59 protein-coding genes (2 of these 59 only partly in view) are annotated in these 55,276 nt (G+C 55.1%); 24 read left to right on the top strand and 35 right to left on the bottom strand.

All coding sequences use genetic code 11. The features are described from left to right. Together mfd and ACOTX4_RS10795 are read right to left on the bottom strand one after the other, a co-directional pair. Positions 1–648: the start of a transcription-repair coupling factor gene (gene mfd, locus ACOTX4_RS10800; RefSeq protein WP_063937822.1), read on the bottom strand. Its footprint begins 2,799 nt before the window's first position; only the first 648 of its 3,447 coding nucleotides appear in the window; it begins with the start codon at positions 646–648; the stop codon falls past the left edge of the window. A gap of 145 nt (positions 649–793) precedes the next feature. Continuing rightward, complete coding sequence (locus tag ACOTX4_RS10795) at positions 794–1,867, bottom strand: acyltransferase family protein (RefSeq protein WP_063937820.1); 1,074 nt, start codon at positions 1,865–1,867, stop codon at positions 794–796. Between the two features lie 256 nt (positions 1,868–2,123). Between ACOTX4_RS10795 and lolC the strand changes: the two genes are divergently transcribed. From lolC to cobB, 5 genes are read left to right on the top strand one after another with little or no spacing between them, the layout of a single operon-like run. Further along, entirely contained in the window at positions 2,124–3,323 is a 1,200-nt protein-coding gene (gene lolC, locus ACOTX4_RS10790; protein WP_017384712.1) for a lipoprotein-releasing ABC transporter permease subunit LolC, read from the top strand. After that, positions 3,316–4,017, top strand: coding sequence for a lipoprotein-releasing ABC transporter ATP-binding protein LolD (gene lolD / locus ACOTX4_RS10785; RefSeq protein ID WP_015570809.1), 702 nt, complete (start codon positions 3,316–3,318; stop codon positions 4,015–4,017). Before lolC ends, lolD begins: the two co-directional genes overlap by 8 nt. Then, complete coding sequence (gene lolE / locus ACOTX4_RS10780) at positions 4,017–5,261, top strand: lipoprotein-releasing ABC transporter permease subunit LolE (protein WP_058659631.1); 1,245 nt, start codon at positions 4,017–4,019, stop codon at positions 5,259–5,261. Before lolD ends, lolE begins: the two co-directional genes overlap by 1 nt. Positions 5,262–5,315: 54 nt before the next feature. Next, complete coding sequence (nagK, locus tag ACOTX4_RS10775; protein WP_063937818.1) at positions 5,316–6,227, top strand: N-acetylglucosamine kinase; 912 nt, start codon at positions 5,316–5,318, stop codon at positions 6,225–6,227. Positions 6,228–6,241: 14 nt separating this feature from the next. Next, positions 6,242–7,063, top strand: a complete 822-nt coding sequence (gene cobB / locus ACOTX4_RS10770) for a Sir2 family NAD+-dependent deacetylase (RefSeq protein WP_063937816.1) — start codon at positions 6,242–6,244, stop codon at positions 7,061–7,063. A 34-nt stretch (positions 7,064–7,097) separates the two neighbouring features. Here the strand turns inward: cobB and potD are convergent, their stop codons facing one another. The 4 genes from potD to potA are packed head-to-tail and all read right to left on the bottom strand — an operon-like array spanning position 7,098 to position 10,906. Further along, complete coding sequence (potD, locus tag ACOTX4_RS10765; protein ID WP_063937814.1) at positions 7,098–8,132, bottom strand: spermidine/putrescine ABC transporter substrate-binding protein PotD; 1,035 nt, start codon at positions 8,130–8,132, stop codon at positions 7,098–7,100. Beyond that, on the bottom strand, positions 8,129–8,920 hold the full coding sequence (gene potC, locus ACOTX4_RS10760) for a spermidine/putrescine ABC transporter permease PotC (RefSeq protein ID WP_015570805.1): 792 nt from the start codon (positions 8,918–8,920) through the stop codon (positions 8,129–8,131). The genes potD and potC overlap by 4 nt, the downstream gene beginning before the upstream one ends. Beyond that, complete coding sequence (gene potB, locus ACOTX4_RS10755) at positions 8,917–9,774, bottom strand: spermidine/putrescine ABC transporter permease PotB (protein ID WP_017693625.1); 858 nt, start codon at positions 9,772–9,774, stop codon at positions 8,917–8,919. Before potB ends, potC begins: the two co-directional genes overlap by 4 nt. After that, a complete protein-coding gene (gene potA / locus ACOTX4_RS10750) occupies positions 9,758–10,906 on the bottom strand; it encodes a spermidine/putrescine ABC transporter ATP-binding protein PotA (RefSeq protein WP_166726884.1) in 1,149 nt (382 codons plus the stop codon). The genes potB and potA overlap by 17 nt, the downstream gene beginning before the upstream one ends. Before the next feature lie 237 nt (positions 10,907–11,143). Between potA and pepT the strand changes: the two genes are divergently transcribed. Then, positions 11,144–12,367, top strand: a complete 1,224-nt coding sequence (gene pepT, locus ACOTX4_RS10745; protein WP_421635374.1) for a peptidase T — start codon at positions 11,144–11,146, stop codon at positions 12,365–12,367. A 92-nt stretch (positions 12,368–12,459) separates the two neighbouring features. Here the strand turns inward: pepT and ACOTX4_RS10740 are convergent, their stop codons facing one another. From ACOTX4_RS10740 to phoP, 3 genes are all read right to left on the bottom strand, one after another. Beyond that, on the bottom strand, positions 12,460–13,581 hold the full coding sequence (locus ACOTX4_RS10740; RefSeq protein ID WP_003857909.1) for a cupin domain-containing protein: 1,122 nt from the start codon (positions 13,579–13,581) through the stop codon (positions 12,460–12,462). A 91-nt stretch (positions 13,582–13,672) separates the two neighbouring features. Further along, the gene (gene phoQ / locus ACOTX4_RS10735; RefSeq protein WP_015570801.1) at positions 13,673–15,136 is read right to left on the bottom strand and encodes a two-component system sensor histidine kinase PhoQ; all 1,464 of its coding nucleotides are present in this window, start codon (positions 15,134–15,136) and stop codon (positions 13,673–13,675) included. Further along, entirely contained in the window at positions 15,137–15,808 is a 672-nt protein-coding gene (gene phoP, locus ACOTX4_RS10730; RefSeq protein WP_026094318.1) for a two-component system response regulator PhoP, read from the bottom strand. Between the two features lie 394 nt (positions 15,809–16,202). On the opposite strand from phoP, the gene ACOTX4_RS10725 reads away from it, so the two are divergent. Continuing rightward, positions 16,203–16,595, top strand: a complete 393-nt coding sequence (locus ACOTX4_RS10725) for a hypothetical protein (protein WP_022650801.1) — start codon at positions 16,203–16,205, stop codon at positions 16,593–16,595. Positions 16,596–16,682: 87 nt separating this feature from the next. Here ACOTX4_RS10725 and purB read toward each other — a convergent pair whose 3' ends face one another. From purB to rluE, 5 genes are read right to left on the bottom strand one after another with little or no spacing between them, the layout of a single operon-like run. Beyond that, on the bottom strand, positions 16,683–18,053 hold the full coding sequence (purB, locus tag ACOTX4_RS10720) for an adenylosuccinate lyase (protein ID WP_022650802.1): 1,371 nt from the start codon (positions 18,051–18,053) through the stop codon (positions 16,683–16,685). Positions 18,054–18,072: 19 nt separating this feature from the next. Continuing rightward, positions 18,073–18,702: a high frequency lysogenization protein HflD gene (gene hflD, locus ACOTX4_RS10715; RefSeq protein WP_006809213.1), complete on the bottom strand. Its 630-nt coding sequence runs from the start codon at positions 18,700–18,702 to the stop codon at positions 18,073–18,075. Positions 18,703–18,729: 27 nt separating this feature from the next. Further along, complete coding sequence (gene mnmA, locus ACOTX4_RS10710) at positions 18,730–19,842, bottom strand: tRNA 2-thiouridine(34) synthase MnmA (RefSeq protein ID WP_032103856.1); 1,113 nt, start codon at positions 19,840–19,842, stop codon at positions 18,730–18,732. A gap of 40 nt (positions 19,843–19,882) precedes the next feature. Beyond that, entirely contained in the window at positions 19,883–20,356 is a 474-nt protein-coding gene (locus ACOTX4_RS10705; protein ID WP_022650804.1) for an NUDIX hydrolase, read from the bottom strand. After that, complete coding sequence (gene rluE, locus ACOTX4_RS10700) at positions 20,356–21,018, bottom strand: 23S rRNA pseudouridine(2457) synthase RluE (RefSeq protein WP_022650805.1); 663 nt, start codon at positions 21,016–21,018, stop codon at positions 20,356–20,358. Before rluE ends, ACOTX4_RS10705 begins: the two co-directional genes overlap by 1 nt. 117 nt (positions 21,019–21,135) lie before the next feature. On the opposite strand from rluE, the gene icd reads away from it, so the two are divergent. Next, complete coding sequence (gene icd, locus ACOTX4_RS10695) at positions 21,136–22,386, top strand: NADP-dependent isocitrate dehydrogenase (protein WP_003857898.1); 1,251 nt, start codon at positions 21,136–21,138, stop codon at positions 22,384–22,386. Between the two features lie 75 nt (positions 22,387–22,461). Further along, the gene (locus tag ACOTX4_RS10690; RefSeq protein WP_023315853.1) at positions 22,462–22,707 is read left to right on the top strand and encodes a YmjA family protein; all 246 of its coding nucleotides are present in this window, start codon (positions 22,462–22,464) and stop codon (positions 22,705–22,707) included. A gap of 4 nt (positions 22,708–22,711) precedes the next feature. On the opposite strand, the gene ACOTX4_RS10685 is transcribed toward ACOTX4_RS10690, so the two are convergent. Beyond that, complete coding sequence (locus ACOTX4_RS10685; RefSeq protein ID WP_063937810.1) at positions 22,712–24,211, bottom strand: EAL domain-containing protein; 1,500 nt, start codon at positions 24,209–24,211, stop codon at positions 22,712–22,714. A gap of 124 nt (positions 24,212–24,335) precedes the next feature. Further along, positions 24,336–24,428, bottom strand: coding sequence for a stress response membrane protein YncL (gene yncL / locus ACOTX4_RS10680; protein WP_071524166.1), 93 nt, complete (start codon positions 24,426–24,428; stop codon positions 24,336–24,338). A 370-nt stretch (positions 24,429–24,798) separates the two neighbouring features. On the opposite strand from yncL, the gene ACOTX4_RS10675 reads away from it, so the two are divergent. Further along, a complete protein-coding gene (locus ACOTX4_RS10675; protein ID WP_003857896.1) occupies positions 24,799–25,047 on the top strand; it encodes a GlsB/YeaQ/YmgE family stress response membrane protein in 249 nt (82 codons plus the stop codon). A 53-nt stretch (positions 25,048–25,100) separates the two neighbouring features. On the opposite strand, the gene yoaJ is transcribed toward ACOTX4_RS10675, so the two are convergent. From yoaJ to ACOTX4_RS10660, 3 genes are read right to left on the bottom strand one after another with little or no spacing between them, the layout of a single operon-like run. Continuing rightward, positions 25,101–25,175, bottom strand: coding sequence for a protein YoaJ (yoaJ, locus tag ACOTX4_RS10670; RefSeq protein ID WP_015570794.1), 75 nt, complete (start codon positions 25,173–25,175; stop codon positions 25,101–25,103). Continuing rightward, positions 25,176–25,274 carry a YoaK family small membrane protein gene (locus ACOTX4_RS10665; protein ID WP_015570793.1) on the bottom strand — a complete coding sequence of 33 codons (99 nt, stop codon included), beginning with the start codon at positions 25,272–25,274 and terminating at the stop codon, positions 25,176–25,178. Positions 25,275–25,319: 45 nt separating this feature from the next. Continuing rightward, positions 25,320–26,348, bottom strand: a complete 1,029-nt coding sequence (locus ACOTX4_RS10660) for a sensor domain-containing diguanylate cyclase (protein ID WP_022650808.1) — start codon at positions 26,346–26,348, stop codon at positions 25,320–25,322. A gap of 311 nt (positions 26,349–26,659) precedes the next feature. Between ACOTX4_RS10660 and ACOTX4_RS10655 the strand changes: the two genes are divergently transcribed. Both ACOTX4_RS10655 and ACOTX4_RS10650 read left to right on the top strand, forming a co-directional pair. After that, positions 26,660–26,914 (top strand): DUF333 domain-containing protein, encoded by a 255-nt coding sequence (locus ACOTX4_RS10655; protein ID WP_022650809.1) that lies wholly within the window; start codon positions 26,660–26,662, stop codon positions 26,912–26,914. An 80-nt stretch (positions 26,915–26,994) separates the two neighbouring features. Beyond that, positions 26,995–27,300 carry a hypothetical protein gene (locus ACOTX4_RS10650; RefSeq protein WP_022650810.1) on the top strand — a complete coding sequence of 102 codons (306 nt, stop codon included), beginning with the start codon at positions 26,995–26,997 and terminating at the stop codon, positions 27,298–27,300. On the opposite strand, the gene ACOTX4_RS10645 is transcribed toward ACOTX4_RS10650, so the two are convergent. Further along, positions 27,301–27,645, bottom strand: coding sequence for a DUF488 domain-containing protein (locus tag ACOTX4_RS10645; protein WP_003857886.1), 345 nt, complete (start codon positions 27,643–27,645; stop codon positions 27,301–27,303). A gap of 150 nt (positions 27,646–27,795) precedes the next feature. On the opposite strand from ACOTX4_RS10645, the gene ACOTX4_RS10640 reads away from it, so the two are divergent. After that, a complete protein-coding gene (locus tag ACOTX4_RS10640) occupies positions 27,796–28,503 on the top strand; it encodes a CTP synthase C-terminal region-related (seleno)protein (RefSeq protein WP_022650811.1) in 708 nt (235 codons plus the stop codon). Between the two features lie 31 nt (positions 28,504–28,534). Here ACOTX4_RS10640 and ACOTX4_RS10635 read toward each other — a convergent pair whose 3' ends face one another. Continuing rightward, positions 28,535–29,722 (bottom strand): CynX/NimT family MFS transporter, encoded by a 1,188-nt coding sequence (locus ACOTX4_RS10635; protein WP_023324471.1) that lies wholly within the window; start codon positions 29,720–29,722, stop codon positions 28,535–28,537. A 99-nt stretch (positions 29,723–29,821) separates the two neighbouring features. Between ACOTX4_RS10635 and ACOTX4_RS10630 the strand changes: the two genes are divergently transcribed. Beyond that, a complete protein-coding gene (locus ACOTX4_RS10630) occupies positions 29,822–30,613 on the top strand; it encodes an AraC family transcriptional regulator (protein WP_022650813.1) in 792 nt (263 codons plus the stop codon). On the opposite strand, the gene ACOTX4_RS10625 is transcribed toward ACOTX4_RS10630, so the two are convergent. The 3 genes from ACOTX4_RS10625 to ACOTX4_RS10615 form a co-directional block, all read right to left on the bottom strand. Next, a complete protein-coding gene (locus ACOTX4_RS10625; RefSeq protein WP_003857881.1) occupies positions 30,597–31,043 on the bottom strand; it encodes a DUF441 domain-containing protein in 447 nt (148 codons plus the stop codon). The two genes, ACOTX4_RS10630 and ACOTX4_RS10625, sit on opposite strands and share 17 nt — an antisense overlap. 106 nt (positions 31,044–31,149) lie before the next feature. Then, complete coding sequence (locus ACOTX4_RS10620; RefSeq protein ID WP_045330562.1) at positions 31,150–33,186, bottom strand: TIM-barrel domain-containing protein; 2,037 nt, start codon at positions 33,184–33,186, stop codon at positions 31,150–31,152. A 15-nt stretch (positions 33,187–33,201) separates the two neighbouring features. Then, complete coding sequence (locus ACOTX4_RS10615; RefSeq protein WP_044596273.1) at positions 33,202–34,533, bottom strand: glycoside-pentoside-hexuronide (GPH):cation symporter; 1,332 nt, start codon at positions 34,531–34,533, stop codon at positions 33,202–33,204. A gap of 287 nt (positions 34,534–34,820) precedes the next feature. Between ACOTX4_RS10615 and yoaI the strand changes: the two genes are divergently transcribed. Then, on the top strand, positions 34,821–34,922 hold the full coding sequence (yoaI, locus tag ACOTX4_RS10610) for a small membrane protein YoaI (RefSeq protein ID WP_017384693.1): 102 nt from the start codon (positions 34,821–34,823) through the stop codon (positions 34,920–34,922). A 20-nt stretch (positions 34,923–34,942) separates the two neighbouring features. On the opposite strand, the gene ACOTX4_RS10605 is transcribed toward yoaI, so the two are convergent. From ACOTX4_RS10605 to yeaG, 3 genes are all read right to left on the bottom strand, one after another. Beyond that, the gene (locus ACOTX4_RS10605) at positions 34,943–35,443 is read right to left on the bottom strand and encodes a YbaK/prolyl-tRNA synthetase associated domain-containing protein (protein WP_022650816.1); all 501 of its coding nucleotides are present in this window, start codon (positions 35,441–35,443) and stop codon (positions 34,943–34,945) included. Between the two features lie 99 nt (positions 35,444–35,542). Then, positions 35,543–36,826 (bottom strand): YeaH/YhbH family protein, encoded by a 1,284-nt coding sequence (locus ACOTX4_RS10600; protein WP_017384692.1) that lies wholly within the window; start codon positions 36,824–36,826, stop codon positions 35,543–35,545. Positions 36,827–36,915: 89 nt separating this feature from the next. Then, positions 36,916–38,850: a protein kinase YeaG gene (yeaG, locus tag ACOTX4_RS10595; protein ID WP_045330564.1), complete on the bottom strand. Its 1,935-nt coding sequence runs from the start codon at positions 38,848–38,850 to the stop codon at positions 36,916–36,918. 432 nt (positions 38,851–39,282) lie between these two features. On the opposite strand from yeaG, the gene ACOTX4_RS10590 reads away from it, so the two are divergent. After that, positions 39,283–40,029: a MipA/OmpV family protein gene (locus ACOTX4_RS10590; protein ID WP_022650867.1), complete on the top strand. Its 747-nt coding sequence runs from the start codon at positions 39,283–39,285 to the stop codon at positions 40,027–40,029. A 67-nt stretch (positions 40,030–40,096) separates the two neighbouring features. Here the strand turns inward: ACOTX4_RS10590 and ACOTX4_RS10585 are convergent, their stop codons facing one another. Further along, complete coding sequence (locus tag ACOTX4_RS10585; RefSeq protein WP_045330565.1) at positions 40,097–40,981, bottom strand: D-hexose-6-phosphate mutarotase; 885 nt, start codon at positions 40,979–40,981, stop codon at positions 40,097–40,099. Between the two features lie 74 nt (positions 40,982–41,055). Continuing rightward, positions 41,056–42,051 (bottom strand): glyceraldehyde-3-phosphate dehydrogenase, encoded by a 996-nt coding sequence (gapA, locus tag ACOTX4_RS10580; RefSeq protein WP_006809136.1) that lies wholly within the window; start codon positions 42,049–42,051, stop codon positions 41,056–41,058. Between the two features lie 341 nt (positions 42,052–42,392). On the opposite strand from gapA, the gene msrB reads away from it, so the two are divergent. Both msrB and ACOTX4_RS10570 read left to right on the top strand, forming a co-directional pair. Then, positions 42,393–42,806 (top strand): peptide-methionine (R)-S-oxide reductase MsrB, encoded by a 414-nt coding sequence (msrB, locus tag ACOTX4_RS10575; RefSeq protein WP_003857865.1) that lies wholly within the window; start codon positions 42,393–42,395, stop codon positions 42,804–42,806. Positions 42,807–42,847: 41 nt separating this feature from the next. After that, positions 42,848–43,126, top strand: coding sequence for a YeaC family protein (locus ACOTX4_RS10570; RefSeq protein ID WP_003857863.1), 279 nt, complete (start codon positions 42,848–42,850; stop codon positions 43,124–43,126). A gap of 60 nt (positions 43,127–43,186) precedes the next feature. On the opposite strand, the gene ACOTX4_RS10565 is transcribed toward ACOTX4_RS10570, so the two are convergent. From ACOTX4_RS10565 to sppA, 4 genes are all read right to left on the bottom strand, one after another. Beyond that, positions 43,187–44,443: a glycoside hydrolase family 18 protein gene (locus tag ACOTX4_RS10565; RefSeq protein WP_045330566.1), complete on the bottom strand. Its 1,257-nt coding sequence runs from the start codon at positions 44,441–44,443 to the stop codon at positions 43,187–43,189. A 219-nt stretch (positions 44,444–44,662) separates the two neighbouring features. After that, positions 44,663–45,304 carry a bifunctional nicotinamidase/pyrazinamidase gene (gene pncA / locus ACOTX4_RS10560; protein ID WP_045330567.1) on the bottom strand — a complete coding sequence of 214 codons (642 nt, stop codon included), beginning with the start codon at positions 45,302–45,304 and terminating at the stop codon, positions 44,663–44,665. Positions 45,305–45,313: 9 nt separating this feature from the next. After that, the gene (gene ansA, locus ACOTX4_RS10555; protein WP_023303507.1) at positions 45,314–46,330 is read right to left on the bottom strand and encodes an asparaginase; all 1,017 of its coding nucleotides are present in this window, start codon (positions 46,328–46,330) and stop codon (positions 45,314–45,316) included. Positions 46,331–46,392: 62 nt separating this feature from the next. Next, positions 46,393–48,249, bottom strand: coding sequence for a signal peptide peptidase SppA (gene sppA, locus ACOTX4_RS10550; RefSeq protein ID WP_045330568.1), 1,857 nt, complete (start codon positions 48,247–48,249; stop codon positions 46,393–46,395). 167 nt (positions 48,250–48,416) lie between these two features. Here sppA and ACOTX4_RS10545 point away from each other — a divergent pair, with 167 nt between their 5' ends. From ACOTX4_RS10545 to ACOTX4_RS10535, 3 genes are all read left to right on the top strand, one after another. Next, positions 48,417–48,968, top strand: a complete 552-nt coding sequence (locus ACOTX4_RS10545) for an NAD(P)H nitroreductase (RefSeq protein ID WP_023324479.1) — start codon at positions 48,417–48,419, stop codon at positions 48,966–48,968. A 116-nt stretch (positions 48,969–49,084) separates the two neighbouring features. Then, positions 49,085–50,128 (top strand): selenide, water dikinase SelD, encoded by a 1,044-nt coding sequence (gene selD / locus ACOTX4_RS10540; RefSeq protein WP_045330569.1) that lies wholly within the window; start codon positions 49,085–49,087, stop codon positions 50,126–50,128. A gap of 4 nt (positions 50,129–50,132) precedes the next feature. Further along, positions 50,133–52,040: a DNA topoisomerase III gene (locus ACOTX4_RS10535; protein ID WP_023324481.1), complete on the top strand. Its 1,908-nt coding sequence runs from the start codon at positions 50,133–50,135 to the stop codon at positions 52,038–52,040. Between the two features lie 71 nt (positions 52,041–52,111). On the opposite strand, the gene gdhA is transcribed toward ACOTX4_RS10535, so the two are convergent. Continuing rightward, positions 52,112–53,455, bottom strand: coding sequence for an NADP-specific glutamate dehydrogenase (gene gdhA, locus ACOTX4_RS10530; protein ID WP_032609021.1), 1,344 nt, complete (start codon positions 53,453–53,455; stop codon positions 52,112–52,114). Between the two features lie 225 nt (positions 53,456–53,680). Between gdhA and ACOTX4_RS10525 the strand changes: the two genes are divergently transcribed. Further along, positions 53,681–53,953: a YnjH family protein gene (locus ACOTX4_RS10525; RefSeq protein WP_003857857.1), complete on the top strand. Its 273-nt coding sequence runs from the start codon at positions 53,681–53,683 to the stop codon at positions 53,951–53,953. On the opposite strand, the gene ACOTX4_RS10520 is transcribed toward ACOTX4_RS10525, so the two are convergent. Continuing rightward, the gene (locus tag ACOTX4_RS10520) at positions 53,913–54,329 is read right to left on the bottom strand and encodes a pyrimidine (deoxy)nucleoside triphosphate diphosphatase (protein ID WP_023315911.1); all 417 of its coding nucleotides are present in this window, start codon (positions 54,327–54,329) and stop codon (positions 53,913–53,915) included. The two genes, ACOTX4_RS10525 and ACOTX4_RS10520, sit on opposite strands and share 41 nt — an antisense overlap. 75 nt (positions 54,330–54,404) lie before the next feature. Between ACOTX4_RS10520 and ACOTX4_RS10515 the strand changes: the two genes are divergently transcribed. Next, complete coding sequence (locus ACOTX4_RS10515) at positions 54,405–54,977, top strand: carboxymuconolactone decarboxylase family protein (RefSeq protein ID WP_421635373.1); 573 nt, start codon at positions 54,405–54,407, stop codon at positions 54,975–54,977. Next, positions 54,967–55,276, top strand: partial view of a CDP-alcohol phosphatidyltransferase family protein gene (locus ACOTX4_RS10510; protein WP_045330570.1) — the 5' portion only. The gene runs 308 nt beyond the window's last position; 310 of the gene's 618 nt are visible here — the first part of the coding sequence; it begins with the start codon at positions 54,967–54,969; the stop codon falls past the right edge of the window. The genes ACOTX4_RS10515 and ACOTX4_RS10510 overlap by 11 nt, the downstream gene beginning before the upstream one ends.

Here is a 55,276-nt window from a genome sequence, read left to right as displayed (position 1 = left end):
CTCATGGGCGGGCAGCAGATTAATAGAGTCCACTTCCTCCAGCGTGCGCTGGGTGTCGGCGTCGAACACGCGCAGGCTGTCGATCTCATCATCGAAGAAATCCAGACGGTACGGCTGATTGCTGCCCATCGGATAGAGATCAAGCAGCGCACCGCGCGTCGCGTATTCGCCGTGCTCCATCACCTGATCGACATGTCGATAGCCGGCTCCATCCAGCTGCACGCGCAGGGCATCGCGCGACAGGCGCTGGCCTTTTTTCATCACCAGCGCATGGCCGTGCAAATAGCTGTGCGGGCAGACGCGCTGCATCAGGGTATTCACCGGCACAATCAGCACGCCGCGCTGCATGGTGGGGAGCTGATACAGCGTCGACAGGCGCGAGGAGATGATCTCCTGGTGCGGAGAGAAACTGTCGTAGGGAAGCGTTTCCCAGTCGGCCAGGCTGAATACCAGACTGTCGGTGAACTGACGAATTTCGTCGTGCAGGCGCAGGGCGTTTTGCATGTCCGGGGCAACCAGCACCACCGGCCCTGGATGCCGCTCGGCAATTTCCGCCACCAGCGTGGCGCAGGCCGCGCCTGTCAGTTCGCCCAGCTGGCGTTGGTCACCTGCTTTTACAGGCAAGGAAAAACGATAGTGTTCAGGCATGGCTATGTCAGAGTCTCTTGGGGATATACCAACAGTATTGGGGCATATCACTGATACGCAATGTCTTTATTATCCTCGATCGTTATGCATAAGCAAATCGTAACCGCACAAGAGGGAAAGTGCCCCCGGATGGGGGCCGAGGAGATTAACGGGTAGCAGTCTGTGGAGAAAACCGCGCGGGAGGGGAGAAGAAAAGGTCGCCAAAGAGGGCGGTTGAGAGCTTACGTGCCCCCAGCCCAACCAGCGTGCAGACGAGCAGGCTGATAAACGGATAGACCAGAATCAGCGTTAACTCCGCCCAGATCGGCCAGTACGCCGCATTCATTTCGCGAATCAGGAGCAGGCTAAACGCCTCAATTAAAATGCGGTGGGTGGTATAAATCGCGATGGTGTTTGAACCGATGACGTTCAGCAGATTATTGGGATGAACGGCATAACGCTGCTCGAAGCTGTAAAAGAGCTTCATGATGACCACGATCGACAGCAGTGAGAGCGGCAGAGGAACATTAGCGAACCACAGCACTACCGACACCGCGCCAGAGGCGAGAAGTACCAGCCAGCTGCGGCGCAAATTCATCCCTTTCATCCACGCCATCAACTGCGCGCCGTACCATGCGCCGAGGCTGTAGTAGATCATGTTGCGCACCACGCTGTTCATTCCCCACCACGGTAACGGCAGGAAGTTGATGGCGATGCTTGCCAGCGCCAGAATCCCCAGCATCGGCAGTTTCCAGCGGCTCAGCAGCTTACAGAGCGTAAAGTAGACCACTAACGCGTACAAATACCACAGGCTGGTGCTGGCCGTGAGCATTCCCAGTACAAACCCTGAAACGGAATCGGCGTAGGCCGCATTGGATGCTGTCGCCAGTTCTCGCTCGGGGGCGAGCCAGGCATTCAGATGGGTCAGCGCCTGCCATTGCAGGACGCCCCACAGGGCCAAAACCCAGACGATGCTCCAGATCCGCTTGTCGAGACTAGTGCGCCAGTTCACCTCGTCGATATAACGACGGATCAAATAGCCGGAGATAAAGAAAAACACCGGCATACGGAACGGGGCAAGGTAAAGATTAAAGTAGACCCAGCATTTGGCCAGCAGGCCCGATAACGGATGCTGTAGCCCGTCAAGGTGAGGATAAAAGGTGATCACCGAGTGGTAAATTACCACCAGGCAGATGCACAGGCCTTTTATCTGGTTAATCCATAATGCTTTTTGTTTCATGGTGCGTGACGACCTTGTTGCCATAAACGAAACGCCGATTGTTGTAAAATGAAGCCCTGATGTAATGGGTAACAGTCTGTATCAGGACGATTTTCGGAAAAGGTGGAGGCTGTCTGGCGGAAGTTCAGTCAGTAGCATGATGATTTATCTGAATTTTTCGGAAAAATGATTACCGAATCTTACGGTTTCAGTCATTTACGCTTAACGGATTCGCTTATATACTCGTGGGTCTGCTATCAGCAAACAGACGGATTTCATGTATCAACCTGTCGCACTCTTTATAGGCTTACGTTACATGCGTGGGCGCGCCGCGGACCGCTTCGGTCGCTTTGTCTCCTGGCTTTCGACTATTGGCATTACGCTTGGCGTGATGGCACTGGTGACGGTGCTTTCCGTCATGAACGGCTTCGAGCGCGAGCTGCAAAACAATATCCTGGGGCTGATGCCGCAGGCCGTTCTCTCTTCCACTCAGGGTTCCGTTAATCCGCAACAGCTGCCGGAAAGCGCGGTGAAGTTACAGGGTGTCACGCGCGTTGCGCCGCTCACGACGGGCGATGTGGTGCTGCAAAGCGCCCGTAGCGTGGCGGTCGGGGTGATGCTGGGTATCGATCCCGCGCAAAAAGATCCGCTGACGCCGTTCCTGGTCAATGTGAAACAAACCGACCTGGAAGCGGGTAAATACAACGTCATCCTCGGCGAGCAGCTTGCCGGGCAGCTCGGGGTCAACCGTGGCGATCAGCTGCGCGTGATGGTGCCGTCAGCCAGTCAGTTTACGCCGATGGGGCGTCTGCCAAGCCAGCGCCTGTTCAACGTGATTGGCACGTTTGCGGCGAACAGCGAAGTTGATGGTTACCAGATGCTGGTGAACATTCAGGACGCCTCGCGTCTGATGCGCTACCCCGCGGGAAATATTACCGGCTGGCGTCTGTGGCTTGATGCGCCGCTGAAGGTGGATACCCTCAGCCAGCAGACGCTACCGGAAGGGACGAAATGGCAGGACTGGCGCGACCGGAAAGGCGAACTGTTCCAGGCCGTGCGCATGGAGAAAAACATGATGGGGCTGCTGCTGAGCCTGATCGTGGCCGTTGCCGCGTTTAATATCATCACCTCGCTCGGGCTGATGGTGATGGAGAAGCAAGGCGAAGTCGCCATTCTGCAAACCCAGGGGCTGACTCCGCGCCAGATCATGGCGGTATTTATGGTCCAGGGCGCCAGCGCCGGCATCATCGGCGCGCTGCTCGGCGCGGCGCTGGGGGCGCTGCTCGCCAGCCAGCTCAACAATCTCATGCCGATTATCGGCGCGCTGCTTGATGGCGCGGCGCTGCCGGTGGCTATCGAGCCGCTCCAGGTGGTCGGTATTGCGCTGGCCGCGATGGCCATTGCGCTGCTTTCTACGCTTTATCCTTCCTGGCGGGCTGCCGCCACTCAACCCGCTGAGGCTTTACGTTATGAATAAGATCCTGTTGCAGTGCGACAACCTGTCCAAACGCTATCAGGAAGGCACTGTGCAGACCGACGTTTTGCACAATGTGAGTTTTAGCGTGGGCGAAGGCGAGATGATGGCGATTGTCGGCAGCTCCGGCTCCGGTAAAAGTACGCTGTTGCACCTGCTTGGCGGGCTGGACACGCCAACCGAAGGCGATGTGATCTTCTCCGGGCAGCCGCTGAGTAAAATGTCGTCTACGGCGAAAGCCGAGCTGCGTAACCGTGAGCTGGGTTTTATCTACCAGTTCCACCATCTGCTGCCGGACTTTACGGCGCTGGAAAACGTCGCAATGCCGCTGCTGATTGGTAAAAAGAAACCCGCGGAAATTAATGCCCGCGCCAGCGACATGCTAAAAGCGGTAGGGCTGGGTCATCGCGGGAATCACCGTCCGTCTGAGCTTTCCGGCGGTGAGCGTCAGCGTGTGGCCATCGCCCGTGCGCTGGTCAACAACCCGCGCCTGGTGCTGGCGGATGAACCGACAGGTAACCTCGATGCGCGTAACGCAGACAGCATTTTCCAGCTTCTCGGCGAACTGAACGCCGCGCAGGGAACCGCGTTTCTGGTGGTCACCCACGATTTACAACTGGCTAAGCGGATGGGGCGTCAGCTGGAAATGCGCGACGGTCGTCTGAATGCTGAACTGACGCTGATGGGAGCGGAGTAATGGCTTCACCGTTATCGTTACTCATCGGGTTACGCTTTAGCCGTGGTCGTCGCCGGAGCGGGATGGTTTCCCTTATCTCCGTGATCTCCACCATCGGTATCGCCCTGGGCGTGGCGGTGCTGATTGTGGGCTTAAGCGCCATGAATGGCTTTGAGCGTGAACTGAATAACCGCATTCTGGCCGTTGTCCCTCACGGTGAAATCGAGCCGGTTAACCAGCCGTGGTCCAACTGGCAGGATTCCCTGAACAAAGTGGAAAAGGTGCCCGGTATTGCGGCGGCTGCACCTTACATTAACTTTACCGGGCTGGTAGAGAGCGGGGTAAACCTGCGCGCCATTCAGGTGAAAGGGGTAAATCCTCGTCAGGAAGAGCGTCTGAGCGCGCTGCCGCGCTATGTGCAAAATGGCGCATGGGCAAACTTTAAGGCCGGCGAGCAGCAGATTATCATGGGCAAAGGCGTTGCCGATGCGCTGAAGGTGAAGCAGGGCGACTGGGTCTCGATCATGATCCCGAACGCCAGCGCTGATCACAAATTGCAGCAGCCTAAGCGCGTACGTCTGCACGTCACCGGTATTTTGCAGCTGAGCGGCCAGCTCGATCACAGCTTCGCGATGGTGCCGCTGGAAGATGCACGCCAGTATCTGGATATGAGCGACAGCGTGACGGGCATTGCCATTAAGGTTAACGACGTCTTCAACGCCAATAAACTGGTGCGTGACGCTGGCAGCGTGACCAATAACTATGTCTACATCAAAAGCTGGATCGGCACTTACGGGTATATGTACCGTGATATCCAGATGATCCGCGCGATTATGTATCTGGCGATGGTGCTGGTTATTGGGGTGGCGTGTTTTAATATCGTCTCGACGCTGGTGATGGCCGTTAAGGATAAGAGCGGCGACATCGCCGTGCTGCGTACCTTAGGGGCGAAAGACGGTCTTATTCGCGCCATCTTCGTCTGGTACGGTTTACTGGCGGGGCTGTTTGGCAGCCTCTGCGGCGTGGCGATCGGCGTGGTGGTTTCCCTTCAGCTGACGCCGATTATCAACGGGATTGAAGCGCTTATTGGCCATCAGTTCCTGTCAGGCGATATCTATTTTATTGACTTCCTGCCGTCTGAACTGCACTGGCTGGACGTTATTTATGTGCTGGTTACAGCACTTTTACTGAGTCTGCTGGCAAGCTGGTATCCGGCGCGTCGCGCTAGCCGAATTGATCCGGCGAGGGTATTAAGTGGCCAGTAATTTCGTCATGGTTTAGCGGTCTTTTGGCCGCTGAATCAAACAGAGGAATGCATCATGTATTACGGATTTGATATTGGCGGCACCAAGATTGCGCTCGGCGTGTTCGATAAAGATCTTAAGCTACAATGGGAAACCCGCGTCCCCACGCCGCGCGAAAGCTACGATGAATTTTTAACCGCCATTGCCGCACTGGTGGCGCAAGCGGATGAACGCTTTGGCGTCAAAGGCAGCGTTGGCATTGGTATTCCGGGTATGCCCGAAACCGACGACGGCACGCTGTACGCGGCCAACGTGCCTGCCGCCAGCGGCAAACTCCTTCGCGCCGATCTCTCCGCGCTCCTAGAACGCGACGTGCGCTTAGATAACGATGCCAACTGTTTTGCTCTCTCAGAAGCATGGGACGACGAGTTTCGTCGCTATCCGCTGGTGATGGGGCTGATCCTCGGAACGGGCGTCGGTGGCGGGATTGTCATCAACGGTAAGCCCATCACCGGCCGCAGCTACATCACCGGCGAATTTGGCCATATCCGCCTGCCGGTGGATGCTCTGGAGGTCGTCGGACGTGATTTCCCGCTGACCCGCTGCGGCTGTGGGCAGCACGGCTGTATTGAGAACTACCTATCAGGCCGCGGGTTTGCATGGCTTTACGAACACTTCTATCATCAGAAACTTGAGGCCCCTCAAATCATTACCCTGTGGGAGCAGGGGGATGCGCAGGCGCGTGAGCACGTCGAGCGCTATCTGGATCTGCTGGCGGTGTGTCTGGGGAATATCCTGACTATCGTCGATCCGGATCTGCTGGTGATCGGGGGAGGGCTGTCAAATTTCACTGCGATTACGGAACAGTTGTCCGGGCGTCTGACCCGACATTTATTGCCGGTCGCCCGCGTGCCGCGCATTGAGCGTGCGCGACACGGGGACGCAGGAGGCATGCGCGGAGCCGCATTCCTTCATCTCACCGATTAGTTTACGAGGTTATTATGCTGTCGCGTCGCCAGGGTCGACTCAGCCGTTTTCGCAAAAATAAACGCCGCTTACGTGAACGCCTGCGTCAGCGGATCTTTTTCAGAGACAGGATGATGCCAGAAGCGATGGATAAACCCAGAGTGGTGGTGTTGACCGGGGCGGGGATCTCCGCCGAATCCGGTATTCAGACTTTCCGCGCAGCGGATGGACTGTGGGAAGAACACCGAGTTGAAGATGTGGCGACGCCAGAAGGTTTCGCCCGCGACCCGGCGCTGGTGCAGGCGTTCTATAACGCCCGCCGTCGCCAGCTTCAGCAGCCGGAGATTGCGCCGAATGCGGCGCACCTGGCGCTGGCAAAGCTGGAGGAAGCGCTGGGGGATCGTTTTCTGCTGGTCACGCAGAACATCGACAATCTTCACGAAAGGGCCGGAAACCACAACATCATTCACATGCACGGCGAACTGCTCAAGGTGCGGTGCGCATGGAGTGGTCAGGTGCTGGAGTGGAAAGAGGACGTGCTGGACGAAGACCGCTGCCACTGCTGTCAGTTCCCTTCGCGTCTGCGTCCGCATGTGGTCTGGTTTGGCGAAATGCCGCTGGGAATGGATGAGATCTACAGCGCCCTGGCCATGGCGGACGTCTTTATCGCCATTGGTACTTCGGGACATGTCTATCCGGCGGCGGGATTTGTTCACGAAGCGCGACTTCAAGGTGCCCATACGGTGGAGCTTAATCTGGAGCCAAGCCAGGTCGGGAGTGAGTTTGAAGAGAAACATTACGGTCTGGCGAGCGAGGTGGTGCCAACCTTTGTGGATAAACTCCTGAAGGGGCTATAAGAGTAACGGGCGACATTGCGTCGCCCGTTATGCATTAACGGCCTGCTTTTAGCTTCTGATAATATTCTTCATACAGGCGGCTCGCGTCACCGACGTCGTTCTGCCATTCCCCTTTGCTGATGGTTTCAGCGTCCGGATAAAGCGATTTATCATTTGCCACTTCAGGGCTTAAAAGCTTCCGCGCGGCCAGGTTTGGCGTCGGGTAGCCGATAGTTTCCGCCACCTCTTTTGCCACATCCGGGCGCAGCAGGAAGTTGATCAGCTTCAGGGCACCCTCGACGTTTTTCGCATTCGCCGGGATCGCGAGGCTGTCCATCCAGAAGATGCCGCCCTCTTTCGGCCAGACCACCTCAAGCGGCGTCCCGGCCTGACGCGCCACAAACGCAGAGCCGTTCCAGACCATCCCCAGATTCACTTCACCTTCCATATACGGGTTAGCCGGGTTATCCGAGTTGAACGCCGCCACGTTTGGCATCAGCTTTTTCAGTTCGTTATACGCTGCTTCGATCTCTTTCGGATCGGTGGTGTTGCCGGAATAGCCGAGTTTACGCAGCGCCACCTGGAACACTTCGCGCGCATCGTCGGTTAACAGCAGGCTGCTTTTGTATTCCGGCTTCCACAGGTCAGCCCAGGATGAAACCGTTTTGGGATCAATGGCATCGCTGTTGATGCCAATTGCCGTCGCGCCACAGATGTACGGAATGGAGTAGTCGTTGTTCGGGTCGAACGGCTTGTTTAGCATCTCAGGATCGAGGTTAGAAAAATTGGTTAGCTTCGTTTTGTCGATCTTCTGGATCATGCCTTCTTTGCGCATCTTGTCGACGAAATAGGTCGACGGCACCACCAGGTCATACGCGCCATCTTTATAGGTTTTGAGCTTGGCGTACATGGTTTCATTCGACTCGTAGGTCGAATAGATCACCTTGATGCCTGTCTCTTTGGTGAACTGCTCCAGCAGGCCCGGCGGCACATACTCGGTCCAGTTGTAGAAATAGAGCGTTTTGCTGTCATCAGCATGCGCAGCGCCCATTCCGAGCACCAGTGCCGCAGCGGCAAGCATTTTTTTCATTTCTGTGTCCCCTGAGATTTTGTTTTATCACGAGCAATAACCTGGCTGGCAATCACCAGAACCAGCGATAACACCAACAGAATAGTCGCCAGCGCGTTCACTTCGGGTGAAACACCGACTTTAACCATTGAGTAGATCTTCAACGGCAGAATTTCATAGCTCGGCCCGGTGACGAAGGAGGACACGACCACGTCGTCCATCGACAGGGTAAAGCTGAGCAGCCATCCTGCTGCCACGGCGGGCATCGCCAGCGGCAGAATGATTTTGCGCAGAATGGTCATCTCGCTGGCACCCAGATCTTTCGCCGCTTCCAGCATGCGTACGTCGAACCCTTTCAGACGCGCGTAGACGGTTACCACCACAAACGGCAGACAGAAGGTGATATGCGAGAACAGCAGCGACCAGAAACCGAGCTGGACGCCCAGCAGCATAAACAGCACCAGCAGTGAAATGGCCATCACGATATCCGGGGACATCATCACCACAAACAGCATACCGCTGACGAACGGCTTACCGCGAAAACGGTAGCGGTACAGCGCCACGGCGGTCAACGAGCCAATCAGCGTCGCGAAGGTGGCAGAGAATACCGCCATCGTCAGCGAGTGCTGAGCGGCCTGTAGCAGGCTGTCATTGTTCATCAGCAGGCCATACCATTTGGTGGTAAACCCTTGCCAGTTGATCCCGAAGCGCGAGCTGTTAAAGGAGTTCACGATCAAAATGATTATCGGAATATAAAGATACGCATAAATGGCGGTCATAAAACCACCGCGAAGCAGTCGACCGATCATTCCAGCTCCACCTTCTTATTCAGCAGGCGTGAGGCACGCCAGTAAACCAGCAGCATCAGCCCCATCACCACCGTCAGCGTTATGCTGGTGGCCGAGCCGAACGGCCAGTCGCGAATGTTAAGGAACTGGCTCTTAATCACGTTACCGATCAGCAGGTTTTTCGCCCCGCCCATCAGGTCCGAGACGTAGAACAGCCCCATCGCAGGCAGCATGACCAGCAGACAGCCGGCGATAATACCCGGCATGGTCAGCGGAATAATGATGCGGACAAAGGTTTGTAACTTACTGGCGCCCAGGTCTTTCGCTGCTTCCAGCAGCGGTTTATCGAGCTTTTCAATGCTGGAGTAGAGCGGCATCACCATAAACGGCAGCAGGATATAGACCAGGCCGACAATCACCGCGCCCGGGGTGAACATGATGCGGATCGGCGTCTCGATCACCCCCAGCCACAGCAGAAACTCGTTCAGATAACCTTTGGTGCTGAGGAAGATTTTCAGCCCGTAGATGCGGATTAACGAGTTGGTCCAGAACGGCACAATCAGTAAAAACAGCAGCAGCGGCCGCACTTTTTGCGGCAGGCGGGCCAGGAACCAGGCGAACGGATACCCCAGTACCAGGCAGGCGAGGGTGGCAATCAGCGCCATATTGAGCGAGTGCAGCAGCACGTCAAAATAGAGCGGATCGAGCAGGCGCGCGTAGTTGTCCAGCGTAAAGACCATCGCCACGAAGTTCGCATCGTCGCGGGTCAGGAAGCTGGTCACGATGATCATCAGGTTGGGAAGAAAGACAAACAACACAAGCCAACCGACGATCGTGGCAATCACCACATTCTGGAACTTACTTGTGTTCTTCATCAGCCAGTACAACCTCCCAGCTTTCTACCCAGTTGATGACCATTTTCTGATCCAGCGAGTGGTCGAAGTCCGGATCGTCCTCGTTAAAGAATTCGCTGACCATCACCATTTTGCCGTTTTCCAGTTCGACCACGGATTCGAGGGTCATCCCTTTGTAGTTACGTTCGCGAACGTAACCGATCAGACCTTCGACGTCAGCCGTGTCGTGGATTTCATCAACGCGGAGATCTTCCGGGCGCAGCAGGACGTTGAGCCTTTGCCCCTTTTCCACGGCAAAGTTCACCGTGATGTTGCATTCGCGGCCTTCCACGTTCGCGCGCACGCGCTGCTCGTCCAGACGCTCAATCACCGTGGCGTTGAAAATATTGATTTCACCAATGAAGCTGGCGACGAACAGGTTTTTCGGCTCTTCATAAATTTCACGCGGGGTGCCATCCTGCTCAATCTTGCCGTCGCGCATCACCACGATACGGTCTGACATGGTCAGGGCTTCTTCCTGATCGTGCGTGACAAACACGAACGTAATCCCGAGCTTACGCTGAAGTGCTTTCAGCTCGTTCTGCATCTGCTTGCGCAGCTTGTAGTCCAGCGCGGAAAGGGATTCATCCAGCAGGAGCAGGCGAGGTTTGTTGACCACGGCGCGGGCAATGGCCACACGCTGCTGCTGACCACCGGAAAGTTGATGAGGCTTGCGCTGGGCGAATGCCTCCAGCTGCACCATGCGCAGGGCTTCGGTAACCCGAGGCGGGATCTCGCTGGCCGGTGTTTTTTGCATCCGCAGGCCAAACGCCACGTTCTCAAACACGGTCATGTGCGGGAACAGGGCATAGCTCTGAAAGACGGTATTGACGTGGCGATCTTCGGCAGGAACCTGGGTAATGTCCTGGTTCTCAAGATGGATATGGCCGTTATCGACGCTTTCCAGCCCGGCGATAAGGCGCAGGACGGTGGTTTTGCCGCAGCCGGAGGGGCCGAGCAGCGTGAGAAACTCACCGTCATTGATGGTCAGATTAAGGTCGGAAATGACATCTTTGCCATCGAAACTTTTACGAATTCGTTCCAGTTGCACCAGCGGTGAAAGGGAACGGTGTTGTGTATTCAATTTTCGCGCTGTCCCATATAGACGCCTCAGGCAGCAGACTGAAGCGGGGTTTGTGTGTAACCACCTTGGTGACTCGTAATGAGGGCGGACATTCTACGGCAAACCCATTGAATCGCCAATCCTTCTCACTTATTCATAAGCTACATTTATTAACGCAGAACGATATAAACGTAAAAAGTTCTCGTTTGCGGGATAAAAGTGACCTGACGCAATATTTGCGTTTTGCTGCTTAATGATAATGTTGTCACAAAAAGTGAGGGTGACTGCATGGATAAACTACTTGAGCGTTTCTTACATTACGTTTCGCTGGATACCCAATCTAAGCCGGGGGTCCGACAGGTGCCAAGCACCGAAGGCCAGTGGAAGCTGCTAAATCTGCTGAAAGAGCAGATGGAGGCTATGGGGTTGGTTGACGTCACGCTCAGCGAAAAAGGGACCGTGATGGGAACGCTGCCGGCGAATATTGACGGCGATATCCCGGCAATTGGCTTTATTTCTCATGTCGATACCTCACCTGATTTTAGCGGTAAACACGTTAATCCGCAGATTGTTGAAAACTACCGCGGCGGTGATATAGCACTGGGCATTGGCGACGAAGTGCTGTCGCCAGTGATGTTCCCGGTACTGCATCAGCTGCTGGGGCAGACGTTAATCACCACCGACGGCAAAACCTTGATGGGGGCCGATGACAAAGCGGGCATCGCCGAGATCATGACGGCGCTGGCGGTGCTGAAGGGCAAAAATATCCCGCATGGCGATATCCGCGTGGCCTTCACGCCGGATGAAGAGGTTGGAAAAGGCGCGAAACACTTTGACGTTGAGGCGTTTAACGCGCAATGGGCCTACACCGTTGACGGTGGCGGCGTGGGTGAACTTGAGTATGAAAACTTCAACGCGGCATCGGTAACGATCAAAATCGTCGGGAATAACGTGCACCCGGGCTCTGCGAAAGGAGTGATGGTGAATGCACTGTCGCTGGCTGCGCGTATTCATGCGGAAGTGCCCGCCGAAGAAAGCCCGGAGATGACGGAAGGGTATGAGGGTTTTTATCATCTGACCAGCATCAAGGGGACCGTGGACAGCGCGCAGATGCACTATATTGTCCGCGATTTCGACCGCAAAGCCTTTGAAGCGCGCAAGCGTAAGATGATGGAGATCGCGAAAAAAGTCGGCAAGGGGCTACATCCGGATTGCTATATTGAGCTCATCATCGAAGACAGCTATTACAATATGCGCGAGAAGGTGATGGAACATCCGCACATTCTTGATATCGCCCAGCAGGCGATGCGCGATTGTGACATCGAGCCGGTGATGAAACCGATCCGTGGTGGAACCGATGGTTCACAGCTGTCGTTTATGGGCCTGCCGTGCCCGAACCTGTTTACCGGTGGATATAACTACCACGGCAAGCATGAGTTCGTGACGCTGGAAGGGATGGAGAAAGCGGTGCAGGTGATTGTGCGGATAGCGGAGTTAACCGCGAAGCGGTAAAAAAAGCCCGGTGGCGCTTCGCTTATCGGGCCTACAGGAACGGCTTTTGTAGGCCGGGTAAGGCGTAGCTGCCACCCGGCAAACATCATGGTTCAGTCCTCAAAAAACCAGTACCCGCTGTTAACCAGCGCGGCCAACATGGCGAGGAAGGAGGGATCGTCCAGCGCGTCGCCAAAGGTATCCGCAGTCAGCACCATATGGCTGGCAATCGCTTCCAGCGCCGGGCGATGCGGAGAGTCCAGGCGCTCGCCGTTGACGAATACCTCTTCGCCAATGCGCAGTACACGTAATCCGCCCAGACGAACCAGCTTATCGCCCTGCTGGAGCGCATCATAAATTTCATCTGCCTGATAAGGCGGCTCTGGCGGTGCGACGTCCAGTTCGTGACGCGACTGGCTGATAAACTCGCCAAACCACTGTCTGAAGTGCTCCGGTTCGTTGATCAGATCCAGCATCATCCCGCGCAGCTTATCCAGCTCCTCTGGCAGAATATCCGCCGGATGCTCACGCGCCGGAACGTCCGGATCGCTGTAACGGTAACTGCCCAGCTCACGCTGTAAAACATAGTCAGCAAATCCGCTGATCATCTCGCGCCCGCTTGGCGCGCGGAAACCAACCGAATAGTTCAGCGAGTTTTCCAGGGAATAACCTTCATGCGGGAAGCCCGGTGGGATATAAAGAATGTCACCTGGCTCCAGCTCTTCATCAATGATCCCTTCAAACGGATCAACCTGGAGCAGATCCGGGTGCGGGCAGTGCTGTTTCATTGGCACTTTTTCGCCCACGCGCCAGCGACGGCGACCGGTACCCTGAATGATAAACACGTCGTACTGATCCAGATGCGGACCCACGCCGCCACCGGGAACGGAGAAGGAGATCATCAGATCGTCCATTCGCCAGTCTGGCAGGGCGCGGAAGGGACGCATTAAGGCTGCGGTAGGTTCGTGCCAGTTGTTGACCGCCTGCACCAGTAAAGACCAGTTGTTTTCGCCCAGGTGATCGTAGCTTTCAAAGGGACCGTGGCTGACCTGCCATTTCCCGTCCTGGTGGCTTACCAGACGGCTGTCTACCTCGTTTTCCATCGCCAGACCAGCGAGTTCGTCAGGAGAAATAGGGTCGATAAAATTGCTGATCCCGCGTTTAAGAACGACCGGGCGTTTTTGCCAGTAACGTTCAATAAAGTCGGGCCAGTTAAGCGTTAATTGATAATCCATATTTATGTATTCCGCAGGCTCTTACTGAGTCGGATTATAACGGAAGCCCCGCTCCCTGGCTGCGAGATCCGCGTATTTTTCACATTCCGGGTCAACTATCGTTCGATACGGGATGCTGGCGGCCAAAAATGACTTCCATCCGGGCTCCGCCCAGCAAACTTTCACCGGTTTCAATCTTGCCCTCGTACTGATCGACAATTTCCCTGGCGACGGATAATCCGACGCCCTGGCCTGGCCGCAGCGTATCGGCGCGCTGGCCGCGATCGAACACCACTTCGCGTTTATTACGGGGAATGCCAGGACCATCATCCTCAACGATAATATGCAGTTCGTTATCCGTTACCCGCGCGGAAACCTCGACAAACTCCAGACAATATTTGCAGGCGTTATCGAGCAGGTTTCCCATCACTTCCATAAAGTCATTCTTCTCGCCAACAAAGCTAATTTCCGGTGAGATATCCAGACTGATGTTGACCCCTTTACGCTGGTACACCTTGTTCAGCGCCGAGGTGAGGTTATCCAGCAGCGGGGCTACCGGGTGCAGTTCACGGCTCAACAGAGCGCTTCCGGAGCGCATGCTCGCGCGGTGCAGGTAATAGCCGATCTGCTGTGAAATACGGCTGATTTGTTCCAGCATCACCGGCTCTGCATCATCCACGCTCATTTTCGAACTGCGCATGGAACGCAGGGTACTCTGCATCACCGCCAGCGGGGTTTTCAGGCTGTGCGTAAGGTCGGTGAGCGTCGTGCGATACTTGTCGTAGCGTTCACGTTCGCTTTTCAGAAGGCGGTTGAGGTTGCGCACCAGGCTGGTCAGTTCGCGCGTAGTTTCCGGGTTCAGCTTCTCGCGGTGATGTTCTTCCAGCTCGCGCACCTCTTTGGCAAGGGATTCAATCGGGCGGAGGCTCCACCATGCAGCAACCCACAGGAGAGGGATCACCAGCAGCAGGTTGGCAGCCAGAACATACACAAACCAGTTCCATACCATATATGAGCGTTTCAGCTCAACCGGGATGGTATCGATCACCACAATGGTTAACTGCGGCATGTTCAGGGTGGCGGGATAAAGGTTGATGGCCACAGAGTGGGTCATCTCCGTGTCGTCATCTTCGGCACGGATCTCATTAAGCTTGATCTGTAAGGCGCGATCGTCACGCAGCAGGCTGCTGGTGGAGTTGAGATCGGCTTCTATTTCATGAAAACCGTTGGTTTTCAGCCATTCCGGACGGATGCGCTTTTTCAGCCACGGGACATCGCGCTGGGCCCACAGCAATTTCCCTTTTTCATCGTAGATCAGCGCCAGCGTCGGGCTCTGCTGATTCAGGTTTTCCGGCATCTCGACGGTGATTCGGTTGTTCTCCCACTTCGCCAGGGTATAAAACAGGTTACTTTCGCCGCGAAGCAGGCGGAAGGTGGTTTTATCGAAGCTCACGCTATACCCGACCAGCGCCACCATCCCGTAAGAGAGCGACAGCACCAGCACGACGGCGGCGGTTGCCAGCAAAAAGCGAACCCGCAGCGAAAGGGGTAAAATGTGACGCAAAATCCCTTTCATTTAGCGTAATTCAAACAGGTAGCCCTGACCACGCACGGTGGTGATCACGTCATGCGGGTACTGCGCCTGAATTTTTTTACGCAGGCGGCCCATCAGCACGTCAATGGTGTGGCTTTCGCGCAGTTCGGCATCCGGATAGAGCTGAAGCATCAGGGAATCTTTGCTCACCACTTTACCGTTGTTACGGATCAGCGTTTCCATGATGGTGTATTCGAATGCGGTCAGCTTGATCACTTCATCATTAATAGAAAATTCGCGGCGGGAGAGATCCACCTGGAATGGCGGCAGAGAGATCACCTGCGACGCCAGCCCGCTGTTGCGGCGCAGAAGCGCCTGCATACGCGCGGCGACTTCTTCAATATGGAAGGGTTTGGTCACGTAGTCATCCGCGCCAGCGCTCAGGACTTCAACCTTGTCCTGCCAGCCTTCACGGGCAGTTAGCACCAGCACCGGCAGGGAAACGTCATGGCTACGCCAGCGGCGGATAAGGGACAATCCGTCTTCATCCGGTAGCCCTAAATCGACAATGGCGATGTCCGGCAGGTGTTCATTGAGATAATAATCGGCCTCTTTTGCGTCTTCAGCATCGTCCACCTGATGACCCATCTCCTGAAGTTGAACTTTCAGGTGATGACGTAGCAATGCGTTATCCTCAACAACCAGTACGCGCATCATCACTTCTCCCTTTATAAATGGTATGAATAGTTTAACGCTGATTATTCAGGTTGACACCAGCGCGATGAAATTAAATGATTTTTTTGCATGCTCCAGAACACAGGGGGCATGACGCCAGGCGCGGGTAATATAAACGGACTTGTTTTCGCAAGCTTCTGCAATCCGGATAAAACAGCCATCCGTTTATGAAATGTTGAAGGCGAGTCGCTTTTTTGACAGAAGGGTCACGCCAGTTTTGTAAAGATTGCCCTTTTTTTTGTAAGGATGTTCTCACTATGTATGCCTTTGTCTATGCTTATTTTATGGTGCGAAATTAGATTTGCATAAGATGTGCCAGAAAAGCAGCATTTTTACACGACAAAACAGCAATATAGCGAGTAAAGAGGGTTTTATGGAATGGAAGGTTGTTGAGACTATTGCGAGCCCGGAAAGCGGAACTATCTTTTGCAAAGTTGAAACACAGTATGGCCTGAATTATATCCTGTGGTTAAAGGGAGATTATTACGTTCGTACAGGTGAAATCATCACCACCTCAAACCAGGGGATCCTGATTAACGATCGACGCCGTAGAGTATGGATAGCGCAGGCAATGCCCTTTACATCCATAGGCTGGATGGGGTTCAAACAGAAAAACGCGTGTCCAGGCAACCGGCAAGAGATGGATCGTCCGTGCACGGCTGAAACCCCGTGCCAGTTCAAACTGTGCCCGTTCGGCTTAAAACGATATATTCCGGAAAGTTATTCCACGACGAAAATTAACAACCATCCTGACGGCAGGCTTTAATCCCGGCAAAACAGGTAATGTGACGTGAAAACATCAACTCGATGATGAAAAACAGCCCCCTTTCCGGATGGAAAGGGGGAAGGGCGATTACTTCAGCTCGTCAACCATAGTGATGGCACGGCCAATATAGTTTGCCGGGGTCATCTCTTTCAGGCGCGCTTTTTCTTCTTCGGGCAGCGCCAGACCATCGATAAACTGTTTCATACCCTCAGCATCAACGCGTTTACCGCGGGTCAGCTCTTTGAGTTTCTCGTACGGTTTTTCAATGCCGTAACGACGCATCACGGTCTGAATCGGCTCCGCCAGCACTTCCCAGTTGTGATCCAGCTCGTCCAGCAGACGGTCGCGGTTAACTTCCAGTTTGCTCACACCTTTCAGGGTGGACTGGTAGGCGATCAGCGCGTAGCCAATACCTACGCCCAGGTTACGCAGCACCGTGGAGTCAGTCAGGTCGCGCTGCCAGCGGGATACCGGCAGCTTGCTCGCCATATGCTGCAACACGGCATTCGCCAGACCCAGGTTACCTTCGGAGTTTTCGAAGTCGATTGGGTTCACTTTGTGCGGCATGGTGGACGAACCGATTTCCCCGGCAATGGTTTTCTGCTTGAAGTGGTTCAGGGCGATGTAACCCCATACGTCACGATCGAAGTCGATCAGGATGGTGTTGAAGCGCGCAATGCAGTCAAACAGCTCGGCGATGTAGTCGTGCGGCTCAATCTGGGTGGTGTACGGGTTCCACTGGATCCCCAGAGAGGTCACAAATTCTTCGCTGAACTGGTGCCAGTCCACTTCCGGGTACGCGGCGATGTGGGCGTTGTAGTTACCCACCGCGCCGTTGATTTTGCCGAGGATCTCAACCTGCTCCAGCTGACGATACTGGCGTTCCATGCGGTACGCCACGTTCGCCATTTCTTTACCCATGGTAGATGGGGTTGCTGGCTGGCCGTGAGTACGGGACAGCAGCGGAATGTCGCGGTATTCCACGGACAGCGCTTTCACCGCATCAATGATTTTACGCCAGTAAGGGAGTACCACCTCTTTCCGCGCGGTAGAGAGCATCAGCGCGTGAGACAGGTTGTTAATATCCTCAGACGTACAGGCGAAGTGAATAAATTCAGATACCGCGTGCAGGGCAGGGACGCATGCCACTTTCTCTTTCAGGAAGTATTCAACTGCTTTCACGTCGTGGTTGGTGGTGCGTTCGATGGTTTTAATGCGCGCGGCATCTTCTTCGCTGAACTCAGCAACGATTTTATCAAGGTAATCGTTTGCCTTTGCGTCAAAAGCAGGAACTTCCTTGATTGCTGTCTGGGCGGCCAGCTTTTGCAGCCAGCGTACTTCAACCTGAACACGGAACTTCAGCAGGCCATATTCGCTGAAGATCCCGCGCAGCGCGCTGACTTTATCGCCGTAGCGTCCATCGACAGGGGATACGGCGGTCAGTGAGGATAATTCCATAATTCGCAACTCCGGGAGGTTAACAATGAGCAAGAATTTGTTTTGCCTGAGTCGTCAGGCGATGACGAGAAAACATTAACTGTAGGCGGCCACCGCCGACCTGTTGCCACAGCACGGCGGCACGGATGCCTGCCAGCAGCGAAGCGCGTACCTTCGCCTGTACCTGTGGGCTTTGCAATACGGCAGGCGAACCGGTGACCTGAATACGCGGGCCGAGCGGGCTAATCACGTCAACATAGATACCGGCCATCGCGCTCAGCAGGGTCTCAGACTGGAGGTCAAAGTGGTCGAGCTGGCGCTGTAGCCCGGCGATGCGATCGCCCAGGGTATTCATTGCGCCTTTTGCCGCGTTCAGCTTACGTTCCAGCACCATCAGGCTTAAGGTGTAGCGGGTCAGTTCCGCATTCAACCCCTGACGGTTGCTGGCGTTGAGCACGCCGAGCAGAGTTTCAAGACCGAGACGAAGATTGGTTTCACTGCCGCCAAAGACGCCCAGCGTGGAGCCTGGGTTGAGGTCGATAACGCTGTTAAGTGAAACGTGCAGGGCGTCAGCGTCGCAATGACCCTGATGCGCCAGCTGTTGCACCAGACGGGCTGACTGGCAAATTCCCGCCAGCGCCAGGGTGATGTCGTAATAGTTCTTCGCCACACGGTCTCCTTTATGTGTGCAAACGGTTTAAACAGCAGGCAGCGGCAGGCGCTGTTCAATGATCCCACCGCCGAGGCAAATTTCGCCGCTGTAGAAAACAGCAGACTGGCCAGGGGTAACGGCGGAAACCGGCTCGTCGAAACGCACGTCAATGCGATCGTCATCCAGTGCGGTTACGGTGCAAGGGATGTCCGTCTGGCGGTAGCGCGTTTTCACTGTGCAGCGCAGCGTGCCTTTCAGCGGCTCGCGATCGACCCAGTGCAGCTGTTGCGCGATCAGTCCAACGGACATCAGGCGCGGGTGGTCGTGACCCTGAGCCACAACCAGAATATTGTTTTCGACGTCTTTGTCGACCACGTACCACGGATCTTCGCTGCCCTCTTTGGTGCCGCCGATACCCAGACCTTTACGCTGGCCGAGAGTGTGGTACATCAGTCCCTGGTGCTGACCAATCTCATCACCGTCAACGGTGACGATTTTGCCCGGCTGTGCAGGCAGGTAGCGCCCCAGGAACTCGCGGAATTTACGCTCGCCGATAAAACAAATACCGGTGGAGTCTTTTTTCTTCGCGGTGATCAGATCCAGATCTTCAGCAATCTTACGCACTTCCGGCTTTTCCAGCTCGCCGACCGGGAACAGACTTTGGGCAATCTGTTCGTGGCTCAGCGTATAGAGGAAGTAGCTCTGATCTTTATTGCCGTCCAGGCCGCGCAGCAGCTGGCTTTTGCCATTCACATCCGCGCGACGCACGTAGTGGCCAGTCGCAATGTAGTCTGCGCCCAGGTCTTCCGCAGCGAATTCCAGGAAGGCTTTAAATTTGATCTCTTTGTTGCACAGGATATCCGGGTTTGGCGTGCGGCCCGCTTTGTACTCTTCGAGGAAGAGTTCAAAAACGTTGTCCCAGTATTCTGCGGCAAAGTTAACGGTGTGCAGTTCGATGCCGAGCTTATCGCACACGGCCTGCGCATCGGCGAGATCCGCAGCGGCAGTGCAGTATTCCTCGCCATCGTCTTCCTCCCAGTTCTTCATGAACAGGCCCTCCACCTTATAGCCCTGTTGCTGCAACAGGTAGGCGGAAACGGAGGAATCGACACCGCCGGACATGCCGACGATTACTTTTTTCTGGCTGTTATCTGACATGGAATACTCACGACATTGAACTTCAAGGCGGCGTATTCTATCACGCCCCCCCACCATTGACACCCTCTGTAAACGGCCAGTTAAATTCTGCAATGACATCCAGCGGCAGGCGCGCCGTAGACTGCCAGCAGCGGATGCTTTCCGCAACCAGTGGCGAGCGCAGGTTTGGCGCGTTCAGGATCTCCTCTGCGGTCACCCACAGGCAGCGATCGATATCGTCGTCGTGCGGTTCAGTGGCGCACGTTTCGTTAAGCTCAACGGCGAATAAAAAGCGCAGGAAAGGTGTCTGGTCAGGCGCTATCCACTGATGCATACGGATAAAGTGCTGCGGTTCGGCGCGGATACCCGTCTCTTCCCAGAGCTCGCGTTTCGCTGCCTGCAATAAGGTTTCATTGGCTTCAAGATGCCCGGCTGGCTGGTTCCACAGCGCTTTGCCGTTAATGGTCTCTTCCACCACCAGGAATTTCCCCTGCGCGTGGACCACGCAGGCGACCGTAACATGAGGTTTAAACATCAGTTCTCCTTAGGGGTAACATCCCGCCATTCCCCGTTTGCCAGCGAGTCCAGCGTATAGCTGCCCATGGCGTAGCGAATGAGTCGCAGGGTAGGGAAGCCCACATGCGCAGTCATGCGCCTGACCTGTCGGTTGCGGCCTTCATAAAGGGTGATTTTAAGCCAGCTGGTAGGAATGGATTTACGCTCACGAATCGGCGGGTTGCGCGGCCACAGCCACTCGGGTTCATTCACACGTTCAATACCAGCCGGCAGGGTGGGACCGTCGTTCAGCGTTACGCCGTTGCGCAGCTTTGCCAGCGACGCGTCGTCCGGCTCGCCTTCAACCTGCACATAGTAAATTTTTCCGGTACGTTTGCCCGGCTGAGTAAGCCTGGCCTGGAGCACGCCGTCATTGGTAAGGACCAGCAGCCCCTCGCTGTCGCGATCCAGGCGTCCCGCTGCGTAGACTCCCTGTACGGGGATAAAGTCCTTCAGCGTGCTGCGCCCGGCCTCGTCGGTAAACTGCGGCAATACATCGTAGGGTTTATTGAACAGTATGACCCGCGTTGGCTGGGGTTCTGGCGTTCTTCTGGTGGCTTGTCGTGAGCTGAATCGCTCAACCCGGTGTTTTCTAAAAGAAGTTTTCGTCATGGTATTTTCAGGCGTTATCAATTGCCGCATTATAGCCTAATAACGAAGACCTTTCATGGCGTCGGACAATCAGGTACTATCGGAAGGCTCATTACAATTTATTAACATAAGATCAGTAACAACCAGAAGCGCTCGAAGGAGAGGTTAATGGAAAGCAAAGTAGTTGTTCCGGCGGAAGGTAAAAAGATCACCCTGCAAAACGGCAAGATTAACGTTCCTCACAACCCGATTATCCCGTTCATTGAAGGCGACGGTATCGGTGTAGACGTTACCCCGGCGATGCTGAAAGTGGTTGATGCCGCTGTTGAGAAAGCCTACAAAGGCGAGCGTAAAATTTCCTGGATGGAAATTTACACCGGTGAAAAATCCACTCAAGTTTATGGCCAGGACGTCTGGCTGCCAGCCGAAACGCTGGACCTGATCCGCGACTATCGCGTTGCTATCAAAGGCCCTCTGACCACGCCAGTTGGCGGCGGCATTCGCTCCCTGAACGTGGCGCTGCGTCAGGAACTGGATCTGTATGTGTGTCTGCGTCCGGTGCGTTACTACCAGGGCACTCCAAGCCCGGTTAAGCACCCGGAACTGACCGACATGGTTATCTTCCGTGAAAACTCTGAAGACATCTACGCGGGTATCGAATGGAAAGCGGACTCTGCTGACGCAGAAAAAGTGATTAAATTCCTGCGCGAAGAGATGGGCGTGAAGAAAATTCGCTTCCCTGAGCATTGCGGCATCGGCATCAAGCCGTGCTCCGAAGAAGGGACCAAGCGTCTGGTGCGTGCCGCCATCGAATACGCTATCACCAACGATCGTGACTCTGTGACCCTGGTGCACAAAGGCAATATCATGAAGTTCACCGAAGGCGCGTTCAAAGACTGGGGCTACCAGCTGGCGACCGAAGAGTTCGGCGGTGAACTGATCGACGGCGGCCCATGGCAGAAAATTAAGAACCCGAACACCGGTAAAGAGATCATCATTAAAGATGTGATTGCCGATGCGTTCCTGCAACAGATCCTGCTGCGTCCTGCTGAGTATGACGTGATCGCCTGTATGAACCTGAATGGTGACTACATCTCCGATGCGCTGGCAGCACAGGTGGGTGGTATCGGTATCGCCCCGGGCGCGAACATCGGTGACGAGTGCGCCCTGTTCGAAGCCACTCACGGTACTGCACCGAAATACGCAGGCCAGGATAAAGTCAACCCAGGCTCTATCATTCTGTCCGCAGAGATGATGCTGCGTCATATGGAATGGTTCGAAGCCGCAGACCTGATCGTTAAGGGTATGGAAGGCGCGATTAACGCGAAAACCGTCACCTATGACTTTGAACGTCTGATGGAAGGCGCTAAACTGCTGAAATGCTCAGAGTTTGGCGACGCGATTATCGCGAACATGTAATCCACTCGCTGGGTTAAATGACAACGGGAGCCTGAGGGTTCCCGTTTTTTATGCACACAAGACGGAAACAACGCTATGACCCATGATATCCCGCTCAAGTATTATGATATCGTCGACGAGTATGCGACTGAAACGGCGAAACCGGTAGAAGAGGCAGAGCGTACGCCGCTGGCACACTATTTCCAGCTGCTGCTCACTCGCTTATACAACAATGAGGAAATCAGTGAAGAGGCGCAGCGGGAGATGGCTGTCCAGGCGGAGATAGACGAATCGCGCATTGACGATATTGCGAACTTCCTGAATCAGTGGGGCAATGAATAACGCATCATCGCGCTGAGTCTGCCAGCAGCCTGGCGAGGTCGTGCCGGGTTAGCGACTTTGAAAAGTACCAGCCTTGTACGAGGGCATCGGGGTATCTCTGCGCGATGAACTGAAATTGTGTTTCGCTTTCAACCCCTTCAAAAACCAGGGTTTTGTTCAGTTTAGCGAGCGCGTCGCTGAAGATCACCAGGATATCCTGTTTATAGTGCTCGCTGATGCCGTCCACTAACGACTTATCTACCTTGATTTCGTCATATTTGAGATTTGTGAGCCTGGCAAGATTAGAGTTTTGCACGCCAAAATCGTCTATTGAAATTTTGACGCCTGCCGATTTAAGCTCCTCACAAAACTCTTCAAGGATGGCCGAGGTGGAAACACCATTCTCGGATAACTCAACTTTGATTAACGATAAAGGAATCGCGTTCTCTGAGCATGCATGACGTAATACCGACAGGAATTTGCCGTCTTCAATTTCCGTCCGGCCAACGTTCAGTGAAATCATTAACTGATGTTCAGCGGCCAGCGCGGCAATTTCCGCCAGGGATTTCTTTATCATGTTCTGATAATAAACGTTATACAGGCCAATTTTTTTAATTAACGGGATAAACAGCTCAGGAGAAACCTCTTTGTGATTGTTATCCTGCCATCTTGATAACACTTCAACCCCAACGATTTTCTTATCAGCAACCCGAATAACAGGCTGAAAATGAACGCTGATGGTATTCGCTTTTACCGCTTTGACCAGCGTTCGTTCCAGAGAACGTCGGTCTTCATAAAGTCGAAGAGAAAACAGCGTCAGGGATACCCAGATAAAGTATAAAAACAAGCACAGAAGCACCATCACTACGTGGGAGAGCGAAGCCAGTCCGGCATCATGGTGTGTGACGGTAACGCACAAATCCCAGCGTGTACTGCACTCTGTCACAGCCAGCGTAAATAACAGAGACTGTAAGCGGCTGAAGTTTTCTGATGGCGGCGTAACGGTGAAAAAGGTGCGGCCGAAATCTTTAGTGGAAGAACGAAGCGAATAGTTGGCGGTAACGGGGGCAAATTTATCGTAGGCTGAACGGGAGGTGAAAATAATAAGGTGGTTATAGATTGTCGCATTGCCGATAAAGAAATCTTTCTGCGAAAACTGCGCCAGACTGAATCCGTTCTGGGTTTTATGCAGCTCAGGGGGAAGGGCGATGGGATTTGCCAGCTTGCCCCAAAACGCGGTGCAGGTGATTTTCCCCTTTTCAATAAACCCCACATCGGCGAAATAGAGACTACGCATCTTTAATTTTCGGTAGACGTTCAGACTGGCGCTATCGCATCCCTGCACGGTGGTATTTTTAAGCGTACTGGCGATATTTTGTGTTAACTCTTCGGAATAGCTTAAGAGCGTGTGGGAGATCTCCTTCTGCCGGTTCTTTTGCTGCTCAACGATAATGGCGTTAACCGCATACAGCGACAGGACGACCATTAGGGTTGAGATGATAGCAACGGCAATGGCCTTCTTCATTTTCCTGCTGTCCCGCCACGTCCTGAGGTGCAGGGATCTTATCACAGGTCATAAAAGCTACAAGTATGAGAGTTGAGCCGGCACGGAATCGGAAGGAAATCCACCCTGCCAGGCTCCTTTCAACTCAGAACCACTCAAACCGTGTTGAGAGCAGTAACAGTAGCGTACTGGCAGAAACAAGATTAAGGCAGATGACGAACTTGCTCGATACGTTCATGTTATCAACGCTTTTTGGTTATTCAGAAGCCACAGAGAATAGCGTTTCACCTCCACAGAAAAAACGCCAGATTTTGGTGGGTTGAGGCAAAAAAAAGCCCACCAAAAAGTGGGCAAGAAATACTGGAAGCAATGTGAGCAATGTCGTACTGAATACCTGAGTTATTTGCTCAACTATTCAGTAATGAGAAAGATAATCTTTCTCAGTAGAAGATGCAACCCCAGGATGTGTGTGGATCGACATTTTTTACTGCTCATATTTTACTCAAACGAGCCGTGTGATTCTTATCACAAATTTCCTTTCTCAGATCCTGTGCTATCCTTTTCTGTGTCGTTGATTTAATGACAAAAACCATACAGAGAGGAAAGCTATGGGAATTTTATCCTGGATTATCTTTGGGCTGATTGCGGGGATCCTGGCGAAGTGGATTATGCCGGGCAAAGATGGCGGCGGTTTCATCGTCACGATCATTCTGGGGATTGTGGGTGCAGTCGTCGGCGGCTGGATCAGTACCCTGTTCGGCTTTGGCAGAGTTGATGGCTTCAACTTCGGCAGCTTTGTCGTCGCGGTGATTGGCGCGCTGGTTGTTCTGTTTATCTACAGAAAAATCAAAAGCTAAATCTGACCTGTGTTAAAAAAGGCTGCCTGACGGCGGCCTTTTTACTTTGGGCGTTACCACCAGCCTAACTGCGTACCGGCGACGGCCACGATGGCGACAATCAGCATGATGATGGTCGTTTTTCTCATTTATGCCCCCGGCGCGGCGTAACCGCCAAGGAAAAACCAGCCTAAAAACACCACCGCTGTGATAAAAATAACCACCGGAAAGAGGATCCCTATTCTCATGCCATCACCTGTTTGAGTTTGTATAAGGCCGTAGAGTGTACGGTTTTAATCTAACGCGACAAAGCCTGTTTTGCTTTTTCCTTTTTTATCCTGATACATCGCGAGGTCCGCGGTGCGCAGGGCGCTATCTTCATCCGTGCTGTGAGGATCAACAATAACGACGCCAAGGCTTGCACCGGGATAAAGAATGGTGGCATTGCCTAACCCGTATTCGCCCGCAATAAGACCATTGAGGCGGGTTTTGATTGCGTTGATCTCTGTACTGGCGTCGCCATCAACGCTGTGACTCAGGCTGGCAACCAGAAATTCATCGCCGCCGAGCCGGCCAATAATCTCATCCTGCGTTTGCTCGTGAGTCAGTCGCTTGCCGACCTGTACGAGAAAGCGATCGCCCGCCTCATGCCCGTACTGGTCATTGATTCGCTTGAAATCATCGAGGTCAATAAAGGCAATCATGACGTTGCGGCTAAGATGGCGCGCCAGTGAGAACAGGGTGGTAAGGTTTTCAAAAATGGCGCGACGATTCGGCAGGCCGGTAAGGGCGTCGGTGTAAGAGTGGGCAATGAGCGCCGCATTTGCTTCACGAAGCTGAAGCACAAGCGACTCTTTCTGAATGTACTGACCAATTAACCCTGCAAAGAGCCTGATCACCTGCTCGCCACGCTCGCTGAACTGTTTCTGTGCGGTGCTGGCAGCGCAAAGCGTGCCGTACAGAGAACCGTCAGCCAGGTGAACCGGCACGCTCATATAGGTTGTAATACCCAGTGCTTTTGCCGCTTCACACTCCGGCCAGCGGTCAGGCACCTCGTTACTGAACAAAGTGTCGCTATCCATGGCGCGCTTACAGAGCGTTTCGTCCCAGGGCACGCTGAACCCTTCCGGGATTTGCATTTGCTTGCTGTTACGGGCATATAAAATGTGCTGCAAACGCGCGTTAATATCGATTTTGGTCAGGTAGGTTGATTCCATATCCGTCACAATTTCCAGCATTTCCAGTAGCTGACGCACCAGACTGTCGAGAGATTGCTCAGTGGAGAGGGTTTCTGAAACACGGGCAAGAATGATATCTGACATGAGGCAGGTTGACTCCCATGCAGAAGACCTCTGTATCTGCATGTTATGCTGAAAATTTAGACTCCGGTCATAGTAAAACATGAACAGGATTAATTTTATAGATTCTTCTGAAAGCGGATGAGGGAGAGGCTAAAAAAAGCCCCGATATTGAGATCGGGGCAAAACATCTTGATTACGGAATGATGTTCTCTGGTCAGTGTGAGAACAGGTATCACTATAAGAGGGAATCGTGCAGGTTTAATGGAGAAATCATGGAGAAAACGGCGATGACCCGTTACTCTGACGTTTTTACACCCTGAAGGATCATGATAATGAAATATCTTCTCCTGGCGCTGGTTGTACCGCTGGCCGCCTGCTCAACAAAGACCACCCCTCCTGATGCGCCTCAACCGCCGCACGCTATTGGTATGGCAAACCCGGCGTCAGTGTACTGTCTGGAGAAAGGGGGAGAGCAAATCCCTGTTCAAAGCCCGCAGGGTGTACGTACCGAGTGCAAATTACCAGGCGGGGAAGTGATCGATGAATGGGATCTCTACCGCCGCGATCACCCGCAACCAACCAGATGACAAGGGCAATAAAACTGCGATACACTTCTCTTTAGGATTATTCTTAGCCAGTTTCTGGCAGTACGTTTGCGAGAAGAAGTATGTTTCAGTTAAAACCGGGCAGCATGGCGATGATCGTGGGTGCGCGTACGGCGGCAGGCCGTCGAAATATCGGTAAATCCGTGGAGCTGTTTGGCCTTTGTCAGCCGGGCCAGCGTTTTGTAAACCCGGTTAACGGCGTCATGACGCAATTACCTGATACTTCAGCACGTGCGCTGTGGCTGGTCACCGGTGATGTTTACGCCTTTGATAACCAGCACGGTTTTGCGTTTGTTCGCCCGGAACATTTGATGCCGCTTACTCCCGACGAGATGCCACACAACGTGGATGAGCTGGCGATCGGTTAATCACAGTTTACGTAGCCAGTCCGCCAGTACCCGCGCGTGATTCTGCTCCCTGTTTTTCGCCCCGTAGAGTAGCGTCACGGTCTGCTGTCGGGCGAGGGCCGCCAGGCGTTTGCCTTCATCCTGATGCTGCGCCAGCTCTTTACGATAGGCTTCACTGAACGCAGTGAAATCTATCGTTTCACTGTGAAAAGCTTTTCGCAGTTCGCTGGACGGCGTTAGCGATTTACACCACTCATCACAGGCGAGGTCGGTCTTTTTTATTCCTCGCGGCCAGAGTCTGTCTACCAGCACCCGGTAACCATCGTCTGACGTTGCCTGTTCATATACGCGCTTACATTGAATCATCCGTTTTCCTCCTGCCGTGCGACGTTCGGCAAGAACACTATAGCACCCGGCTTTTATCCACCCAATTTAAGGTATTGTGATAATTGCAAAAGATCGGTAGTCTGAGGCTCCTTATGTTATCTGAAAATCCTCCGGCATAAGGAATCTCTCATGGAACTCTCCCCGGTTAAAACGACGCTGCGCATTGCGCTGGTTGGTGATTTCAATCCTGATGTTATTGCGCACCAGGCGATCCCGCTGGCGATTGACGACGCCGCTGCGGTTCTGGATCTCACCGCTGATTATGACTGGCTCGCCACGCCTGAGCTGACCAGCCCCGAAGACCTCGTCGGGTATGATGCCATCTGGCTGGTACCGGCAAGCCCGTATAAAAACACCGAGGCGGCGTTTATTGCGGCGCGTTACGCGCGTGAGAATAGCATCCCCTTTCTCGGCACCTGCGGCGGGTTCCAGCATGCGCTGATTGAGTATGCGCGTAATGTACTGGGCTGGCACGATGCAGGCCATGCCGAAACCGATACCGAGGGAAGGATGGTGATTGCGCCGCTGACCTGCTCGCTGGTAGAAAAAACCGACGCGATAGAGTTGCGGAATAACACGCTGATTGCCAAAGCGTATGGCAAGCCGGAAATTCAGGAGGGGTATCACTGCAATTACGGTGTCTCGTCTGAGTTTGCCAGCCAGCTTGAGCGGGGCGACATGCGCGTAACGGGCTGGGACGAGCAGGGCGAGATCCGCGCGGCAGAGCTGATAACCCATCCTTTCTTTGTCATCACCCTGTTCCAGCATGAGCGGGCTGCGCTTCAAGGGCGACCTGTCGTGCTGGTACAGGCCATGCTGCGGGCGGCGCAGGGATAAAAAAAGCAGACCGTCAGGTCTGCCTTGAATGTCAGCGGGGTGTGATCTCCCGGTCACGCCCGGCCAGCATGCCGCACAGGGCCATCACTACCGCAGCCAGCGCACAGGCCAGCAGCGGAATGCGCCAGTCTCCGGCGGTATCGTGAATTTTCCCCATCAGCGGTGGGCCACAGGCCGCCAGAAGATAGCCAATCGACTGTGCCATGCCGGAGAGCGCCGCGGCCTGATGTGCCGAGCTGGCGCGCAGTCCGATAAACGTCAGGCCGAGGATCATGGTGGCGCCGGATCCAAAGCCAAACACCAGCGTCCAGACGACGGCCAGCCCCGGCGCGAACCAGAACCCGGCCGCACTGACAGCGCACATCAGAGCGACAAGCCCGGCTATGCCACGCTGATCGTTAAGACGGTGCAGGATCAGCGGAATGGCGAGACCGGGAACAGCGGTTGCCAGCTGGAGAAGCCCGTGCATGGAGCCAGCCTGCGTTTCGCTGTAGCCGTGGCTAAGCAAAATCGCGGGTAACCAGCCGATAATGACATAGTAAATCAGCGAGTTAATGCCCATAAAAAGCGTCACCTGCCAGGCGAGTGCCGAGCGCCAGATAGCCCGGTTGTGCAACGCGCCCGCGCCGGTCAGGGTGGCGGCCGGCCTCTGGCGCCATTGCGGTAACCACAGCAGCAGCGCCACCAGCGGGAAGAACATCAGCATCAACAGCGCTCCGTGCCAGCCACCACTCCCCAGCGACAGCGGGACGATCAGCGCCGACCCTGCGGCAGCGGCGGCCCCCATCGTCAGCGAATACGCCCCCGTGAGTTTTGCGACCTGGCCCGGAAAATCACGTTTGATTAAGCCAGGTAACAGGACATTGCCCAGCGCAATCCCACAGCCCACGATCGCCGTACCGATAAACAGCAGCGCGGCCGACGGCAGCGAACGTACGCCAATCCCGATGCAAATCAGCAGCAGAGCGATAAAAAGGCTGCGCTCCATGCCTAGGCGCCGGGCGACGCCTGCGGCAAGGGGAGAGATAAAGGCGAAGGCAAGCAGGGGCAGCGTTGTGAGCAGGCCGGTTTGCGCCGTGCTTAAGCCATAGTCCTGTCGGATGGTGTCGAGCAGGGGGGCGACACCGGTAAATGTGACGCGCAGCGTCGTGGCGATCATCAGGATGCCTGCAACCAGCAGTGCACCCTGTTTCCCGGAAGGTTGAATAGCAGTAGTCATTATTGTCTCTTACGTTCAGGCGAGCGCATACCATACCGATTTAAGTTGTGGTTGAAATCAGGCTAAAATGACAGTTTATCGCTAATATCGGACAACTTTATGTACGGACTGGGGCTCGACGGCTACGATCCCGATAGCCAGCACGACGCGGCGGTGGCCTTTCGCATCCGCGTGGTGGCACAGGAACAATTTATTCCGCTGCATCAGCACCGCAAAGGGCAGCTGATTATGGCGCTGGGTGGAGCGATCACCTGTGAAGTGGAGAGCGCGATGCTGATGGTGCCGCCCCAGTATGCGGTGTGGATCCCAGGACAAACGCCGCACAGCAACAAGGCGACGCCCGGCGCGCAGCTCTGCCTGCTGTTTATTGAACCCGGTGCGCTCGAATTGCCGACGCGTACCTGTACGCTGAAAATATCGCCCCTGGTGCGGGAGCTGGTGCTGGCGCTTGCGGACAGGTCACGGGAAGAGTTGCCTCTTCCCGCTACGGGAAGGCTGGTAGACGTCCTGTTTGATGAACTGCCCCTGCAACCGCAGGAGCATCTACAGCTGCCGGTATCTCCGCATCCAAAAATTCGCCTGATGAGTGAGACCATGGCAAACGAACCTGCCGCCTGGCAGACGCTGGCGCAGTGGGCAAGCCACTTTGCCATGAGCGAACGCAATCTGGCGCGGCTGGTGGTGAAAGAGACCGGCTTAAGCTTTCGCCGCTGGCGGCACCAGCTCCAGCTGATTGTCGCATTGCAGTTTTTGATCGGCGGGAAGTCGGTCCAGCAGGCGGCGCAGGCGCTGGGGTATGACTCCACCACCGCCTTCATCACCATGTTTAAGAAAGGGCTGGGACAGACGCCGGCCCGCTATATCGCCAGCCTGACTACGACTTCCCGATAAACAGCGAAACCAGACCGGCAGCAATCAGCGGGCCAACCGGCACGCCACGAAACAGCGCCACGCCTAACACGGTGCCCACCAGCAGCCCGGCCACCAGCGAAGGCTGGCTGCTCATCAGCGTCACGCCGCGACCGCCAAGCCACGAGACAAAAACGCCCACCGCAATCGCCACCAGCGATTTCCAGTTTACAAAGGAGTGCAGCAGCGTTGAGGCCGGTAGCGTTCCGCTGGCAATCGGGGCCATCACGCCGATGGTCAAAATAATGATCCCGATGGTAAGCCCCTGTTTTTCTATCCACGGGAAGAAGGTGTTCAACGGTGTGACGCGAACGATGATCAGGACCAGAATGGAAATCGCGACGGTGGTGTTGTGGCTGACAAAACCCAGTGCAGCCAGGGCCAGAAGTATGAGCAGTGTAGGGTCGAACATGACGGGATCCTTGCCAAAAATAGTAAGCCTGCTTACTTTACGCGCAAACGCGTCGGCAGGCAGGCTTTACTGAAAAAATTGTCTATCTTTGGGCACTTGCCTGACGTCAGTCCACCAGTTGCTGGATAAGCGGACTCCCTTCGCGGATAAACACCGGGATGGTTTCCAGCGCCGCAGGCACCCGGATATGCTCCCCACCGGCGTAGCGCTCACCGTTGAGAGCGACCCAGCTATTGCCCGTCGGCAGCCAGACATCGCGCTCACGCTGGCCGGCCTGCATAACCGGTGCCACCAGAAGATCTTCGCCAAACAGATACTGATCTTCACACGCCCAGCTCTGCTTGTCCTGCGGATAGTGCCAGAATAGCGGACGCATGAGCGGGTCTCCGTGCAGATGAGCCTGCTGGTACAACGCGTCAATATACGGGCGCAGGGTTTCGCGCACGGTAAGCCAGCGCTGCATGATGGCGTAATTCTCTTCTCCGTAACTCCACAGCTCATTAGGCGAACCGCTGTTACACTGAGGAATGCCGTCACGGTAGCGCTCCGGAGGCTGGATCTGCGGTTCGCGATAGCCGTGCATGCGTAGAACCGGTGTAAACACCGCCCACTGGAACCAACGGATCAGTAATTCGTGGAACGCCGGGTCGTTAACGTTCCCTCCCTGGAAGCCGCCGATATCGGTCGTCCACCATGGGATCCCCGCCAGCCCCATATTCAGTCCCGCGGCGAGTTGATTGCGAAAAGCATGGAATGAGGAGTGGACATCACCCGACCACGCCAGCACGCCGAATCGCTGGCTGCCTGCCCAGGCGCAGCGTACAAGGTTAACAATGTCGGTTTCACCGTTTGCCTGGAGCCCATCGTAAAAGCCCTGCGCAAAATCACGCGGGTAGCGATTGCCCACTTCCAGTACCGGACCGGCGTGGTAGCGATAGTTGTCAAAATCATAGGCGCGGTATTCCGGTTCCGCTTCGTCCAGCCAGAACAGCTTAATGCCCATGTCGTAGTAATTTTTCTTCACCGTATCCCAGACGAATTTCCGCGCCTCAGGATGGGTCGCATCAAAGAAGGTGGTATTGCCCATAAAGTCGAGGTTGACCTGCACGCCACGTTCACTGCTGACCAGCCAGCCTTTGGCTTTCATCAGCGGATAGAGAGGGCTGCGCGCCTCTACCGTTGGCCACACCGACACCATCAGCGCAATACCCATTTCGCGCAGCTCGTCGACCATCCCTTCAGGGTCGGGCCAGTCTACGGGGTCGAAGCACCAGGTGCCCTGATTCGGCCAGTGGAAAAAGTCGATGACCATTACCGACAGCGGCAGATTACGGCGGCGATACTCCCGCGCAACCTCAAGCACCTCCTGCTGGGTACGGTAGCGTAATTTGCACTGCCACAGCCCGCTGATAAACGCCGGGGCGGCGGGCGGAGTTCCGGTGGCTTTTACATACTGGCGGGTGATATCCGCCACCGTGTCAGCGGCGGTGATCCAGTAGTCCATTTCTCCCGTCACGCGGGCGCGCCATTCCGTCTGATTTTTTGCAAAGCTGGCTTCACCAATCGCCGGATTGTTCCACAGCAGGCCATAGCCAAGGCTGGACTGCATAAAGGGCACGCTGGCCTGGGAGTTGCGCTGCGCCAGTTCCAGCGTACAGCCTTTCAGATCCAGCCACGGCTGTTGATACTGACCCATGCCATAGATGCGTTCATCCGGACGCGATTCAAACCGGACGGTGAGCTGATATTTTCCCCCCATTAGCGGCTTAAATTCACGGCCATCCAGCTTCAGGGCGCTGACATATTTATCCTGACTCTTCTCGCTGGCACCGATACCCACCGTTGAACGCTGGCGCCACATCTCTTCCAGCAGCAGTTCGCCGCGCTGATTGTAGAAGGCCAGCTGACCTTTAAGGTTCAGCGTCGCGGTAATATTGCCGTTGCGCAGCGTCAGGCTTTCCGCTTCGGCGATAATCTCAGCCTGGCAAGGGGCGGCGGGCAACAGTGCCTGTAAGGCGTCCTCAAAAGCCGGGGAGCAGGTGGCCCTGACGCGCAGGCTGTTTTCTCCCCACGGTTCAATACGCAGGATCTGGCGTTCAAAACGCCATTCGATGCTGTTGGAATGTTGAATCAGCTCACTCATGGATAACGTGTCCTTCTAAACAGGGTGTTTGGCGAGATGGATGGATTGCATTGTGCTGTCGTCGAGCTTATACCAGCGCAGCGTGGCAAACGCGCAGAGTGACAAGACGCCAGGCACGACGGTGAAGAGGGCGATGATGCAGTACATGGCCGTGTTGGTCTGCTCCGGGGCATTGGCAACATAACCGCTTAAGCCCAGCGTCCAGCCAACAATCGCGCCGCTGATCGCCATCCCCAACTTGAGTACGGCGAGGAAAGTGGAGAAGATCACGCCGTCCATGCGTTTGCCCTGTTTCCATTCGCCGTAATCGGCGACGTCCGCCATCATTACCCACATCAGCGTGGTGGTGGCCTGGTAAAGGGTGGAGACGATAAACGTCATGGGCACCAGAATAAGCACCGACTTAGGCGCAAAGAACAGAGCGATGCTGAGTACCCCCGCCAGTACGGAACAGTATCCAAACATCTGCACTTTGCTGACGTTCTGCGTCAGACGTTTGGCCAGCGCGCTGCCTGCGGCTTTCCCGAGAATATGCGCCCCGAGCATCCACATAAAATAGCTTGCGCTACCGAGATAATAAGTGACGAAATACATCATTGCGCCAAGGCGAATAACGCCAAAACCAATGTTGGTTAATACCAGGACGGCGACAATCCGCCATTGGTCGTTTCGTAATAAATCCCGCAGTTCCGCAAGATAATTATTGTGGGTAGCGGGAGCCTTAATACGTTCACGCGTATTGGCGAAGCAGATCCAGAACATGACGACCGCGACGGTCGCCATAATGGCCATTGCCCAGCGGTAGCCCAGTAATTTATCGTCGCCACCTAAAAACTCTGCCAGCGGCATCATAAAGAATGTCGACAGCGCGCCACCCAAAGTGGCAAGGAAAAAGCGATAAGACTGGAGGGAAATTCGCGCATCGTTGTCGGGCGTAATCACCGCGCCCATGGAGCAATAGGGAATATTGATTGCGGTATACATCAGCATCATCAGGGTATAACTGACGGTAGCGAAAATCATTTTACCGTGCAGATCGAGGGACGCCGGCACGGCGTAGGTCAGCAGACAACTTGCGCCAAAGGGCAGCGCCAGCCACAGCATCCAGGGACGGAATTTGCCCCAGCGCGTGCGCGTCCTGTCAGCGATATAGCCCATCGCCGGGTCTATTATGGCATCGGCGGTTCTCGCCAGAAGAAACATGGTGCCCACGAATGCGGCAGGTAGCCCCACCACGTCCGTATAGTAAAACGTCAGAAAAATAATGACGTTATCCAGCCCAATATGGCTCGCCATATCGCCTAACCCATAACTGATCTTTTCTTTACGGGTAATTATCTCGGTCATTGTATTCACCTTGCCAGTGTAAGGTTTATTTTTGAGGTGCTCCGTAAACAGGGTTAACCAGGATGAAAAGGTTAACAATTGCGAGATCTGGCATCGGGGTTACGTAAATTTCTTTTCGTGATACCGGTAACAAATAAAGTATTTAAACAGTGACTTTATACGGAGAAGGATAGTTAACAGCGAATCGTTTCAGCGAAAAAAATCGTCTTTTCGCGGACGCGTCATTGTCATTTAGCTGTCATTGTGGGGGAGTAAAAAAGAGGTAAATGGGCAAAGCAGAGGGCATCATGAACGATCCTATGTTTGTCGAAACGCTAATTATTTCCTCATCATTTTTTATCATCGCGATTATTTTGATTGCTTCCGTGCTGCTGCTGGAAAACGGCTGACCGTTAGCCAGCCGCTGTATTTATTGTTTACGGAACGTCACCAGTTCAGGACGGGCGATACGCAGATAGTCCTGGGTATCCATTATCACCGATTTTTCCAGCAGGCCGGCGTTAAAGGCGATTTCATCGAAGCGCTCAAACAGCAGCGGATCGGCGACCAGCGTCAGATCCGGATGAAAGCTGAAGGGGGGAATGGCGCCGAAAACGCAGCCGGTAAGCGCATCCACTTCTGCCGGACTGGCGAGAGAGGCCTTTAGCCCACCGAAATGGCTGGCCAGCAGGCTCAGATCGGCCTGCCGATCGGCGGCAAGGATTGCCAGAATATGTTTCTTAACGCCGTTGCCTTTTACCTTGCAGACCAGTGCTTTTGCACCCTGCCGGAGATCGGTCCCGCGAATTTCACTGACCGCTTCGCATTTCCCAACGGCCTCATGCGCCACCACGCGAAAGCGCGCCTCCTGCTCGGTTAATAAGCTGATTAGGCGCTGATGGGTCGTCGTCCCGGTCACGTCATCAGACATAACGATTTCACCTGTGATTTGCCAATACGTAGCTTGCTACATTAGCACGGGACGGAGAGGGCTGAAAGAAAACAGCCAGCGGGAGCGCTGGCTGTTGGGTCATGCGTTGCTGGTGGATGACTGTTTCTGGAACAGTTCCCGGAAGACCGGATAGATGTCATCCTGGTCACGAATGTGCTGCATCGCAAAGTTATCAAACATCGCTTGCAGATGCTCATACTCACGCCATAGCGTCTGGTGGGCGCGACGGGTAATTTCAATGTAGCTGTAGTAACGCACCACCGGCAGGATCTTCTTCGCCAGAATTTCATGACACAGCGGCGAGTCATCCGCCCAGTTATCGCCATCCGATGCCTGCGCGGCGTAGATGTTCCACTGCGCCGGATCGTAGCGCTCCTTCACTACCTCATCCATCAGCTTCAGGGCGCTCGACACGATGGTGCCACCGGTCTCCTGCGAGTAGAAGAACTCATGTTCATCCACCTCTTTCGCCTGAGTGTGATGGCGGATGTAGACCACCTCCACGTTCTTATACGTTCTGCTCAGGAACAGATAGAGCAGAATATAAAAACGCTTAGCCATATCCTTGGTGGCCTGATCCATTGAACCTGACACGTCCATCAGGCAGAACATCACCGCCTGGCTGGAAGGCTCAGGGCGTTTTTCGTAGTTCTTGTAGCGCAGGTCGAACGTGTCGATAAACGGCACCCGGTCGATCTTCGCCCGCAGTTCGGCAATCTCTTTTCGCAGGCGCTCCTCTTCCAGCAGTTGCGCCGGTTCCGTGTTTTCCACTACTTTCAGGCTGGTTTCCAGCTCGCGCAGTTCGCGCCGTTTGCCTGCCGTCATCGCCGTGCGTCGCGCCAGCGAGTTTTGCAGTGAACGCACCACGCTGATGTTGGCGGGCACCCCATTTGCGGTATAGCCCGCACGATGGGTTTTGTATTCGTTGAGCTGACGGTGCTGATTCTTTCTCAGATTCGGCAGGGCCAGATCCTCAAACAGCAGATCGAGATATTCGTCTTTTGAAATCTGGAAGACAAACTCATCCTGGCCTTCTCCGTCCTGGCTGGCTTGCCCCTGACCGCTGCCAGAACCGCCGCCTCCGCCCTGGGGTCGCTCGATTCTGTCATTCTGGACGAAGTGGTCATTACCTGGGTGTACACGATGGCGAAGGCCGCCACGCCCCTGATGAAACATCGGTTCGCTGATGTCATCGTTGGGGATGGAGACGGATTCGCCGCTGTCGACGTCGGTCACCGAGCGTTTGTTGATGGCCTCGGAGATCGACTGTTTAATTTGCGCTTTATAACGGCGCAAGAAGCGCTGGCGATTCACCGTGCTCTTGTTTTTGCCGTTAAGACGCCGGTCAATAAACCAGGTCATATATCCCCCGTACTGCATTTGCCAACTTGCAGCGTCCGTAAGTGCCGGACATTTTGTTGGCCCGGTAAGCGCGTTACCGGGCACTTGTTTTAAGACGATTTACGCACGCGCAGATACCATTCACAAAGCAGGCGGACCTGTTTGCGCGTATAGCCTTTTTCCATCATACGGTCGACAAAATCGTCGTGCTTTTTCTGCTCGTCGGTTGAGGTTTTGGCGTTGAACGAGATAACCGGCAACAGCTCTTCCGTGTTAGAGAACATTTTCTTCTCTATAACGGTGCGCAGTTTTTCGTAGCTGGTCCAGTTCGGATTGCGGCCGTTGTTATGCGCTCTGGCGCGCAGCACGAAGTTCACAATCTCGTTTCGGAAGTCTTTCGGGTTGCTGATCCCGGCTGGTTTCTCGATTTTTTCAAGTTCCGCGTTCAGGGATTCACGGTCAAACAGCTGGCCGGTATCCGGGTCGCGATACTCCTGATCCTGGATCCAGAAGTCAGCGTAAGTGACGTACCGGTCGAAGATGTTCTGGCCGTATTCGGAATAGGATTCCAGATAGGCGGTCTGGATCTCTTTGCCAATGAACTCGGCGTATTTCGGGATCAGGTAGCCTTTCAGGAACTCCAGGTAGCGTTCAGCCTGCTCCTGTGGGAACTGTTCACGTTCAATTTGCTGTTCCAGCACGTAGAACAGATGTACCGGGTTGGCGGCCACCTCCGTGTGGTCGAAGTTAAAGACGCGGGAGAGGATCTTAAACGCGAAACGCGTCGACAGACCGTTCATCCCTTCGTCGACCCCGGCGTAATCGCGGTATTCCTGGTACGATTTCGCTTTCGGGTCGGTATCCTTCAGGCTTTCGCCGTCATACACGCGCATTTTTGAGTAGATGCTGGAGTTTTCCGGCTCTTTCAGGCGCGACAGGATCGAGAAGCGCGACAGCGTTTCCAGCGTTCCCGGTGCGCAAGGGGCATGGACCAGCTCACTGTGGTTGAGCAATTTTTCGTAAATCTTGATCTCCTCGGAGATCCGCAGGCAATAAGGCACTTTGACGATGTACACACGGTCAAGGAACGCCTCATTGTTTTTGTTGTTACGGAAGGTCACCCATTCAGATTCGTTAGAGTGGGCAAGGATAATCCCGTTAAACGGCAGGGCGGAAATACCTTCCGTCCCGTTGTAGTTCCCCTCCTGGGTGGCGGTCAGCAGCGGATGCAGCACTTTGATCGGTGCTTTAAACATCTCGACGAATTCCATAATCCCCTGGTTGGCACGGCACAGCGCACCGGAATAGCCGTAGGCATCCGGGTCGTTTTGCGCGTGATGCTCCAGCTTACGGATATCGACTTTACCCACCAGCGCCGAGATATCCTGGTTGTTCTCGTCACCGGGTTCTGTTTTGGCAATGGCGATCTGCTCGAGGATAGACGGCCACACTTTCACGACGCGGAATTTGGTAATGTCCCCGCCAAACTCGTGCAGACGTTTTGCCGCCCACGGCGACATGATCGTACCGAGATAGCGATGCGGAATGCCAAACTCTTTTTCCAGAATTTGCGCATCCTCTTGCGGATTAAACAGGCACAGCGGATGGTCATTGACCGGGCTGCGCTCGCCGTTGGCGCTCAGCACATAGATCGGCACGCGCTGCATCAGCGCTTTCAGCCGTTCAGCCAGGGAGGATTTACCCCCACCGACAGGACCCAGCAGGTAAAGGATCTGCTTCTTCTCTTCCAGCCCCTGAGCGGCATGCTTCAGGTAGGAGACGATCTGCTCAATGGCATCTTCCATGCCATAGAACTCTTCAAACGCCGGGTATCGGGCGACCACCCGATTCGAAAAGAGACGGGAAAGCCGTGGCTCCAGGGCAGTATCAACCATGTTTGGCTCACCAATAGCCATCAATAGCCGTTCTGCCGCATTGGCATAGGCACTGCGATCTTGCCGACAAATGGTAAGAAACTCCTGCAGTGTGAACTCTTCGTCCTTGGCAGCTTCGTAGCGCTGGCGATAGTGATCGAATATATTCATGGCATGCCGTCCTTTCGTTTTTTAGCACAGGATAAGAGCCGTTCGTATGAGTAGTGGAGGCTCCCGGAAGAGAATTTTTCGCACCTCACTGCCAGAGCAGCAACCTGTGTGCCAGGTCGAAGGCTATGAACCGCAGGGTGTTCAGCAAAACCTCTTCTTAAATTAAAGCGTAGATGGCAATTGCAAAACTTGCATACGGATAAAATCTACTTTCAATGACATATCAATAACTCATCCAAAAATTTCCACTGCGGTTATAAGCGAAAAGCGGGTTTTTCATTTATCGGTCACATAAATGAAAGCGGGATGTCATCTGAAAAATGAAAAATAACGGGTTAATCAAACGGATTAGTGCGCAAAAAATTTTGGGATGTACGGGAATGGCGGTTACACTTCACCCGCTGATTATTTGACTACAGGAAAGAATGGATTGTGACCAAACTCAAACTTCTGGCATTGGGCATCCTTGCCGCTACCGCAGCGAGCACCGTACAGGCTGAGAGCCAGTGGACTGTTGGCGCGGGTGCTGGCGTGATTAACAGCCCGTACAAGCAGTATGACCGCGACGTTTATCCTGTCCCCGTTGTCACCTATGAAGGCGATAACTTCTGGTTCCGTGGGTTGGGCGGCGGCTACTATCTGTGGAACGATACGGCCGATAAGCTCTCCATCATGGCCTATTACGACCCAACGCACTTTAAACCAGGCGACAGCGACAGCAATGCGCTTCGTCAACTGGACAAACGCAGAAGCTCACTGATGGCGGGGCTTTCTTACGTCCATAATACCGAGTATGGCTTCCTGCGCACTGCGCTGGCGGGCGATACCCTGGACAACAGCAACGGCTTCATCTGGGATCTGGCGTGGCTTTACCGCTATACCAACGGCGCAGTGACGCTGACGCCGGGTATCGGTGTGCAGTACAGCAGCGAAAATTACAACGACTACTACTATGGCGTGTCTAAAGCGGAGTCTCGCCGCAGTGGTTTGAATAGCTACAGCGCGGATGATGGCTGGGACCCGTACCTGGAACTCACCGCATCGTATAACTTCCTCGGTGACTGGAATGTGTACGGTACTGGCCGTTACATTCGTCTGAGTGATGAAGTGAAAGACAGCCCGATGGTCGACAAGTCCTGGTCTGGCATCTTCTCCGTGGGTGTGACCTACAAGTTCTGACCAGAACGTGATGCATTAAAACGGGGCGCTAGCGCCCCGTTTGTTTTTTTATGATGCCTGAACAATATTAGCGCTTCACAATCTTGATCGTCTGGCCTAAGCGGGACGGTTTTTCTTCGCTGGTTTTCTGCGGCGCGGTCACGCACGCGGTTTCCACGCACACGAAGGTCTTGTAACCGTCATCCGGGATATCCGCCATGCTGATGGAAAGGGCAGGGCCCGGGTTCCAGCCCACCACGTTGCTGTGGTGGTGATGAACCACATCAATACCGCGGTTCAGCGCGCTGTCGTGGATGACGCTACAGGCTTCCGGGTGCAGATACACGCGGTCGGTACGATCCGGGAAAGTCTGCACGCCGTCGTCCAGCTTGCCTTCTTTCGCGTTATCCACTTTGTCGATAAAGGTATCGCCAAGTCCGCTCACCTTAACGGCCTGAATGTCGCCTACGTTGAAATAGGTGTGCAGGGCGGACGTTGTTTCGAATTCGCCGTGCGCTTCCAGTTCAATCTCGCAGGTTTTACCCAGCTTGAAGCGGGCATACAGGGTGAATTCATGTGGCCACAGGGGGCGCGTTTCATCATTCGCCTGGAGCTCAAAGGTCAACACCGCGCCGTTTTCATCTTCGTTGTGGGCTTTCAGCGTCCACTGCTGGTTACGGGCGAAACCGTGAGACGGTAATCCCTGCTGCGCTGACGGGCCAAACCATGGCCAGCAAATCGGTACGCCGCCGCGGATCGCCGCCCCTCTTTTGAACGAGGTGGCCTCGCTCAGCCACAGGCCTTCTTCTTCACCTTCTGGTTTCCAGGAGAGCAGGTGGGCGCCATTGAGCGCGACGGAGGCTTTAACGCGCGGATGATCAACGACGATGATATCGGCACCGTCAATCTGACGGCGGGAGAGCACAGGGGTAAGTTGTTCGACTACCGGAAGTGCAAAAATTTTATTAATCATTAAGCAATCCTCTGTCTAAAAACAATAAAAAAGGCGACCGAAGTCGCCTTTTAGGATCAAGCACTCATCTCAACTTATTTGGAGATGTGAGCGATCAGGTCCAGTACTTTGTTAGAGTAGCCAGTTTCGTTGTCGTACCAGGAAACCAGTTTCACGAAGTTGTCGTTCAGTGCGATACCTGCTTTAGCATCGAACACGGAAGTGCACACTTCGCCGTTGAAATCGGTAGATACAACGTCGTCTTCGGTGTAACCCAGAACACCTTTCATTGGGCCTTCGGAAGCAGCTTTGATTGCTTTCTTAATTTCTTCATAAGAAGCAGCTTTTTCCAGACGAACGGTCAGGTCAACAACGGATACGTTAGGAGTTGGAACGCGGAACGCCATACCAGTCAGTTTGCCATTCAGTTCTGGCAGTACTTTACCTACTGCTTTAGCAGCACCGGTAGAAGATGGGATGATGTTCTGAGCCGCGCCACGGCCGCCGCGCCAGTCTTTGTGAGACGGGCCATCAACGGTTTTCTGAGTAGCGGTGGTAGCGTGAACGGTAGTCATCAGACCTTCGATGATGCCGAAGTTGTCGTTGATAACTTTAGCCAGCGGTGCCAGGCAGTTGGTGGTGCAGGATGCGTTGGAAACGATGTCCTGGCCAGCGTAAGTTTCGAAGTTTGCACCGCGAACGAACATTGGGGTGTTGTCTTTGGAAGGACCAGTCAGAACAACTTTCTTCGCACCCGCAGTGATGTGTTTACGTGCAGTTTCGTCGGTCAGGAAGATACCGGTAGCTTCAGCTACAACGTCAACACCGATTTCGTTCCATTTCAGGTTAGCTGGGTCTTTCTCAGCAGTAACGCGGATGGTTTTGCCGTTAACAACCAGGTGGCCGTCTTTCACTTCAACGGTGCCGTCGAAACGACCGTGAGTTGAGTCGTACTTCAGCATGTACGCCATGTATTCAGCGTCCAGGAGATCGTTGATACCAACGATTTCGATGTCAGAACGTTTCTGAGCAGCACGGAAAACAATACGGCCGATACGGCCAAAACCGTTGATACCTACTTTGATAGTCATATATTCCACCAGCTATTTGTTAGTGAATAAAAGGTTGCCTGTAAAATTACAAAAACCTTACGCAGCGTCAAGCGGAATCGTGTCAATCATTGCGACAAATCAATCCTGTGTCTAACGTTTGTGCGACTGACTCGCCTCACTTTCCCTTTGAGCTAGCAACCACATGGGGGCTGCGCCCGGAATTTTAAAGACCTCGCAGGATTAAAATGTGAAATTGATCACAATTGCCTGACCGCCTTTTCGCGACACATAAGTTTAGAACAAAAGTGCACGCGCGGGTGTTAATGTTTTGTTAGAATCTGGGTTAAAAGATGTCTGTTTCAACAGCGAGATGTAAGCATATGTCGAACCAACGTAACCCCGACGATTTGAAAAAAAACCTTACAGAGATGCAGTTTTACGTGACGCAAAATCACGGCACAGAACCGCCGTTTTCCGGGCGTTTGCTGCACAATAAACGGGAAGGCGTCTACCACTGCCTGGTGTGTGATGCACCGCTGTTTAACTCCCAGACGAAGTACGATTCTGGCTGCGGCTGGCCGAGTTTTTACGAGCCTGTCAGCGATGATGCGATCCGCTACCTGACGGACACCTCGCACGGCATGGTGCGCACCGAAATTCGTTGCGGGAACTGCGACGCCCATCTCGGGCATGTCTTCCCGGATGGCCCGCAGCCGACGGGGGAGCGTTTCTGCGTAAATTCGGCTTCCATGAGCTTTACCGATGATGAAAACGGCGACCAGACCAAGGGTTGAAAAAACGATTCAGCAAATTATTCCTTTGAAAGGGAGAGATCATGAATATTGATGACATGATTGCAGGTATGACCCCGGAGGTTTATCAGCGTCTGGTGACGGCCGTTGAGCTGGGAAAATGGCCGGACGGTGTGGCGCTCACACCTGAGCAAAAAGAGAACAGCTTGCAGCTGGTGATGCTGTGGCAGGCGCGTCACAATACCGACGCCCAGCACATGACCATCGACACTAACGGTCAGATGGTGATGAAAAGCAAGCGCGAGTTAAAAGAAGACTTCGGCATCACGCCGAAGCCGATTGCGACGATGAAAATGCAATAACGGTGCGGGTTTATGCCCTCACCCAACCCTCTCCCAAAGGGAGAGGGCTTGATTGTCTTACTACTGATGCGGGATCCCAAGCGACTCCGCCAGCTGTTTCGCGAGCTGGTTTTCGTCGTCAGCCCCATACTCCCAGAACATGGCGCCGGCCAGACCTTTCTCCTTGATGTAATCCGCTTTGATCGCCACGGAGCGCGGGTTCTCATAGGAAATCGCAAACAGCGCCTTCCCGTCGGCGGATTTCACCGACAGCCACGGCACCTTCGCCTGTTCGTCCCAGTGCTCGGTAAAGCGTTTCTGCGGATCGTTCAGCAGCTTGCGGACGATATCGTTGTATTTCACATAGGTATCTTTGGTCAGATCATAGCCAAGCGATTTGAACAGGCCCAGTTCCTGCGGCCCGAAGTAGGGCTGCGTCACCGGATTGTTTTGTGCGTCTGGTTTGCTCCAGTCGATCCCTGGCTCTACGGCACGTTTCGGCACGCGCCCATAGAAACCAATTCCGAGGTTCATCTGCTGCGGCTTCAGCCCGGCGGCCAGATAGTTATTCACCACAAAATCGACGCTGTATTTGTCTGCGGCAGTTACCGTTGGCCAGTCGCTGGAGTCATACAGATTCGCGTTAAAATACTGAGTACCGTACGCCATGTCGTAGGTCATCAGGTTGATGTAATCAAGCAGGGGGGCAATGGCTTTCACATCCACCCAGCTTTTCGGACTTTCCGCATTCGCGCCCACCGCAATCGTGACCAGCTTTTTCTTACCAAACGCGTCACGCATCTCTTTTAACAGCGCGGTGAAATTATCCCGGTCGGCAGGGGTGCTTTCGACAAGTCCCCACGCGCCGTTGACCGGATATTCCCAGTCCAGGTCGATCCCGTCCAGGCCGTATTGACTGACGATCTCCTGCGCGGAGCGAATAAACACCGCGCGACTCTCTTTGGTTGCCGCTGCGCCAGAAAATCCTCGCGCGCCCCAGCCGCCAACGGAAAGCAGGACTTTCAGGTTCGGGTTTTGTTTACGAAGCTGAGGAAGTAACGCCAGATCGGATGCCACCTTGGGTGATAACCAGATTTGATGCAGTTTTGCCGGATCTTTCAGCGCGGCGTTGGTTTCGTCTTTCTCGTTGTTATAGACCAGACCAAACGAGTAGTTGAGGTGGGTGATCTGGCGGACGTCGAGTTTATTAATATCGCCACCCGGTCCGGCGGTAACATCGCCACCGCCATTGAAGTAACCCACGGACATCAGGGGCGCAGCGGAAGCCAGTGACGCGCAAAGCAAGGGTAATGCTGCCAGCAAGGGCAAACGTTTCATATAATTTCCTCTTTGACTGAATAAAAATAACCACGCCACAGAAAAGGCGTGGCGAAAAAACAGCCTGAAGAGAATAGCATCGCCGTTTCGCTTGTGATGCGAGGGAGTTCACTTTATGGGGATTGGGGAAGAAATGCCGGGTGGCGCTGACGCTTATCCGGTCTACAAAACCAGAGAAAGTAGGCCGGGTAAGGCTAAGCCGTCACCCGGCTAAAAAGCTTACGCCTGCGTCTCCATCCAGTCAGCCAGCGTATACAGCGTTGCGCCTTCTGCGGCCATATCCATAAACGCCTGAGCGCTGTCATGCGGCTGAATATTCACTCCGCGACAGCCGTCGGTGATGACATTCACGGTATAGCCCAACTGGAGCGCATCCAGCACGGTGAACTTCACGCAGTAATCCGTCGCCAGGCCCAGCACAATCAGCTCGGTGATCTCATGGTGGCGCAACCACGCGTCCAGCGCCGTCTTCTGACGATGACCGTTATCAAAGAACGCGCTGTAGCTGTCGATGGTTGGGTTTTCACCTTTGTGGAACACCGCGTCGATGGCCTTCTGGTTCAGCAGCGGATGCAGCTCAGCGCCCTCCGTCTGCTGCACGCAGTGATCGGGCCAGAAGTTTTGCGCCAGCCCGTCCAGATCGCCCTGGCTGTAAGGCTCAACGTTGTGCTGGCGGGCAAAGCTGCCGTGGTTTGCCGGATGCCAGTCCTGACTCGCCACCACCGCTTCACCACGAGCTTTACACCACGCAATCAGCGAATTCGCGACGTCTACGGTGCTGTCGCCTTCCGCGACGGCCAGCGCACCACCCGCACAGAAATCATTTTGCAAATCGACCAGTAACAGGGCGCGTTGCTTCATGGGATCTCCTTATTCGTCCGGCGTCAGTTCACCGCGCAGGTTTTGCATCATGGCGCGGCGAATGGAATCAATATCCAGATCCTGACTCAGTAAATAGTGAAGTTTAGTCAGCGTTGCCTCAACGGTCATATCGAAACCACTTATCACGCCTGCGTGAGCCAGAGCATTACCGGTGGCGTAGCCGCCCATATTGACCTTGCCGGACATACACTGGGTGAGGTTGACCACCACAATCCCGCGATCGCTCGCCTCCTGAAGCTCTTTCAGGAACTCACCGTTCTGCGGGGCGTTACCCACACCATAGGAGCGCAGGATCAGCGCCTTCACCGGCTGGCGCAGGAAGTTGCGCACCACGTCGGCGGAAATACCCGGGTAAATCGTCACCACGCCAATCGGCTGCGGGGTAATGGGGTGAACGATCAGCTCGCCTGCGGTATTTGGCGCGGGCGGCGTGCCCAGACGACGGATATGGATCCCCGCTTCCAGCAGCGGTTGCAGGTTAGGTGAGGCAAAAGCGTCAAAGCCATCGGCGTGCGCTTTAGTGGTACGGTTCCCGCGGTACAGTCGGTTGTTGAAGAACAGCGTTACCTCGTTGATCGGGTAATTAGCGGCCACGTACAGGGAGTTAAGCAGGTTGATCTGCCCGTCTGAACGCAGTTCCGCCAGCGGGATCTGCGAGCCGGTCACGATGACGGGCTTGCTCAGGTTCTCCAGCATGAAGGAGAGCGCCGAGGCGGTGAACGCCATGGTGTCGGTGCCGTGAAGGATCACGAAGCCGTCGTACTGGTCGTAATGGGCTTTAATATCGTCCGCAATATGCTGCCAGTCTTCCGGCGTCATGTCGGAGGAGTCCATCAGCGGCTCATATTCGTGGATGGTAAAGTCCGGCATTTCCGGACGGTGAAATTCAGGCATCAGCGCCAGCTGGCGCTGCAAGTGGCCGGAAACCGGGATATAGCCATTTTCTGAGCGCTGCATACCGATGGTACCGCCAGTATAGGCGACATATATTGATTTCTTCTGCATGGTAATGAGTTCTTGTTCTTCAAAAGAAAAAATCCCCTCTTCACGGGAAGAGGGGACGGTTTTTAACGCACGTTCGCGCAGGTCAGGCAAAACGCGTAACGGCTCTGCGGATCATTAAAGGCTGCGAGCTTGTCGCTCTCCGCTTTCATGGCTTTCGCCGCGGTCGCCACCGGCGCCGGCAGATAAGCCTGAAGCGCGTCCGGCAGCATGGCACGGACGGAGCCGGACATGCTGTCCATGACCATATCGAAGAACGTCGGTTCGTCCTGATAATAGTCCACGTGCCACTGCTTGAGCTTCGCCAGCTCTGCCGCTTTCTTCACGGCGTCGTCGAAGTCACCCAGGCTGTCTACCAGGCCGTTGCTCTTCGCGTCCTGGCCGGTCCAGACGTGGCCCTGAGCGATCTGGTCAATCTGATCGGGCGTCTTTTTACGGGAGTCCGCAACCAGCGTGATGAAACGTTTATAGCCACTCTCAATGCTGAGCTGCATCATCTCAGACACCTCAGGCGGCAGGGATTTGGTAACGGACACGTCTGCCAGCGGCGAGGTGGAAACGCCGTCGGTGTGGACGCCGAGATAATCCAGGCTGTTCTCAACGGTGTTGATCACACCGAAGATGCCAATCGAGCCGGTCAGCGTGCTTGGGTTAGCCACAATGTAGTTGGCTGGCGTCGAGATCCAGTACCCCCCGGAAGCCGCCATGCCGCCCATCGAGACCACTACCGGCTTGCCTGCGGCGCGCGCGGCGGCCAGTTCAGCACGGATCACTTCAGAGGCGCTGACGCTGCCGCCAGGGCTGTTCACCCTCAGGACAATTGCCTTCACTTTCGGATCCAGGCGCGCATCGCGGATCTGCGACGCGGTGGTGTCTCCGCCGACGTTCCCCGGCGTTTCTTCCCCGTCCATAATGGCCCCGTTAGCAAACACCACGGCGATGCTGTCACCGCTGTCGTCCGGTTTTTTCGCAGCGTAGTCATACATGCTGATGGCGCTGTAGTTTTTGTCCTCTTTACTCCAGCCGAACTGTTTGGTCAGCGCTTTTTCAATTTCAGCGCTGGAACCCAGCTGATCGACCAGTTTGTTATCAAGCGCGTATTTCGCTGTATCGCCGTCTACCTTGCGCAGGCCGTCCAGCACGCCGCGCGCGCCCGGAAAGACCTGCTCAGCGGTAATCTGACGGTTAGCGGCAATGGTGCCGAGGTAGTTCTGCCACAGCTCGCCAATCCAGCGGCTGTCCGCTTCACGAGCGGCAGGGGACATATCATCGCGGATAAACGGCTCCACGGCGGATTTATAGGTCCCGACGCGGAAGACGTGGGTAGTGACCTTCAGCTTGTCGAGTAGCGATTTGTAGTACAGACCGTTAGTGGCGAAGCCATGCAGATCGACCGTGCCCTGTGGCGAAAGCCAGATCTTATTGGCAAAGCTCGCCAGATAATATTGCCCCTGGGTGTAGCTGTCGCCAATGGCAATAACCGGTTTACCGCTGTCGCGAAATTCGCGCAGCGCTTTACCGATGTAGTGCATTGACGGCTGATCGGCGCCGGCAAAATCTTTCAGGTCCAACACGATACCGGTAATGTTACGATCGTCTTTGGCCTGACGGATGGTGTCGACAATATCAAACAAGGAGTTTTCCTGGAGACGGTCTGACGTTGCGCCGAACAGCTGGCGGCCAATCACGCCCAGACGGTTGCTGGTCGATGGCTTATCAACAATCACCCCGGTGATATCGAGTAACAGTGCGCCGCGCGTCGAATGCTGCGACTGGTTTGCGTTGCTGATATGCATCCAGATACCAGCGCATACCAGGACCAGAAAGATGAAAAAGATGTTCATCACCAGGTTGCGGACGAAGTTGAGCAGTCGCCACGTCCATTTAAAGAAACCGGCAAAGATTCGCCAAAGGGTTCGCATGTATTCTCCCTAACCAGAAAAGGACTGTTTCCGTCGCCACGGGACGGTAATGTGCGGTTATCGTAATGACCCAACCGCCACTTGTCAGCAGGAATCGCCTGCCACGCTGTAACAAATTCTGCTGTCGTGTTAATTTTGTGAGTAAATTTCATGAAAGGAGTTAACCAATGGACGCACTTGAACTGCTTGTTAACCGTCGTAGCGCTTCCCGCCTGGCCGAACCGGCACCCGTCGGCGAGCAGCTGGAAAACATTCTGCGTGCCGGAATGCGTGCGCCGGACCATGGCACATTGCAGCCGTGGCACTTCTTTATTATTGAAGGCGAAGGGCGCGGCCGCTTCAGCCAGCTGCTGGAGCAGGGGGCTGTTGCCGCAGGCCAGGATGAGAAGGGGATTGATAAAGCCCGCAACGCGCCATTCCGTGCGCCGATGATCATCGCGGTAGTCGCAAAATGCCAGGCCGATCATAAAGTGCCGGTCTGGGAGCAGGAGATGTCTGCCGGTTGCGCGGTAATGGCAATGCAAATGGCCGCCGTCGCGCAGGGCTTCAATGGCATCTGGCGCACCGGACCGCTGACCGAAAGTTCGGTCGTGCGTGATGGCTTTGCCTGTGGCGAGCACGATAAAATTGTCGGCTTCCTCTATCTCGGCACCCCGCAGCTTAAAGCCTCCAGCACCATCAGCGTGCCGGACACCACGCCTTTCGTCAGCCGTTTTTAATTACCCGCGCTAAACTGTCTGGATTCTGAGCATCCGCCGCAGAATTCAGACAGTCATACTTACCTCTTTATGGAATGAGCGCTACCATAGCGCGATTGAGATGACAGGAGACGTCCATGAGCGAGCAAACCATTCGTTTAACGCAATACAGCCACGGAGCCGGTTGCGGTTGTAAAATTTCCCCGAAAGTGCTGGAGACCATCCTGCACAGTGAGCAGGCGAAGTTTGTCGACCCGAACCTGCTTGTCGGTAACGAAACGCGTGACGATGCAGCGGTTTATGACTTAGGTAACGGCACCAGCATTATCAGCACTACTGACTTCTTTATGCCGATTGTCGACAACCCATTCGACTTCGGACGCATTGCGGCCACCAACGCCATCAGCGATATCTTTGCGATGGGCGGTAAACCGATCATGGCGATCGCCATTCTGGGCTGGCCGATTAACACCCTCCCGCCGGAGATTGCCCGCGACGTGATTGAAGGCGGACGCTTTGCCTGCCAGCAGGCGGGTATTGCCCTGGCCGGTGGTCACTCTATCGATGCGCCGGAGCCGATCTTCGGCCTGGCCGTCACCGGCGTGGTGCCCACCGAACGCGTGAAGCGCAACAGCACGGCGCAACCGGGCTGCAAACTGTTCCTCACCAAGCCGCTGGGCGTTGGCGTACTGACGACCGCAGAGAAAAAGTCCCTGCTGAAGCCCGAGCATATTGGTCTGGCAACGGAAGTGATGTGCCAGATGAACCTCGCCGGTGCGGCATTCGCCAATATCGACGGCGTGAAGGCCATGACCGACGTGACCGGATTTGGTCTGCTGGGGCACCTCTCTGAAGTGTGTCAGGGCGCGGGCGTGCAGGCGCAGATCTGGTATCAGGATGTGCCGAAACTGCCGGGCGTGGAAGAGTACATTGCTCAGGGCGCGGTGCCGGGCGGGACGCAGCGCAACTTCGCCAGCTACGGCCATTTAATGGGCGAAATGCCGGAAGCATGGCGTAACCTGCTGTGCGATCCGCAAACCTCCGGCGGTCTGCTGCTGGCGGTGACGCCGGAAGCTGAAGCTGACGTTCAGGCGACGGCTGCCGAGTTTGGCATCACCCTGACGGCCATTGGCGAGCTGGTGACCGCCCGCGGTGGCCGCCCGATGATTGAGATCCGTTAATTCGATGCGGTTGTTTATTGCCGAAAAGCCGAGTCTGGCGCGAGCCATCGCCGACGTGCTGCCCAAGCCGCATCGCAAAGGTGATGGCTTTATCGAATGCGGTAACGGACAGGTGGTCACCTGGTGTATCGGGCACCTGCTTGAACAGGCGCAGCCGGATGTCTACGACAGCCGCTACGCCCGCTGGAATCTCAACGATCTGCCAATTGTGCCGGAAAAGTGGCGTCTGCAACCGCGTCCTTCCGTCACCAAACAGCTCAACGTCATTAAGCGCTTCCTGCATGAGGCGACGGAAGTGGTCCACGCGGGTGACCCGGACAGGGAAGGGCAACTGCTGGTCGATGAAGTGCTGGACTACCTGGAGCTGGCGCCGGAAAAGCGTCAGCAGGTGCAGCGCTGCCTTATCAACGACCTCAACCCGCAGGCGGTGGAGCGCGCGATTTCGCGCCTGCGCGCCAACAGCGAATTTATTCCCCTGTGTGTCTCCGCGCTGGCACGTGCCCGCGCGGACTGGCTGTACGGGATCAACATGACCCGCGCCTACACCATCCTGGGACGCAATGCGGGCTATCAGGGCGTACTCTCTGTTGGGCGTGTTCAAACCCCGGTGCTGGGGCTGGTGGTGCGTCGCGACGAAGAGATCGAAAATTTCGTCGCCAAAGACTTCTTCGAAGTCAAAGCGCATATCGTCACGCCGAAAGACGAACGCTTTACCGCCGTCTGGCAGCCGAGCGATGCCTGTGAGTCATATCAGGACGAAGAGGGACGGCTGCTGCATCGTCCGCTGGCGGAGCACGTGGTTAACCGCATTACCGGCCAGCCCGCGATAGTCACCAGCTATAACGACAAACGGGAATCAGAGCCCGCACCACTGCCGTTCTCCCTTTCGGCGTTGCAGATCGAGGCCGCGAAAAAGTTTGGCCTGAGCGCGCAGAACGTGCTCGATATCTGCCAAAAGCTCTATGAAACCCACAAGCTGATCACCTATCCGCGTTCGGACAGCCGCTATCTGCCGGAGGAACACTTCGCCGGACGCCACTCGGTGATGAACGCCATTGGTGTCCATGCGCCGGATCTGTTGCCGCAACCGGCGGTAAACCCGGATACCCATAACCGCTGCTGGGACGATAAAAAAGTCGATGCCCACCACGCGATAATCCCGACGGCGCGCACCAGCAACGTCAACCTGACCGACAACGAAGCAAAAGTCTATAACCTGATCGCACGTCAGTATCTGATGCAGTTCTGCCCGGACGCGGTTTTCCGCAAGTGCGTTATTGAGCTGGAAATTGCCAAAGGCAAATTTATCGCCAAAGCGCGTTTCCTCGCGGAAGCGGGCTGGCGCACGCTGCTCGGCAACAAAGAGCGTGACGAAGAGAACGACGGTACGCCGCTGCCGGTCGTGGCCAAAGGCGACGAACTGCTGTGCGAGAAGGGGGAGGTGGTTGAACGACAGACCCAGCCGCCGCGCCACTTCACCGATGCGACGCTGCTTTCGGCCATGACCGGGATCGCCCGTTTTGTGCAGGATAAAGATCTGAAGAAGATCCTGCGCGCCACCGACGGTCTGGGTACGGAAGCAACCCGCGCGGGGATCATCGAGCTGCTCTTTAAGCGCGGTTTTCTTGAGAAAAAGGGGCGCTATATCCATTCGACCGAGCCGGGGCGCGCGCTGATTCATTCCCTGCCGGAGCTGGCCGCCAGGCCGGACATGACCGCGCACTGGGAATCGGTGCTGACGCAGATCAGCGAGAAGCAGTGCCGCTATCAGGACTTTATGCAGCCGCTGGTGGGGACGCTTTACCAGCTGATCGATCAGGCGCGCAGCACGCCGGTGAAGCGCTTCAGAGGGATGGTTGCACCAGGCGCGGGTGCGAAGAAACCGTTTAAAAAGAAGAAAAGCGCGGCCTGATACGCCCGGTTTTCACCCTCTCCCTATGGGAGAGGGCCGGGGTGAGGGCACCCGGCCGCACGATATAAACCTTAAATCACACCCTGCCCAATCATCGCATCCGCCACCTTCACGAACCCGGCGATATTCGCCCCGCGCACGTAGTTGGTTTGCGATGCCTCCCCGCCGTACTCCACGCAGGCATGGTGAATATCCAGCATGATGTGGTGCAGGCGCGCATCCACTTTCTCCGCCTTCCAGCCGAGACGCGCGGCGTTTTGCGCCATCTCGAGGCCGGAGGTGGCCACGCCGCCCGCGTTAGCGGCCTTGCCCGGCGCAAACAGCACGCCCGCGTCCAGGAACAGATCGGTCGCTTCAATGGTGGTGGGCATATTTGCCCCTTCCGCTATCGCTTTCACGCCATTGCTAATCAGCGTCCGGGCGGCATCCACGTCCAGTTCGTTTTGCGTCGCGCACGGCAGGGCGATATCCACCGGCACGCCCCACGGCTGTTTACCTTCCAGATAGGTCAGGCCAAACTCACGGGCATAATCCGCTACCCGACCGTCACGGCTGGCTTTGATTTCGCACAGACGCGCCAGTTTTTCTGCCGTAAAGCCAGCTTCATCCACTACGGTGCCGCTGGAGTCGGAGGCGGTCACCACGCGCGCGCCAAACGCCATCGCTTTCTCGATAGCGTACTGCGCCACGTTGCCGGAGCCGGAGACCGCCACGCGCATCCCCTCGAAGCTCAGCCCGTGACGCTTAAGCATCGCTTCAGTGAAATAGACCAGACCGTAACCCGTCGCTTCCGGGCGAATCAGGCTGCCGCCAAACGACAGACCTTTGCCGGTAAAGACGCAGGCGCTGTTGTTGGAGAGCTTTTTCATCATCCCGGCCATAAAGCCCACTTCACGACCCCCCACGCCGATATCTCCGGCGGGAACGTCGGTGTCCGGCCCAAGGTGGCGATAGAGTTCAGTGACCAGCGCCTGGCAGAAGCGCATCACTTCGCCTTCGCTCTTGCCTTTCGGATCGAAATCACTCCCGCCTTTACCGCCGCCCATCGGCAGGGTAGTGAGCGCATTTTTAAAGGTCTGCTCGAAGCCGAGGAACTTCAGAATCGACAGGTTCACCGAAGGATGGAAGCGCATCCCGCCCTTAAACGGCCCAATGGCGGAGTTAAACTGCACGCGCCATGCGCGGTTGACCTGCACCTGATTGCGATCGTCCACCCACGCCACGCGGAACTGGATGACGCGCTCTGGCTCTACCAGACGTTCAAGCAGCGCCATCTGGCGGTAGCGCGGATTTTCCTCAAGGAAGGGCCACAGGGTGGTCATGACTTCACGAACGGCCTGGGCAAACTCGCTTTGGTGCGGGTCGCGCTGCTGAACATGGGCAAGAAAGCTTTCCAGAGAGCGTGTCTGATCCATAGATATAAGAACCTCTTATAATAATTTATGCGTGTGGCGGAGATGTTTTGTGTCGTTTTTTTGACTATACCACCCGCACCGCTTTGAGAGGCAAGCAGAAATTTATGCTGCAAGGGAAATTAATGACAGGGCGCGCGTCATAACTAAAAGCGATGACGAGATACATTAAAGATCCCGTCCGGATCGACCGTTATAGATATAAACGATGCAAAGGAAACAAAGTCTATGAACCGTTACGCAATGGCCGCGTTATGTTTGATGGTGTCCGCCGGGGCACAGGCTGATCGCATTCGCCCGGATGTCGAGGTTAACGTGCCGCCAGAGGTCTTTAGCGCTGGCGGCCAGCGTGCGCAGCCGTGTAATCAGTGCTGTATCTATCAGGATCAAAACTATTCCGAAGGCGCAGTGGTCAGGGCGGATGGCGTGCTGTTGCAGTGCCAGCGTGATGAACGCACCCTCAGTACAAACCCGCTGGTCTGGCGTCGCGTAAAAGAATAAACGCTTCCAGCAGCGGTATATCCGCCGGGGCTAAATCATACGTGAACGCGTCTTCTGGCGTACACCATACCAGCGCCGAGTGATAATGCGCCTTCAGCTCACCGCTAAATTCAGGCACATGCCAGGCGTGGAGGTGAATCAGCCGCTGCGACACCTCCCGCTGGTGGCTTGCCACATACCGCGCGGGCACAGCTTCAATGCCGAGCTCTTCGCGCAGTTCGCGGATCAGCGCTTCCGGCTGGGTCTCACCGGCTTCAACCTTCCCGCCCGCAAATTCCCACATTCCTGGCTGATCGGCATGTTCGGGACGCTGCGCCAGCAAAATCTTGCCCTCATTTTCGAGGATGGCCGCAACCACATCGAGTGTTTTCAGCATGTTCGTCAATAATTAATAGCGAAAAACGACATATTATCGTGCCCTTCCAAAGAGTCCAGTCATCAGGAGAATCAGGTGAAAGAGATATCCGCCTGGGTTGCGCCCATGGAAACCCTTCCCGTCAGCCTTAGCCCCATCGCCGCCATGCAGAAAAAACACTTCGGCGCGGTGCTGAACCCCACTCGCTGGTGGGGGCGTATGCCGCGTCTTTTCTGGCTGGTGGCGCTGTTTGTCGGCTATCTGGAGCGGCGCAAGGCGCGTTTGACCCCGGTTCTGCGATCGCTACTAATGACGCGGGTCTCGCAGATCTGCCACTGCGCATTGTGTATTGATGCCAACAGCCTGCGTCTGGCCGAGCGGAGCGGGGCGCTGGATAAAGTGCAGGCCGTCAGCGACTGGCAAAATTCCACCCTGTTCAGCGAAGAGGAGCGCGCGGCGCTGGCCTATGCGGAAGCGGTCACCGCCACGCCGCCTGAGGTGGATGAAAATATCAAAAGCCTGCTGAAGCGCCACTTTACGGAAGAGACCATCACCGAAATGACGGCTCTGATTGCCTTTCAGAATCTTTCCGCCCGCTTTAACGCCGCGCTGGATATCCCGACTCAGGGGCTGTGCGCCACGTTTAAAGGTAAACCACATGCTGGATAAACATCTGCACCCCCGGCTGAAACCCGGGTTAAATCAGCTGGCCGCCGCGCTGGATAAACCGTTTATCACGCCTGATGGCTTAACGCTCGCCGGGTTTGCGATTGGCGTGCTGGCGTTACCTTTTCTGGCGCTGGGCTGGTATCCGGCGGCGCTGATCGCCATTGTGCTGAACCGGCTGCTGGATGGTCTGGACGGCGCGCTGGCGCGTCGCCGGGGCCTGACGGACGCGGGAGGATTTCTTGATATCGCCCTCGACTTCCTGTTTTACGCCCTGGTGCCGTTTGGCTTTGCGCTGGCCG

It is taken from the genome of Enterobacter cloacae complex sp. IR5459 (genome assembly GCF_049238005.1).
Classification (GTDB): Bacteria; Pseudomonadota; Gammaproteobacteria; order Enterobacterales; family Enterobacteriaceae; genus Enterobacter; species Enterobacter hormaechei_C.
This window is presented reverse-complemented; position numbering and strand designations above follow the sequence as displayed.

Excerpts from the sequence above, each read along its gene's own strand:
- ACOTX4_RS10795 (WP_063937820.1), bottom strand. The coding sequence starts at position 1,867 with ATGAAACAAAAAGCATTATGGATTAACCAGATAAAAGGCCTGTGCATC.
- lolC (WP_017384712.1), top strand. The coding sequence starts at position 2,124 with ATGTATCAACCTGTCGCACTCTTTATAGGCTTACGTTACATGCGTGGG.
- lolD (WP_015570809.1), top strand. The coding sequence starts at position 3,316 with ATGAATAAGATCCTGTTGCAGTGCGACAACCTGTCCAAACGCTATCAG.
- lolE (WP_058659631.1), top strand. The coding sequence starts at position 4,017 with ATGGCTTCACCGTTATCGTTACTCATCGGGTTACGCTTTAGCCGTGGT.
- nagK (WP_063937818.1), top strand. The coding sequence starts at position 5,316 with ATGTATTACGGATTTGATATTGGCGGCACCAAGATTGCGCTCGGCGTG.
- cobB (WP_063937816.1), top strand. The coding sequence starts at position 6,242 with ATGCTGTCGCGTCGCCAGGGTCGACTCAGCCGTTTTCGCAAAAATAAA.
- potD (WP_063937814.1), bottom strand. The coding sequence starts at position 8,132 with ATGAAAAAAATGCTTGCCGCTGCGGCACTGGTGCTCGGAATGGGCGCT.
- potC (WP_015570805.1), bottom strand. The coding sequence starts at position 8,920 with ATGATCGGTCGACTGCTTCGCGGTGGTTTTATGACCGCCATTTATGCG.
- potB (WP_017693625.1), bottom strand. The coding sequence starts at position 9,774 with ATGAAGAACACAAGTAAGTTCCAGAATGTGGTGATTGCCACGATCGTC.
- pepT (WP_421635374.1), top strand. The coding sequence starts at position 11,144 with ATGGATAAACTACTTGAGCGTTTCTTACATTACGTTTCGCTGGATACC.
- ACOTX4_RS10740 (WP_003857909.1), bottom strand. The coding sequence starts at position 13,581 with ATGGATTATCAATTAACGCTTAACTGGCCCGACTTTATTGAACGTTAC.
- phoQ (WP_015570801.1), bottom strand. The coding sequence starts at position 15,136 with ATGAAAGGGATTTTGCGTCACATTTTACCCCTTTCGCTGCGGGTTCGC.
- phoP (WP_026094318.1), bottom strand. The coding sequence starts at position 15,808 with ATGCGCGTACTGGTTGTTGAGGATAACGCATTGCTACGTCATCACCTG.
- ACOTX4_RS10725 (WP_022650801.1), top strand. The coding sequence starts at position 16,203 with ATGGAATGGAAGGTTGTTGAGACTATTGCGAGCCCGGAAAGCGGAACT.
- purB (WP_022650802.1), bottom strand. The coding sequence starts at position 18,053 with ATGGAATTATCCTCACTGACCGCCGTATCCCCTGTCGATGGACGCTAC.
- mnmA (WP_032103856.1), bottom strand. The coding sequence starts at position 19,842 with ATGTCAGATAACAGCCAGAAAAAAGTAATCGTCGGCATGTCCGGCGGT.
- ACOTX4_RS10705 (WP_022650804.1), bottom strand. The coding sequence starts at position 20,356 with ATGTTTAAACCTCATGTTACGGTCGCCTGCGTGGTCCACGCGCAGGGG.
- rluE (WP_022650805.1), bottom strand. The coding sequence starts at position 21,018 with ATGCGGCAATTGATAACGCCTGAAAATACCATGACGAAAACTTCTTTT.
- icd (WP_003857898.1), top strand. The coding sequence starts at position 21,136 with ATGGAAAGCAAAGTAGTTGTTCCGGCGGAAGGTAAAAAGATCACCCTG.
- ACOTX4_RS10690 (WP_023315853.1), top strand. The coding sequence starts at position 22,462 with ATGACCCATGATATCCCGCTCAAGTATTATGATATCGTCGACGAGTAT.
- ACOTX4_RS10685 (WP_063937810.1), bottom strand. The coding sequence starts at position 24,211 with ATGAAGAAGGCCATTGCCGTTGCTATCATCTCAACCCTAATGGTCGTC.
- yncL (WP_071524166.1), bottom strand. The coding sequence starts at position 24,428 with ATGAACGTATCGAGCAAGTTCGTCATCTGCCTTAATCTTGTTTCTGCC.
- ACOTX4_RS10675 (WP_003857896.1), top strand. The coding sequence starts at position 24,799 with ATGGGAATTTTATCCTGGATTATCTTTGGGCTGATTGCGGGGATCCTG.
- ACOTX4_RS10665 (WP_015570793.1), bottom strand. The coding sequence starts at position 25,274 with ATGAGAATAGGGATCCTCTTTCCGGTGGTTATTTTTATCACAGCGGTG.
- ACOTX4_RS10660 (WP_022650808.1), bottom strand. The coding sequence starts at position 26,348 with ATGTCAGATATCATTCTTGCCCGTGTTTCAGAAACCCTCTCCACTGAG.
- ACOTX4_RS10655 (WP_022650809.1), top strand. The coding sequence starts at position 26,660 with ATGAAATATCTTCTCCTGGCGCTGGTTGTACCGCTGGCCGCCTGCTCA.
- ACOTX4_RS10650 (WP_022650810.1), top strand. The coding sequence starts at position 26,995 with ATGTTTCAGTTAAAACCGGGCAGCATGGCGATGATCGTGGGTGCGCGT.
- ACOTX4_RS10645 (WP_003857886.1), bottom strand. The coding sequence starts at position 27,645 with ATGATTCAATGTAAGCGCGTATATGAACAGGCAACGTCAGACGATGGT.
- ACOTX4_RS10640 (WP_022650811.1), top strand. The coding sequence starts at position 27,796 with ATGGAACTCTCCCCGGTTAAAACGACGCTGCGCATTGCGCTGGTTGGT.
- ACOTX4_RS10635 (WP_023324471.1), bottom strand. The coding sequence starts at position 29,722 with ATGACTACTGCTATTCAACCTTCCGGGAAACAGGGTGCACTGCTGGTT.
- ACOTX4_RS10630 (WP_022650813.1), top strand. The coding sequence starts at position 29,822 with ATGTACGGACTGGGGCTCGACGGCTACGATCCCGATAGCCAGCACGAC.
- ACOTX4_RS10625 (WP_003857881.1), bottom strand. The coding sequence starts at position 31,043 with ATGTTCGACCCTACACTGCTCATACTTCTGGCCCTGGCTGCACTGGGT.
- ACOTX4_RS10620 (WP_045330562.1), bottom strand. The coding sequence starts at position 33,186 with ATGAGTGAGCTGATTCAACATTCCAACAGCATCGAATGGCGTTTTGAA.
- ACOTX4_RS10615 (WP_044596273.1), bottom strand. The coding sequence starts at position 34,533 with ATGACCGAGATAATTACCCGTAAAGAAAAGATCAGTTATGGGTTAGGC.
- yoaI (WP_017384693.1), top strand. The coding sequence starts at position 34,821 with ATGAACGATCCTATGTTTGTCGAAACGCTAATTATTTCCTCATCATTT.
- ACOTX4_RS10605 (WP_022650816.1), bottom strand. The coding sequence starts at position 35,443 with ATGTCTGATGACGTGACCGGGACGACGACCCATCAGCGCCTAATCAGC.
- ACOTX4_RS10600 (WP_017384692.1), bottom strand. The coding sequence starts at position 36,826 with ATGACCTGGTTTATTGACCGGCGTCTTAACGGCAAAAACAAGAGCACG.
- yeaG (WP_045330564.1), bottom strand. The coding sequence starts at position 38,850 with ATGAATATATTCGATCACTATCGCCAGCGCTACGAAGCTGCCAAGGAC.
- ACOTX4_RS10585 (WP_045330565.1), bottom strand. The coding sequence starts at position 40,981 with ATGATTAATAAAATTTTTGCACTTCCGGTAGTCGAACAACTTACCCCT.
- gapA (WP_006809136.1), bottom strand. The coding sequence starts at position 42,051 with ATGACTATCAAAGTAGGTATCAACGGTTTTGGCCGTATCGGCCGTATT.
- msrB (WP_003857865.1), top strand. The coding sequence starts at position 42,393 with ATGTCGAACCAACGTAACCCCGACGATTTGAAAAAAAACCTTACAGAG.
- ACOTX4_RS10570 (WP_003857863.1), top strand. The coding sequence starts at position 42,848 with ATGAATATTGATGACATGATTGCAGGTATGACCCCGGAGGTTTATCAG.
- ACOTX4_RS10565 (WP_045330566.1), bottom strand. The coding sequence starts at position 44,443 with ATGAAACGTTTGCCCTTGCTGGCAGCATTACCCTTGCTTTGCGCGTCA.
- pncA (WP_045330567.1), bottom strand. The coding sequence starts at position 45,304 with ATGAAGCAACGCGCCCTGTTACTGGTCGATTTGCAAAATGATTTCTGT.
- ansA (WP_023303507.1), bottom strand. The coding sequence starts at position 46,330 with ATGCAGAAGAAATCAATATATGTCGCCTATACTGGCGGTACCATCGGT.
- sppA (WP_045330568.1), bottom strand. The coding sequence starts at position 48,249 with ATGCGAACCCTTTGGCGAATCTTTGCCGGTTTCTTTAAATGGACGTGG.
- ACOTX4_RS10545 (WP_023324479.1), top strand. The coding sequence starts at position 48,417 with ATGGACGCACTTGAACTGCTTGTTAACCGTCGTAGCGCTTCCCGCCTG.
- selD (WP_045330569.1), top strand. The coding sequence starts at position 49,085 with ATGAGCGAGCAAACCATTCGTTTAACGCAATACAGCCACGGAGCCGGT.
- ACOTX4_RS10535 (WP_023324481.1), top strand. The coding sequence starts at position 50,133 with ATGCGGTTGTTTATTGCCGAAAAGCCGAGTCTGGCGCGAGCCATCGCC.
- gdhA (WP_032609021.1), bottom strand. The coding sequence starts at position 53,455 with ATGGATCAGACACGCTCTCTGGAAAGCTTTCTTGCCCATGTTCAGCAG.
- ACOTX4_RS10525 (WP_003857857.1), top strand. The coding sequence starts at position 53,681 with ATGAACCGTTACGCAATGGCCGCGTTATGTTTGATGGTGTCCGCCGGG.
- ACOTX4_RS10520 (WP_023315911.1), bottom strand. The coding sequence starts at position 54,329 with ATGCTGAAAACACTCGATGTGGTTGCGGCCATCCTCGAAAATGAGGGC.